Below are 57671 nucleotides of genomic sequence, written 5' to 3' on the forward strand. Positions count from 1 at the left end.
GCATTGCGGCGAAATCGTGCCCAAGCAGGGCGAGGGCTACAGCCACCCCAGCTGGGGCCATGGCTTCTACCAAGGCCCGCTGGCCACGCATTTCGAGCGTGTGGACACACGCAACTGGGCACTGAACGATCTGGCCAATGTGCACCGCCACGCCATGAGCAGTGCCAGCTTGCATATCGGTGACGAGCCTGCGCGCCAGGGCCAGGCCACGCTGGAGCAAATGCTGCTGGGCGAGCATGCGCCCTCTGGCTTTCCCCCACTTGGGCATTGAACCCCGGCAAAGAAAAACAGAGAAGGAGACACACCATGCTGCAAGACATGAATGAGCTGACACAGAAACTGAGCCAATGGCTGCGCGAACAAGGCCAGCCGCGCTGCGAGGTAACGCAACTGCGCCCCTCCTCGGGCGGATATTCCAACATCACACTGCTGGGCAGCTTCAGCACGCCCGATGGCAGGGATAGCCAAGAGGTTGTCGTGCGCATACAGCCACAGACAGCCGCCGTCTATCCCGACTGCGATGTACGCGTTCAATACCGCACCATGGAGCTGCTGCAGTCCTCCGGCCTGCCCGTGCCCCGCCTCTACGGACTGGAAACCGATGCCAGCGTTCTGGGCGCACCGTTTTTCATCATGGGCCGCATCGCCGGTCAGGTGCCCGCAGAAAACCCGCTCTACCACCTGGAAGGCTGGTTGCATGACCTCGATGATGCATCCATCCGCCAGCACTGGTTTGCCGGGCTGGATGCGGTGGCAGCCCTGCCCCGGCTGGACTGGAAGGCACAGGGCTTCTCGTTTCTGCTGCCGCCAGAGGGCATGACGCCGCTGCAGCAGCAGTTGGGCTATTACGAAGACATGCTGCGCTGGAGCGAATCCCTCTCCGGCCAGCGCTATGAATGGCTGCACCGGGGTCTGCAGTGGCTGCAGCGCAATCAGCCCGCCAATGAGCCCATGGCGCTGAGCTGGGGCGATGCCAAGATGGGAAACTGCGTGTTCGACGGCGGCCAGCTCAGCGGCATGCTGGACTGGGAGCGCCCCGCCATTGCCAACCCGGTCGATGACCTGTCATGGTGGCTGATGCTGGATGAATCGCTATGCACCGGCTTTGGCCTGCCGCGTCTGGCTGGCTTGCCCAGCCGCGAAGAAAGCATTGCCTGGTGGGAAAAAGCCAGCGGCCACAGCGCGGCTGATCTGCCTTACTACGATGTGTTCTCCGCCTGGCGCTTCACGCTGGTGATGTCACGCATAGGCCATATCTTCACGCAGCGCGGCTGGGTCAGCGCTGATGCGCAGATGGATCACAACAACGGCGGCAGCACACTGCTCAAGCGGCTTGCCGAGCAGCATGCTTTCTAAAGCACGAGCGCTTAAAGCCCCCAGTCCCTGAGCGAGGGCAGCGCCAGCTGCGTCGCGGCATAGCCTTCGTCGATGGACTCACGGCCCCGGTGAAAGTCCATCAGCCCGATATGCGACAGGCGCGGCGCAATCAGCACCTCGGCCGGGTCTCCGGCCATGCGGCTGCGCGTGATGCGCATCTGCATGATGTTGACGCTGGCCATCACCACATTGACCAGCGAAGGCACGCGCGGCGAATCATCGTCCTCTTCCTCGCCGCCTTCCTTGCGCCCCATGCGCATAAAGGATGAAGACAGCGTCTTCACACTGGTCATGCTGCTTTTCCACTTGCCGCTCCAGCCCACGGGGGAAACCGGGCCCGGCCCCTCCTGCGGGCTGCTCTGCGCTTCTGAAGGTGCCACCGGCTCCTGCAGCTCTGCATGCAGCTGCGAAAGGTGAACCTCCCGCGTATGAATGCGCAGCTCGGTTTCGCTCATATCCACGGGCTTCATGTGCTTGCGCATGATGTCCGCGTTCAGATCGACGGCAATGACGATGTCGGCCCCCATGGCTCTGGCCAGAGAGACCGGCACAGGGTTGACCAGGCCGCCATCCACCAGCAAGCGCCCTTCGTGGCTCACCGGCGTAAACAGGCCCGGCAGCGCAATCGAGGCGCGCACGGCTTCGGCAATCGAGCCCTTGCGCATCCAGACTTCAGCGCCCGTCTGCAGATCGGTGGCCACGCAGCCGAAGGGCGCGCCCAGCTCCTCCATGGTTTCCTGCACAAAGTTTTCGCGCCAGAAGTCGATGATCTTCTCGCCCTTGAGCAAGCCGCCGCCCAGGTTGAAGTCCATGAAGCCAAAGACCTTGCGCTTGCCCAGGCCCAGCACCCATTCCTCGAAACCATCCATCTCACCAGCGGCGTAGGTGGCCCCCACCAGCGAACCAATCGAGGTGCCGCAGATGATGTCCGGGCTCACGCCCGCTTCACGCAGCGCATGCAGCACGCCAAAATGCGCCCAGCCACGGGCCGAGCCACTGCCCAGCGCTAGTCCGACAATCGGTTTACGTCGCAACTTGTTCATGCCTGCTTTCTAGCGCACGGAGCGCAGGGAAAAATTACAGCGGCTTCTCACCGGCCAGCAGCGCCAGCATACCGGCCTCATCCAGCACGGGCACGCCCAGCTCTTCGGCCTTGGCCAGCTTGCTGCCCGCCTCGGCACCAGCCACCACATAGCTGGTTTTCTTGCTGACCGAGCCAGACACCTTGGCGCCAGCGGCTTCCAGCATATCCTTGGCAGCATCGCGCCCCAGCGTGGGCAGCGTGCCGGTCAGCACCACCGTCAGGCCCGCCAGAATCTGCGGCGCTTTCTCGGCAGGCTCGCCCTCTTCCCAGTGCACGCCGCAGGCGCGCAACTGCTCCACCACCTCGCGGTTATGGGGCTGGGCAAAGAAGGTGTGAATGCTGTCGGCCACGATGGGCCCCACGTCCTTGACCTGCAGCAGGTCTTCTACGCTGGCATCCATGATGGCGTCCAGCTTGCCGAAATGCTTGGCCAGATCCTTGGCCGTGGATTCACCCACATTGCGCACCCCCAGACCAAACAGAAAACGCTGCAAGCTGGTGCTCTTGGATTTTTCCAGCGCCGCCAGCACATTCAGGGCCGACTTTTCGGCCATGCGCTCCAGCGCCACCAGCGACGTCAGGCCCAGCTTGTAGAGGTCAGGCAGCACGCGCACCACTTGCGCATCCACCAGCTGGTCAACTAGCTTGCCGCCCAGGCCTTCAATGTCCATAGCGCGGCGGTGGGCGAAGTGCAGGATGGCTTCCTTGCGCTGCGCCGCGCAGAACAGGCCGCCCGTACAGCGGTGGTTGGCCTCACCCTTTTCGCGCACTACTTCGCTGCCGCAGATGGGGCAGGTCTTGGGCATGCGGAAGTTGGGCACGTAAAACGGCCGTTCTCCAGGCACCTTGCCCACGACTTCTGGAATCACATCCCCGGCGCGGCGCACGATGACGGTGTCACCCACACGCACGCCTTTTTTGCGAATGTCAAACAGATTGGACAGCGTGGCATTCGTCACCACCACGCCGCCCACCTGCACAGGGGCCAGACGCGCCACGGGCGTGAGCTTGCCGGTGCGGCCCACCTGCACGTCAATCGCTTCCATCAGCGTGGGCATTTCCTGCGCAGGATATTTATGGGCCACAGCCCAGCGCGGTTCACGCGATTTGAATCCCAACTGGCGCTGCAGGCTCAGGCTGTTGACCTTGTAGACCACGCCGTCGATTTCATAGGGCAGCGCGGCGCGTTCAGCGCCCAGACGCTCATGAAACGCTACCAATTCAGAAGCACCTGTCGCAATACAGACTTGGGGGGCGACCGGAAAACCCCATGATTTCAGCGTCTGCAGCATGCCGTAATGGGTGACAAAATTCGGCCCACCCTGATCGGCGGGCGAGACCTCGCCCAAACCATAGGCAAAGAAAGACAGCGGGCGCTGGGCCGCGATCTTGGAATCGAGCTGGCGCACCGAGCCTGCCGCCGCATTGCGTGGGTTGGCAAAAGTCTTGCCACCGGCAGCCAGCTGGCGTTCGTTGAGCTTTTCCAGATCGGCACGCATCATGTGCACCTCGCCGCGCACTTCCACCACGGGCGGCACCTGCGCACCTGCGGACAGCGTCAGCGGAATCTGGCGAATGGTGCGGATATTGTGGGTGACGTCCTCGCCCACCTCGCCATCACCACGCGTGGTGGCCTGCACCAGCAAGCCGTTTTCATAGCGCAGATTCATGGCCAGACCGTCGAACTTGGGCTCGGCTACATATTCGATGGCGGGTGCCGATGCGTCCAGGCCCAGCTCCTTGCGCACGCGCTGGTCGAAAGCGATGGCGCCAGTGGCTTCGTTGTCGGTCTCGGTCTGGATGCTGAGCATGGGCACGGCGTGGCGCACAGGCGTCAGGCCATCAAGCACCGCGCCAATCACACGCTGGGTGGGCGAGTCGGGCGTCACCAGTTCAGGGTAGGCACCCTCCAGCGCTTCCAGCTGCTGATACAGGCGGTCGTACTCCCCGTCGGGCACGCTGGGGGCATCGAGCACATAGTATTCATGCGCCCATTGATGCAGCTGGGCACGCAGGGCTGCGGCCTTGGCGGTCACGCTCTCTGGCAAGCTGGTTTTGATAGCAGCTTGCGCTTTATCGTCCTGGGGTTCAGCGGAAAAAAGGTCTAGGGTATCGGTCATGCTCTGTCCGCTGGAATATTCGAATATTCAAGTGTGGCTTACGCAAATCAGGTTCTGGCAAGAAGGCTGGCTTCATAGCGCGGCCCTCGTTGAATGCTTGCGTAAGTCCTGTAAAGGTTTGATATAAAAAAGGCCAACAATGTTGGCCCTGTTTTCTTAGCTGAACAATCTGCGCGCCAGCAAGGAGCCGGCTGACAGCTCCCGGCTGTCAAGCTTGTCGTAGAGCAGCTCCAGATCATGCTGAATCGGGTCCAGCGCCGACACTGGCAGCAAATAGCCGTTCTGGTCGCACAGCACGCCGTCCATGGTCTGGCACAGCTGTTCAGCCACCTGGCGCAGACGCGCAAACGGCTGCTGACCACGCGGCACCTGGGCCACATCCAGGCTCACCAGGAATTCACGCACCACAGACTGATCCAGATCGTCGCCCAGCGCCGCCTGCGGGTCGTAGCTCAGCACCAGCACGGGCGGCAGATTGGCGATGGGCGAAGCCATCTGCATGCGGCCCGGCATGGCGCTGGACACAAAGCCCAGACGCTGCGCGTTTTGCTGCACATAGCCTGCGCTCCACGATGCCTGACGGGCGCGCAGCATGAAACTCAGCTGCGCATCGTGCTCACCGGCAAACTGGTCCAGCTCGCGGGCACGCGAGACTTCGTTGAGCATATCGGGCACATCGGCCATGGCGCCCAGCGCATCGGCAAAGCGCTGCACCTTGGTGACGAACTCGGAAAACTCGATTTCGTTGAGCGAGCCCGTCCGGTTGGCCAGCTGCACGCCAGCCTGAAAGCCCAGATAGGCGTGGCCCGCCTGCAGCGGCTCCCACTGCTTGCTGTCCTTGTTCATGCCTTCGATGGCAAAAGGCTTGTTGCCCGCACGGCGGGTGCTGGGCTGGGCCTGCAGCGCCACTTCGCCGGGCACGATCTGGGCCACGGTGATGGGCGCAATGGCGTCGATCAGCGCATCCAGATGGCCACGACGCTCCAGCGATGGGGCGGGTGCAATCGCGGGAATTTCGGCCAGGGGCGCTTCACTGAGCACAGGCTCCTGGCGTGATGCAGCCGCCTGCTCGGTCACGGCAGCAATGGCCGCATCGGTGCGCTGCTTGGAGGCTTGATCTTGCACATCACCAGACTCGGTCGCATCGCTCTGGGCCTGCGCGGCCAGACGCTGCTGATCTTCCTGCGCCACGAGGCGGGCCAGCTCGGCATCGGCCTCGGCAAAACGGCCCTCGGGCATTTGCACAGGCTCGGCGCCGGGAACGGCCTTGCCGAAATCTCCCAGCACGGGTTCATGCTGGTATTTGGTCAGATCGGCGCCATGGCCCACGGTATCCATGCCGGGCTCATGACGTGCGGGATCGGCACTCTCTTCCTGAGGTTCGGACCGGCGCGGTGCATTGCGGCGCGAGGACCAGGAGTTGTAGGCAACGATCAGCGCCAACAGAACCACACCCAGGACGGCCAGACTGATTTGCAAGTTACTCATGTCAGAAAACGATTTTTTCCAGAATATTTGGACGACATGGCTCAGGATAGCTCAGCCATGGACAGCGCGGACTCCATGTCCACCGCAACAATTCGTGAAACGCCCTGCTCCTGCATGGTCACACCAATCAGTTGCTCGGCCATTTCCATGGCGATCTTGTTGTGACTGATGAACAGAAACTGGGTTCCCTTGCTCATGCTGTAGACCAGCTTGGCATAGCGTTCGGTATTGGCATCATCCAGCGGTGCGTCCACCTCATCGAGCAGACAGAACGGCGCGGGATTGAGCTGGAAGATGGCAAACACCAGCGCAATCGCGGTCAGTGCTTTTTCGCCACCCGACAGCAGGTGAATGGTCTGGTTCTTCTTGCCGGGCGGCTGGGCAATCACCTGCACGCCCGCATCCAGAATTTCGTCGCCGGTAATCACCAGCTTGGCCTGCCCGCCGCCAAACAGCTCGGGGAACATGCGGCCAAAGTGGCGGTTGACGATGTCGAAGGTGCCGGTCAGCAGGTCACGCGTTTCGGCGTCAATCTTGCGGATGGCCTCTTCCAGCGTGTTCATGGCCTTGGTCAGGTCATCCATCTGCGCATCGAGGAAGGTCTTGCGCTCGCGCGCCAGCGTCAGCTCGTCAAGCGCGGCCAGATTCACCGCACCCAGCGCCTGAATTTCGCGGTGCAGACGGTCGATTTCGCCCTGCAGGCCGTGCATGCGCACATTGCCCTCGGCAATCGACTGGGCCACGGCGGCCAGATCGGCCTCGGCTTCGGTCAGCAAATTGCTGTACTGTTCCAGGCCCAGGCGCGCGGCCTGTTCCTTGAGCTGAAATTCGGTGATGCGCTGACGCAGCGGATCCAGCGCCTTTTCCAGACTCTGACGGCGCTCATCGCTGGCACGCAGCTTGTTGGTCAGGTCTTCGTATTCGCTGCGGCGCTCGGCCACATCTTTTTCGCGCTGCATCTTCAAGTCCAGCGCATCCTGCAGACCGCCCTGCGCAGCGGCGTCTGACAGACGGGCCAGCTCATCCTGAGCGCGCTGCTGCTCTTCGGCCAGCGACTTGGCCTGCTGGCTGGCAGTTTCAATGGTGCGCGACAGCTCGGCGCGGCGCGCATGCAGGGTGCGCTGCGAGAAAGTGGCTTCCTGCGCCTGGCGCTCCAGCGCACGCAGTTGCTCGCGTGACTCGTTCAGGCGGCGCTCGGACTCCAGCACACGGTCGCCCAGTTGGGCGTGGCGCTCCTGGCTATCGGCCAGTTGCATGTCCAGCTCTTCAAAGCGGGCCTCGGCAGAGACTTTGCGCTCTTCGATATCGCCCAGTTGTGCTTCGACTTCGGACAGATCTGCCGAAATCTGCGCATTGCGGGCACGGGCCTGCTCGGCCAGTTGCGACAGTCTCAGGGTTTCAACCTGCAGTTCATGCGCACGGCCCTGTGATTCCGTCGCTTCCCGGCGCGCAGACACCAGACGCTGGGACGCATCGGCATAAGCACTTTCGGCACGCACCAGCGCCGAGCGCGATTCATCGGCAATCAGCGACTGGGCACGCACCTCTTTTTCAAGGTGTTCAATTTCCTGGGCCCGCGCCAGCAGGCCCGACTGCTCGGAATCCTGCGCATAAAACGTCACGCTGTGCGCGGTGACGGCGTGGCCCGTAGGCACGTAAATGGTTTCACCTGCCTGCAAGTCAGCCCGCTTGGCCAGGGCTTCATCCAGCGTGGGTGCCGTGTAGCAGCCCGAGAGCCAATCGACCAGCACGGCGCGCAGACCTGCGTCATTGACCTTGAGCAGATCTGACAGGGCCGCAAAACGGCTGCCAAGCGCTGCACCTGCCGCTTGTGGCGGGCTGAAGAACGCCAGGCGCGCAGGCGGAGCATCCTGCCCGCCACTGCCCAGAAAGCCGCGCACCATATCAAGGCGGCCCACTTCCAGCGCCCCCAGTCGCTCACGCAGCGCGGCTTCTAGTGCATTTTCCCAGCCGCCTTCAATGGCGATGCGGCTCCACAGCCCTTGCAGCCCGTCCAGACCATGCTTGGCCAGCCAGGGCTGGAGCTTGCCATCGGTCTTGACCTTTTCCTGCAAGGCCTTGAGCGCTTCGAGGCGAGCCGACAGATCAGCGTGGCGGCTGTTTTCAGCATTCACCGTCTGCTGGCGCGTGCGGCGGTCTTCATCGAGCTGCGGCACACTGTCCTGCAGCTCGTTGAGCACGGCATCGGCCATCTCGGCCAGCTCCTGCGCTTCGGCCAACTGGGTTTGCAGATTGTTCAGCCGGGCTTCGTCAGGCGTTTCCAGCGCATTGCGATCGGCACGCAAGCGCTCAAAGCGGGTTTCAAACTGGCGGCGCTGCTCGTCCAGACTGCGCTGCTCGGCGGCCAGCACTTGAATCTGTTGCTGCACCTGCACCACAGAGTTGCGCTGGTCTGCATCCGCCTTCTGCGCCTTGTGCAGCGCGTCTTCCAGATCAGGCAGGCGGGCGCTTTGCTCTTCGAGCTGAGCGGCCAACATCTCGGCCTGCTCCTCGGCGTCCATGCCCGCGCCTTCGATGTTCTCGATTTCGCCCTGCGCTTCTTCGCTGCGGCTGCTCCACAGCAAAAGCTGTTCGGCCAGCTGCTGCAGGCGCTGCTGCACACGCTGGCGGCCTTCGACCACATAGCGAATTTCGGCTTCCAGCTTGCCCACTTCCGCCGTGGCTTCGTACAGCTTGCTTTGCGCCTGATTGACATGGTCGCTGGCGTCGTAGTGCGCCTGGCGCAGGGTTTCCAGTCCGCTTTCGTTGTTGCGGATATCGGCCATGCGCTCTTCAAGCTCATTGACGACCTTCAGGCCCTCAACCCGCACGCGGTCCTGCTCGGCTTCGGCTTCGGCACGCTTCATGAACCACAGCTGGTGCTGCTTGAGCGTGACCTGGCTGTTTAAGCCGTTGTACTTGGCTGCAACTTCGGCTTGCTTCTCAAGCTTGTCAAGGTTGGCGTTGAGTTCGCGAAGAATATCTTCCACACGGGTGAGGTTTTCGGTCGTGGCCGAAAGGCGGTTTTCCGTCTCACGCCTGCGCTCCTTGTATTTGGATACCCCAGCCGCTTCTTCCAGAAACAGTCGCAGCTCTTCCGGGCGCGACTCAATGATGCGGCTGATCGTGCCCTGACCAATGATGGCGTAGGCACGCGGGCCAAGGCCGGTGCCCAGAAACACGTCCTGCACGTCACGGCGACGCACGGGCTGGTTATTGATGAAATAGCTGCTGTTGCCTTCGCGCGTGAGCACGCGCTTGACGGCAATCTCGCCAAACTGGCCCCACTGGCCACCGGCACGGTGGTCGCTGTTGTCAAACGTCAGCTCCACGCTGGCGCGGCTGGACGGTTTGCGGTGGGTGGTGCCGTTGAAGATGACGTCCTGCATGGACTCGCCGCGCAACTCGCTGGCCTTGCTCTCGCCCAGCACCCAGCGCACCGCGTCCATGATGTTGGACTTGCCGCAGCCGTTGGGGCCGACCACACCCACCATCTGCCCGGGCAGGATGAAGTTGGTGGGTTCTGCAAAGGATTTGAAGCCGGAGAGCTTGATGGAATTCAGGCGCACGGTGTCAGAGTCAGTCCAGGGGCGGCAACAGGTTGAGAGTTCAAAGCCAGAAACGGCAAAAACCGGTCGCGCAGGCGCAAAGCTTGAGAAAACTCAAGCCTTGCTCGCAACCGATGACAGGCCAGAATCATAACGCGCCCTGTCAGCCATCACGCCAACTTTGCTGCATCTGCGCAAACCATAGCGGCCAGCGCTTGACTATCAAGGGCTTTGAGCCGTTTTTTCAGCCCATTCAGCTACGCGGCTGAAAGGCGATCAGCCCCACGCCCAGCAGGCATACGGCCACGCCTGCCATGTCCCAGCCGCTGGGGCGCACACCATCAACCAGCCACAGCCAGATCAAAGCCACGCTGATATAGACCCCGCCATAGGCTGCATAAATACGGCCCGAGGCCGAGGGGTGCAGCGTGAGCAGCCACACAAAAGCCACCAGACTGAGTGCTGCGGGCAGCAGCAGCCAGACACTGGCGCCCTGCTTGAGCCAGAGCCAGGGCAGATAGCAGCCCAGAATTTCGGCCACGGCGGTGATCGCAAACAGCGACAGGGTCTTGATTTCAGTCACAGCAAATCTTCAGAGGAAAAGGCCGGCCCAAGCCACGCCAGGCCGGATATTCTCGCTGCACTCCAGTCCCCAGCAGACTGTGAGCCCTCTTTAGCCGCCAATGCCGTCAGCGCATGGACGCCGGGCTGAGCGCCGGGGCGCTGGAGCCTGGCACATTCCCCTCGGTCACCAGACGCTCGAAATCCAGCGGGGGAACGGCGGGACTCATCAGATAGCCCTGCCATGCATAGCAGCGTATGCCTTCCAGAAAGCGGCACTGCGCCAGCGTTTCCACGCCCTCGGCAATGACTTCCAGACTCAGACTCTTGGCCAGGGCCACGATGGTGCGCGCAATGGCCGCATCGTTGGGGTCGGTCAGCACATCGCGCACAAAGCTGCGGTCGATCTTGAGCTGATCGAGCGGCAGGCGCTTGAGATAGGCCAGCGAGGAATAACCAGTGCCAAAGTCATCGAGCGAAAAGCCAATGCCGTAAGACTTGAGCCGCGCCATCTTGGCAATGGTGCTGTCCACATCGGTCACCAGCATGCCTTCTGTCAGCTCCAGCTTGAGCTTGCGCGCATCCGCGCCATGCTCGGCCAGGGCCTTGAGCACCTGATCCACAAACCCCGGCTGCAAAAACTGGCTGGGGCTGACGTTGACCGACAGCACCAGCTGGCCAAAGCGCGGGTGCTGGGCCCAGCAGGCCAGTTGGTGGCAAGCGGCCTGCAGCACCCATTCGCCCAGCGGCAGGATGAAGCCGGTTTCCTCGGCCAGCGGGATGAACTGCGCAGGGGGTACATAACCGCGTTCCGGGTGCTTCCAGCGCAGCAGGGCTTCGGCCCCGGTAATGCGGCCTATTTCCACCTGGGGCTGATAGAACAGCTCAAACTGACCAGCATCCAGCCCGGCACGCATATCGTGCTCCAGCGCACGACGTTCCTTAAGGGCGGACTGCAGCTGCGGATCGAAGAAGCAGCGCGTATTGCGCCCCTGGCTCTTGGCCTGGTACATGGCCATTTCTGCGCGGCGCAGCACTTCTTCCACCGTCAGTGGCAGGCCGCCAAACAGGCTCAGGCCCATGCTGACGGTGATCTTGCGCGGAATACCGGCAATTTCCATGGACTCGCGCAGCTCATGCATCCAGTGCTTGGCTTCATGCTCCAGCCGGGCTGCGGCAGCCACCGGGTCGGTACCCAGGTCTTCCAGCAGCACCACAAAATCATCGCCCCCCTGGCGCGCCATGCTGGCGCCAGCGGGCAGCAAGGCCTTGATGCGCTGGCTCATGACCACCAGCAGCTGATCGCCCTGTTCCAGCCCATAGGCCTCGTTGAAGGCCTTGAAATTATCAATATCCAGCAGCACCACGCCACCGAAATGCTGGCGCAGCATGCTGGTCTCCAGCGCCTGCTGCAAACGGTCGGCCATCAGGCGGCGGTTGGGCAGATCGGTCAGCGCATCGTAGAAAGCCAGACGTTTGGCTTCCTGCTCCGCTGCCTTGCGCAGGCTCTGGTCCTGCAGGACCAAGAGGCAGCCATCGTCCTGCACCACGCCCGAGACCAGAACCGAGCGGCGCTGACCATCCACACCCAGCAGCTGCATTTCCTGCGAATCAATGGTGTAGGCGCCAGGCGAGCCAACCTGCACATTCCAGGCTTCGGTTTCCAGAGACGACAGCAGGCTTTTCTCCGCCTTCAGTGCGGCGCGGGCTTTTTCCTGGGCGCTTTGCCAGCGTTGCACCACGCGCTCGTGTTCTGCTGCGTCGGGGTACATCCGCTGCCACCATTGCGCTGAGCTGGTTTCCGGCAAGGCCGCCTGCCCTGCCAGCCGCAAAAATTCTTCGTTCCAGTAGACAAAGCGCCCATCCAGGTCTTCCATGACCAGACCCACAGGCAGTCTCTGCATCAGATTGCGCAACTGCTGATGGCCCTCGCGCTCCATCTGCTCAAAGCGCTTTCGGCCACTGATGTCCTGCACCAGCAGCAGCACACGCTGCTCGCCACTTGAATCCTTGAGAAATGCAGTCAGCTCGACCCACAGCAGCTCGCCGGTGCGGGCGCGCAGGCAAAACTCCCCACCCGCATGCGAAAACTGCTGCAGATGGTTCACATCCATCAGCGTGGCGCATGAGGCACGGTCTTCGGGCACCACCAGCTCAAGCACATTGCGCGCCAGCAGCTCTGACTCTGCATATCCGGTCAGGCGGCAGTAATGGGGGTTGGCCTTGAGAATGCTGTGGCTGGACAGTTCCAGCTCAACCACGCCCAGCGCCGCCTGCTCGCACATGGCGTGAAAGCGGGCATCGCTTTGCTGGCGTGCCTGCTTGGAGGAGTGAATGCGCTGCAGCCAGCCTGCACGGGTCTGCCACCAGCCGGAAAAGCCCAGCGCAAAAGCCAGCCCCGCCAAGGTGCCCAGGGCAAAAATTGCCCACGGCAATGCTTTTTCCAGCCAGGTCACCGCATCAGGAACAGGCTTGAACTGCAGCAGCCAGACCCGGTCATACGCACGCATGGTGCGCTCCAGCGCCGCCGTTTGCGCAAAGCTTTTCTGATTGGCGCTCTGCGCCCATAAGGGGCCGGTATAAAGAGTGCTCTCCGTCAGCGCCTTTGCCGTCTGCGCACCGGTGGCCGGGCCCAGGTCCATCAAGCGCATGGCCACATGCGGATAGACGCTGGCGGGCAGCAGATTGCGGGCGAAATCCGGCAAGATCAAACTGGCATTCACAATGCCCAGCAACTGCGGTGCCGCGTTGCTGTTTCTGTCCTGAGGGGCAAATACCGGCAGGCGCAGCAAGACGCCCAGCGGGCTGTCCGCTACCTGATAGAGGTGATAAGCGCCAGAGACGCTGATGGTCTGACTCTTCCACGCCGACTGCAAAGACTGCCAGGCGACCGATGGCTGGCGCGCGTTGCTGCCGCTCAGCATTTCATTGCCCTTGTACGGCCAGACGGCAGACACCTCAAAGTTGAAAGGCGGCTCTCCAGCTTCGGCCTGCGGATTGGGTTCTGTGACCCGCGTCAAGCTCAAGGCCTGCAATCCGTGCAATCGCACTTGTGACAGCGCATGGTGCGCCTGCTCGGCAAACAGTTGCTGGCTTTCGTCCGCTTCGCCTTGCAAGGACAGCGCCACCTGCTCCAGCACTTCCCGGTATGCCTGCAGCCGCTGCTGCAGCATCTGCACGGTTTGCTCGGCACTGCTGTCCAGCCTTTGCCCCGCCCGGTTCTGCATATTGCTGTGTACCAGCCAGCCGCCCAGTGCTCCGCAGCCCACACCCAGAGCCAGCGCCGTGAAAGCGAGCCCGAAACGGCGTGTCTTCAACGATGAACGAAGAACAGAACGCGACATGCAAAAACCAGAGGGAAGCTGAATGGGAAAACCACCTGTTCTGCCATCACCGCCAGCAAGCCAGCACCCGGTGAGCCAATACAGAACACTGATGACTAGTGTGTAGGAAGCTGCTTACATATCCAAGACATTTACGTGCTCGTGTTTACCCTCGGGGCTCTCGATGACTCACTCTGGACCCTCAATGAAATCACCTCCCAGCACAGAACATTCGTGCGGAAAGTGCTGCAAAATCAAGAGCATTTCGCCCCCAATTTCCTTGATGAATGTCAATTTTTGTCAACATTGGAAACGACTACAAACTGCTACCAGAACGCACAAAATAATTCATGGAGTGTTTGTTTTAAGCAACAATCAGCAAGCCTGAAAAGACCCTGGAACGCCTAGCGTGATTGGGCCCAACACCATCCCCCGCACCATGACCTGCTCCCACCACCTGCTCATCGTCTATCACACACTCACCGGCGGCAGCCTGCAGATGGCGCAGGCCGCCGCCGAAGGTGCGCAAATGGAATCAGGGGTCAATGTGCAACTGCTGCACGCCTCGCAGGCCAGTGCATCACACCTGCTGGGCGCGCAGGGCTATCTGTTTGCCACGCCGGAAAACCTGGCAGCCATCAGCGGCGTCATGAAGGATTTTTTTGACCGCAGCTACTACGGCGCGCTGGACCGTATTCAGGGCCGCCCCTATGCCAGCCTGATCTGCGCGGGCAGTGATGGGCACAATGCAGCCCGGCAGATGGAGCGCATCTGCACGGGCTGGCGGCTCAAGCCTGTGGCCGAGCCGCTGATTGTCTGCACCCATGCCCAGACGCCCGAAGCCATACTCGCGCCCAAACACATTCCCGAAGCCGAGCTTCAGCGCTGCCGCGAACTGGGCCAGTCCATGGCGGCAGGTCTGCTCATGGGAATCTTCTGACTTCACCCGCTTGCAGACCCCTTGATGACTTTTTCAACCACCGCCCTGCTGGGCGCTCTTCTGTGCGGCCTGCTTGCCCTGCTGCTGGCGCCGCTGGTGTTTCGCATTCCCCAGCGCCTGACCCAGCAATGGGTTCGTGAAATCAACGAATACACCGATATGGAGCTGAGCGGGTTGCAGCCTGAGGCCAGCCCCTTGAGCCGCCCGCAGGCCGCTCTGCTGATCGCCGCAGCTGCGCTGCTGAGCTATGCAGCGCTTGCCATCAAGGGCCTGAACCCCGAAGGGGTAGCGCTCAGCCTTTATTTTCTGGGCATGCTGCTACTGGTTGCTATCAATATCAAAGTTCTGCTGCTGCCCGATATCGTCGTGCAGCCCATGCTGTGGGCTGGTTTGCTCTACCACGCCTATGCAGGATCAGCTCCAGCGCATATCTATGGCGCTGCCATTGGCTATCTGGCCCCTTTTCTGCTGGCGCTGCTGATGCAGAAGCTGGCGCGCAGCGAGTTCCTGGGCCGAGGTGACTTCAAAGCCATGGCCATGGCGGGTGCCTGGCTTGGTGCAGCGGGCATGCCGCTGTTTTTTGCGGGCTTCGTCGCCGGTTTTGTGGTCTGGGCAACAGCGGTATGGCTGGCACGCAATAAAGCCCGCTGCTTTGTCAGCACCGGCCCCGCCCATCTGGCAGGCGCATTGACCGCGGTGTTCACCCCCTTGCTGGCATAAGCCAGCCAAAAAAATCCCGCAGGGCGCAGGCCTTGCGGGATTTCTTCTATCAGCCACGCATCAGCTTCACAGGCTTGCCGCGCTCCACCTGCCAGTGCTGCTGGCTGCGCTGGCGGGCCGATTGCTGCAGCCCTTCTTGCTGCCGCTGCGCCAGCTTCAGCGCAATCAGCTCACGCGCCAGGCGCTTGTTAGCGTGCTGGCTGCGCTCGGTCATCACTTTCACCGCAATGCCACTGCCCACATGCACGGCATGCACTGCCGAATCCGTGGTGTTGACATGCTGGCCGCCTTTGCCAGAGGCGCGGCAGGCCTGAAAGATGATTTCACCTTCGTGCGGCAGCGCCTCAGGAGCCTCGCAGCGCTGCACGGCCACAAACCAGTTCTTGCGCGGGTGATACGGCCTGAACGGGCTGGCAAACACCCATTGAATGGTGCCCAGCCATTCAGCCAGCCACAGCGGCATGGATTCCGCATCCACGCGCAGCAGCGCGGATTTGCAACCGGCTGCAGTGGGCAGCTCTTCCAGAATTTGCATGACCGTGCCCTCACGTTCGGCGCAGCGCAGCAGCTCTCGCAAAGTCAGGCGCGCAGCATGTTCGCACTCGGCAGGGCCATGCGCAGCCGTAATCTGAATCAGCAGCATTGCATGGCTCCTTTCTTGTACGTCAGCAACGGCTTCAGCCGTGCCACCAGCGTCAAAAGACCGGCTTCCTGCAAGCTGGCAACCACGCCATCCACATCTTTGTAGGCCTGCGGGGCTTCCTCGTAGATCAGCTCGCGGTCGGCGCAGACCACCGTGCTGTCAAAACGCGTCTGCTGCAGATCGGTCAGCGAAAACCTGGGCCTGAGCCTGCCCATGCAGTCCGAACGCGCCCATTTACGGCCCGCACCGTGGGCCAGCGAATGCAGAGCCTCGTCGCGGTCTGCGGCTGGGCGCACCAGATAGCTGTAGTCACCACGCGAGCCGGGAATGACCACCAACCCCTCATCGGCAGGCGTTGCGCCCTTGCGGTGCAAAAAGCCCTGCTGCCCGCGCCAGTCATGGCGCTGCACATGGTTGTGGCTGATATCCAGCACCTGACGCAGCTCCACCCGCAAGGCCTTGGCCATGCGCTGCGCAATCATGCGGCGGTTGAGCTGGGCATAGGCAATCGCCGCCTCGTGCTGCTGCCAGTAGGCGTCAGCCTCGGGGCTGGCTGCGGCCAGACCTCCGTGGTTGAAACGCTCTACATGCTCACGCAAGATGGCACCGCCCAGCCCGCGCGAGCCGCTATGCACCATCAGATAAACGCACTTTTTATCCAGCGCACTCTCTTCATAGAGTGTGTCCACAGCCTGCAGCTCGGCAAAGTGATTGCCCCCGCCAATCGTGCCCAGGCTTTGCAGCAAGGCATCGGCCGTGGCCACGCCGCTGCGCTGCGCCAGCGCCTGCAAACCGGCCCTATCGACCTCGTCCAGCAAGACCCCGGGCAGCGGCCCGTCAATCACGCCCAGCGCTTTTTCCAGCTTGCTGGGCGATGTCTTGTGCGCCTTCAGGCTGGTGGCGTGCAGCGCCATGCCACAGCCAATATCGCCGCCGACCAGTGCCGGATAAAAGCGTTCTGTTGAAAAAAATGCAGCCCCCACCGGATAGCCGCGCCCCGGGTGCAGATCAGGCAGCCCGACGGCTGCACGAATGCCCTGCAAATTGCGGGCGGTGGTGTGGAGTTGCTCGATGGCAGCGCTTTCCATCCAGACGCTGCGGTTGGCGAACACCTGAACATAGGTGTCCATCAAAGAATTGCCCATTGATTGGCCTTTGAATCAAACGTGTCTTGAACGGCTGCGCACGGCGCAGCCGCGAGGTGCATGAAGACATGCAGCAGTCGCAAAACGTCTGATTCAAAGCGTCTGAATCAAAGCAACGCGCAGCAAACAGCCTGCCTGCTTGGGGCAAGGTATCTAGCTGCAGCGTGAAAAAAGGCGCTAAAGGCTCAGGCGTTCACGGCTGCAAAGGGCGTTGTCAGATGGGACATGGCTTTCTCCTTTGCGTGAATAGGGATGGTGGCGCTGCAGCGCAGTGAAAACGGCTGCAGGCTTGAAGGTTGGCGATTCTAGGGACGAGCCATTGCCAAAGCAAATGCTTCGCCTGCATTTCAGCTGCATCTGTGGCTTGTTGCATACAGTGTGCAGCCAGCCCGAATTACTACGGTATTCATAGCTAGCAGCGCAATACAGACAATCACCAGAGGCCATTCACACCAAATATTGCAACTCACTTGCGCTGGCAAGCCTGCCCGGCGGGCGATCTCCACTACCATCAAAACCCTGTACTTCACGCCTTCCTCAGCATGAGCGAACAGCCTCAATCTCAGAACCCTCAGCCCCCTCAGAGCCTGACCTTGCAGCAACTGCTGGCCCATACCCTGGCCGAGCTGGGCATTGAAACTCAGGAACAAAGCGAGCGCCTGCTGCTGGACGACGGCCTGCAACTGGCGCCGCATATGGTGGACATGGCCGCGCAGTCCAATGGCAGCTGGCGCACCAGCACGGTGATAGAGGTCTATCACCCGCTGATCGAAGATGTGCTGTTTGAGTATCAGCACAGCGCAGGCGCCTCGCAGCTGGCCGCACTGCATGAGGGCTTCAACACCTGGGCGCGCATGGATCTGGTCACGCTGCGCGATGCCGTGCAACCCGAGCTGGAGCGCCCATCGCTGGGCCTGGGATATACCGATGAAGCCACGGGCGAGGCCTATCAGCGCCAGGTGGTGCTGGGCCCAACCGGGCACTATCAGCAGCAGCCGCCTGAAGAGAAAAAGGCTTGCCCCATCCATGCAGGCAGCGAGGATGAGAGCGCAGAGGAAGAAACAGAAACAGAAGCCGAAGAAAGCGAGCACGACTTCTGCCCCTGCTGCCTGTTTACCAACAGCATGCAAGCCTTCGCCGATCTGCTCAAAAGCCGCGAATTTCTGGGCGTGCGCCTGTATGCCGCCCGCGATGCGCAAGGCGAAGTCAGCGCCGATTGCCGTGTTAACGGCCATGACTTTCCAGCAGCCCTGCCCTATCTGCAGGCCTATGCGCAAAGCTGGCCGCAGGCGGGGCTGGAGTTTCGCAAGCAGTACGTCATCATCCGTAACCAGCCCTAATGAACAGCGCCCAGTTGAGCCGAATCCTTACCGTGCTGGCCGAGATGCAGGCGGGCGACTGTGATGCCGCACAACTGGCCGATGCGCTGCGCGGCAATGTCCGGGCCATGGAAGGTCTGCCCTACGACCCACGGCGGCAACTGGAATATCTGGCCGATGCTTTGCAGCAAGCAGCCGAGCTGCAAGCCGATGGTTTTGAATCAGCCTTGCCAGATTTACTGAAGCAACTGCAGCAATGGCTGCACGCCTATGAACAGTCAACCCCCTCACTCTGACCTGGCGGCCATGCAAGCCGCCCAGCGCCAGCGCACCCTGAACGCCTTGCTTCAGGTCACTGCGGGGCAGGCGGATGTCTGCTGCGCCCCACTCAATGGCTTTGGCATGTTTGGCTGGGTCTACGAAGGCGGCGCCAGCACGGGGGATGGCAGTGCCGTCATGCAAGGAGATCTGAACTACGGACTGCACTATCTGGGCCACATGATGGATCAGGGCTTTGAGACCGCTTTTGCCGTGGTGCAAAGCAGCCAGCCGCTGCTGGTTTGTCTCAAGACCTGGGAGCCCGGCGAGCCAGAACCCGAATGGCCCGCGCAGAACTGGAGCCAGATTTACCGCCACGCACAGGAGGACAGCCATGGCTTTTGACCTCATGGTGGGCACCGGCTTTCGGGTGAAAGACCGGCCCAGCATCGTCGGCGCCATTGAACTTGATGAGCTGCCGGAGTTCAGCCGGCTGCTCAAGCGCTCTGACTCGTTCTTTCTGCACCGTATCTCCAACCTGTTTGACGACCAGCAGTTTTCGCTGGCCGAAGTCGATCAGGCGCTGGGCGATTTGCTGCCGCTGCTGACCCAGGCCATGCCGGATGCCGAGCGCGCCCTGCTGCACAAGCTGATTGCGGTGCTGGCTTTTGCCCAGCGCCAGCAGTTGCCGCTGTTCGGTGTAGCCGACTGATGCATACAGCAGAAAAAACAGCCATAACCACCCCAAACCCATCATATATAAGCGCTAGCAGCTATCAAATTTGATAACTCATTCGCTCCAGATTTCTGTACACCACCGTATGAGCAAGAAAAACTATTTCGTCTTTCACGAGATCGCCCAGGACCCCAAGGTTCAGGCTTTGTTCGACAGCGCTGTGGCCCAGATTGCCAGCGGCAATTCATCTAGGCTCAACAAGCACTACCCCATCGGCGTGATGGTGGATGGCCAGAAGCTGCTGGGCAGCTCGGTGATGGAGTACCGGCTGAGCCAGGAAAGCCTGACCGACTTTCATTACGAGCAGTTGCGCGACTTCTGCGAAAAAATGCGCCTGCTGCTGGGCTGGAACGAGATCGACTATCAGCTGCGCCAATGGGTGGAGCAAAACCTGCGCGATCCTTTCTTCTTCGACGAAGCCGATGACTTCATCTACAAGGAATGGAAGCTCAAGCCGGACGTTGGCCCCATCCAGCTGCCAGAGGAAGCGTTCCGCTTTGCCTGCGATATCGCCATCAGCTACCTCAAATACGGCCCCAGCTATGCCAGCGTCACGGCCAACGAGATTTTTGACTGGGTGACGCAGCTGGGCTCTGACCTGCCAGCGCAGCTCAAAAAGCACGGCACGGGCGATCTGCCCAAGGCGCTGGCGCAATGGAAGGGACAGGGTGCCAGTGCCACGGCCAACGACGCGCTGGCCGTGATTCGCATTACCCAGAAAGAGGAAAGCGAAGCCGCCTATGGCCAGGTGCTGGACTATCTGACTGAGCTGCTGAGCACCACCAGCTTCCCCCGCTCGTATGCGATTGAGTTTCGCGGGCCAGCCAAGACGTTTCTGCCCATCAAGGGCCTGCCCAAAAAAGGTGTGCACCAGCTCTTTGCCAGCGCCGCGGCCTACCCCGGCCTGCACGAAAAAATGGCGGCCTATGCGCGTGCCGCCATCAGCGAATTCGACTGGTACCAGAACCTGGAAGGCGAAGACTGCGCCATGCCCGGCAGCTTTGCCGTGTTTGCGCTGGCGCTGGCAGACACGCGGTTTGCACCGCTGGTGCTGGACTATCTGCACACCGTAGATGGAGAGCACCAGTCCCTGCACGGCCAATTTGTCGAGGCCTATATCGACCAGCATGGCTTTACCGAAACCGCCATCGCTTACCTGCTGGCCTGCGCGGGCAATATCCAGCACCTGCGCCACCGCAAAACCTACCCGGCGCTGATGGCCAATGCGGCCAGCCTCGGCGCTTTGCTGAAGGCGCGCCAGCAGCACATCAGCGATACCCCCTCGGCCAATGCCGCCCTGCGCGCTGCGCTGGAAAGCCGCAGTGCGGCGGAATCTGCCTTTCAGGAAGCGCGCAACACGCTGTGGGGAGAGGCCGCCAGCAAGGATGGCGGCAAACGCCTGATCAGCGAAGCCACGCCAGAGCTGCGCACGCTGTATGAGCAGCTGTTTGCACCTATTGCGGCGCCCATTGCTGCGCGCAAGCTGCCCTGACTCATATCAACCGCCCCGAGCGTTCCATCAGCCATTGCATTCGCGCAGCGGATCAAAGCCGGTCTTGTCCTTTTCTGAAATCGCCCGCAGGACTTTGCAAGGCACGCCTGCGGCAATCACCATGGGCGCAATATCGGCAGTCACCACGCTGCCAGAGCCGATGATGGTTCCTTCGCCAATCGTCACGCCGGGGTTGATGTGCACGCCCGCACCAATCCAGACGCGGTGACCAATCCGAACCGGCTTGGCAAAGCAGGCACCCGCAGCGCGCTCCAGCGGGTCTATGGCGTGGTTGGAGGTGTAGATGCCCACACGCGGGGCCAGCAGCACATGGTCGCCGATATAGATGCCGCCGCCGTCCAGCATCACGCAGTCAAAGTTGGCGTAGAAGTTGTCGCCAATATGGATATTGCGGCCGAACTCGCAGCGAAACGTGGGCTCGAAATGCACGTTTTTCCCCACGCTTCCCAGCAGCCGCTTCAAGATCGCCTCCCTCTGGGCACCGGTCTGCGCAAAGGAATGGTTGTACTCATTGGTCAGCAGCACGGCGCTTTGGCGCGCTGCTATCAGCTCGGCACTGAGGTCGTTGTACATGCGCCCGCTGCGGATATGGGCAAACTGGGTTTCGAGATCAGGCATCGCGCTGGCATCCTTGAGAATTTTCAATAACCATAGCGCAACTCGCTTGCCAGCACTGGGCTTCAAGGTCTTTTGATGGATTGCGCTGGCTTATGTCAGGTTCAAACCGCCATCCGAAAGCAGGATTTCGCCGGTCAGATAGCTGGATGCCACCAGCATGGACACCGCCTGTGCAATGTCCTCAGGGCTGGCTGCGCGCCGCATGGGAGAGCGCTCTCGCCACAAGGCCTGCGCAGCCGTCCAGTCGGCCGTCAAAGGCGTATCAACCAGCCCGGGCGCCACGGCGTTCACACGAATTTCCGGCGCCAGCGAAACGGCAAGCAAGCGCGTGGTGTGATTGAGCGCCGCCTTGGTCGCGGCATAGGGAATGGAAGCGCCCTTGGGCCGCACCCCGGCGTGCGAGCTGACATTGATCACGCAGGCGGGCGTGCCCGAAGCGGCCGAGGCCCGCAGCGCGGGTTCAGCCTCGGCCACAATGCGAAACGGTGCAATCACGTTGACCTCATGCAGCTCGCGCCAGATATCGGGGGTGGCGGCCTGCAGATCGGCATGCGGCAGCACGCGGCTAATGCCTGCGTTGTTCACCACCACATCCAGCCGCCCCCATTGCGCCACGGCTTGCTGCACCAGCCGCACCCGGTCTGCATCCACCGCCAGATCCGCCTGAATATAGACAGCCTGCCCCAGCTCCCGCGCCAGGGCTGCGCCCACCTCGACCGAGCTGCGTGAATGCAAGACGACGGCGTAACCATCCTTTGACAGGCGGCGCGCAATCGCCTCGCCAATGCCAGAAGTGGAACCTGTGACCAGAGCAACGCGTTGGGGTGAATGCATCGAAATCAAAACTTGTTCAAAGACTTGCAATGTAGCCGCACCCGGCGTTGCACCTGGTTCACCTATTGCGGCTGGCAGCGGGCCTGCAACTGATGCCGCAGCACTTTGCCACTGGCATTGCGCGGCAGCTCATCGACAAAGACAAACTGCTGGGGAATTTTGTAGGCCGCCAGCCTTTGCGCCAGATGGGCCTGCAGCAGCGCTTGGGCAATAGGCGTGCCGCTGCGTGGCACAACGGCCATCACCAGTTTTTCGCCCAGCCGGTCATCCGGCACGCTAAAAGCTGCGGCATCGGCCACCTCTGCCATCTCCACCATCGCAGATTCGACCTCTGAGCACGAAATGTTTTCGCCGCCCGAGATGACGATGTTCTTCTTGCGGTCCACCACATGCAGATAGCCATGCGCATCCAGCCGCCCGATATCGCCGCTTCTGAGCCAGCCGCCCTGCAGCATGTCTGCCGTGGCTTCCTCCAGCCCGCAATACTGGCTCATCAGCATCGCGCCGCCAATCAGCACTTCGCCCTCCTGGTTCGGCGCCACAACCTCACCCAGCTCATCCACAATCTGGATATCGACAGAAGGTAGCACCCGCCCGGCAGCAGTCAGGTGCCGGGCCAGCTCATCGCCGCCAATGGCGCAGATCGTGCCGCCGCACTCCGTCATGCCATAGCCAATGCCCAGCACCGCATCGGGGAAGGCGCTGGCAATGTCCTTGAGCAGGCCTGGCGCAAACACCTGGCCGCCCGCACCGATCGACAGCAGCGATTGCAGCCTGTGGCCGCCCCGGTCCAGGCGCAGCAAATCCCAGTACATGGCAGGCGCACCGGCAAAGGCGGCGACCTTTTCCTGCTCGATCAGCGCCAGCGCGGTTTCGGCATTCCATCTGGACAGCAGCACCACCTTGGCGCCACGCATCAGCCCCGACAGAAACACGGCATAGCAGCCGCTGACGTGAAAGAGCGGAAACGCCAGCAAAGACGCCGATTGCTGGTGGGCCGTATCGGCAAAAATGGCGCTGCCGCGCCTGGCGGCAATATGCTGGGCCATCAGCGCGCCGGAAAGCTGAATGTGCATGAGCGCAGTCATGACCGCACGCTGGTCAAACAGCGCCGCTTTGGAGCGCCCCGTGGTGCCAGAGGTAAACATGATGAGCGCATCGTCCTCCGGGCGCATGGCCACAGGCTCAAGCTGGGCGTTTTCCCAGCCTTTGCTTGCCTCTGCAAAATCGATATGGCTTGCATCCAGCCCTGCTTCATCGCTCACCACAATCATGGTGCGGCCAGCGCATGCGCCCAGTTGCTGCGCGCGGCGTGCATCGGCCAGAACCACCGTGGTCTGGGTGTCATCCAGCGCCTGCGCCAGCTCGGGCACCGATCCCCGGCTGTTGACCAGCACCGCCGTCGCGCCCATGGCGGTGACGGCTATAAAGGCAATCATCCATTCCGGGCGGTTGCTCATGACAATCGCAATGCGCTGGCCTTGCGGGGGCTTGTTTGCACTCAGCTCTTTGAGAAATGCCCCCAGCGCTGCGGCTTTGCCCAGCACTTCGGCATAGCTCAGTTGCGCGCCTTCGCTAACGATCATGGTGCGCGGCGCAAACTGGGCGGCCATGCGGTAGATATCCGCAAAGCTTTGCGGCCCGTTGCAGAACACGCGCCGTGCAAAGCCCCGAATGGTCTGGGTCTGCATCTCAAAAGGCGCACCGGATGCCGTCAGCGTGGCCAGCAGCGCATCGCCGCTGCGGCGCAGGGAATGATCGTCCATGGGGTTCTCCACTTGGGTGGTTTCAGTGTTCATCACTGCGCTCATGGCGTGATACCGGATGCCTGACGCGGCTCGCACGCCCCGCCCAGCCGCCCTGCGCTGAGGTTCAGGCCACGCAGAAGCGCATTGCGCAAGTCCCGGGGGTCGATGATGTCGTCATAGACCATGCGGTCTGCAATCTGGTAGGAGCCGCCCAGTTGCTCGGCCTCAATCCGGGCCCGCGTGGCCTCATCGAGCTTGGATGAATCTGCGCTGCTGGCAACGGGGGACGAGCCCAGCGTGACCGCCGGAAACGCCAGGCTCAGCGTCTGCCCGTCAAACGGGTTCATGGCCATGATGGACGAGCCAAAGCCAAAGGCCTTGCGCAGGGTGACATGCAGCTTGGGCACGCGCAGGCGGCGCTGCGCCACAAACATGCGGGCAGCATGGCGCAGCGCGCCCGACTGCTCGGCCCTTGTGCCGCCCATTACGCCGGGGTTGTCGGCCAGAAAGATCACCGGCAGATGAAACGCGCCCGCCACATCCATGAAATGCGTGGCCTTGTCTGCTCCATCGGCGTCAATCGTGCCAGCCATCACGCTGGGGTCGTTGGCCACAATGGCCACGCTGTGGCCACCCAGCCGCGCCAGCGCCACCACCACCGAGGCGCCAAACTTGGGCTGAATCTCCAGCAAGCTGCCCTCGTCCACCATCAGCTCCAGCACCCTGCGCATGCGATAGGGCCTGCGAGAGTTGGGGCTGACCATGTCCAGAATGGCATCCAGCCTGCGCTCGCCCACATCACCCTCGGTCTTGCGCGCGGGTCGCTCCCAGGCATTGAGCGGGAAGTACGACAGATAGCGCCGCGCCAGGTCAATGGCCGCCTCGTCATCTGCACACAGGTTGTGCGCCACGCCGGATACCGCCACATGCACCTGCGGACCGCCCAGCTGTTCCTTGGTCACCACCTCGCCTGTAGCGGCCTTGACCAGCGGCGGGCCTGCGGCAAACATGGACGAGTTCTCAGTCATCACCACAAAGTCCGACATGGGCGCCGTCAGCGCGCCATGGCCTGCGGCTGCGCCCATGACTAGGCAGACAATCGGCACCTGACCCGACAGATCGGCCAGCCCCTGAAGATCATTGGGGCGGCGGCCCGCATGGGAATTGGTCAGCCGATGGCCAGCACCTTCCAGCATGAAGATCAGCGGCACCCGCTCCTGCGCGGCCAGCTGGGTCAGGCGGTAGCGCTTGTCCGCTGCGCCGTCGCCAATAGAGCCACCCAGCACCGTGAAGTCTTCAGCCGCCGCCAGCGCGGGGCGGCCATCGATCTCGCCAAAGCCTGCCACCAGCGCATCGGCGGGCACGGGCGCCTGACCATCGCCCGCCATGCTGCCGACAAAAGCGCCCAGCTCCACAAAGCTGCCCATGTCAAACAGTTGCATCAGCCGCTGGCGCGCATCCTGCTTGCCGCTGCTGCGGTGGCGCTGCACCCGCTCCTCGCCCCCCATGGCCTGCGCAGCTTCGCGGCGCTGCTGCAGGTTCTGCAAGATGGCGCCCCACTCCTCATGTTCCGTACCCATTGCTCTGTCTCCGTTGTCGTTGTATGGCGGGCTTTCCGCACAGATGTAGTCAATGACTACAGTCGCTTTTTATACAATGTGACAACTTGCGTCAAGCGATGTTCTAAGGAGACGGCATTGGATATTTCGGAAGACGGCCCAGACCCAGCCACCATGAAGGCCAAGCCCATGGGGGCGACCGAGGTGCGCCAGTCCATCCTCGACGCAGCCCTCAAACTCATGAGCAAGCAAGGCAATACCGACGTGGCCTTGCGCGAGATTGCACGCGAAGCCAATGTCAACCACGGCCTGGTGCACCGCCACTTCGGTACCCGCCAGGATGTGCTGATCGCGGCGCTGCAGCGCCACTCCGAAATCGGGGCCGACTATCTGCAGGACGCCGCCAATATCGACACCGCCATCGACAAGCTCTGGTCGCACCCCAATATGACGGAGAGCGCCAGGCTGATGGCCAGCGCCCTGCTGGGCGGTGTGTCGCCGCAATCCATTGCCGAAGGCCATGCCCTGCGCAAGCTGGAGCAACTGCTGCAAGCCGGTGATGCCAGCGCAAGCCCGGCCGAAACCACGGCCCGCGCCGTAGCGCTGTCATGCCTGACTCTGGGCTGGGGCGTGTTTGGCCACTACCTCACCGCCGTGGCGCAGGATTCAGACCCTGAGCAATTGCGCGCCAATGTGCTGGAGGTGCTGCATGCAATGGCTCGCCCGCCGCAGGTCAGCGGCAGCTAGCAAAACATTCAAAAGCCAGCGCTGGCGCGCTCTCTGCGCAAAACCACCCGGTACTTCTGGGCCAGCTTGCGGTCATCAAACTGCTCGTGCACGGCCACCAGCTTTTCCAGCAAATTCCAGTGCATGTTTTTCATGCCCATGGTCAGTGATTTGGCCCAGGCGTAGACCTGCGCGGCGGCGTCCTGATGGGATTCTTTGGCCGCCAGCACAAAGTCCAGATATTGCTCCGCAATAAACCGACCCATTCCCAGCCTGCGCCAGTCCTTGAAATGGTGCTTCAAAGATTGCAGCGCTTCGATGCAGCTCAGGGCCTGCGGCAAATCGCCGTTTTGCAGATGCAGGCCCACCAGTTCTTTGAGCCGGGACGCTCGATTCCAGTCCTGGGTCTCCAACGCCAGCAAAGCCCGCTGGGCTTCAATCATGCCGCCCAGACAGTTGAGGCTGCGCTGCCAGGAAAGCCATTGGCTCCAGCCTTCGGCCGTTGGCTCAAAGGCTGTAGCGTGCCACTCGTGAACCTTGCTTTCGGCCAGTTCGTGCTCACCCAGTTCCAGCAGAAACTCAACCTCAGCGCCCAGACTGCGAAACACGATTTCGTCGGGATAGCGACGGCTCTGCCGCGCCCGCCATTGCTCAAGGTCTTGCTCTGAAATTTTGCATTGCTCAGGCCTTGTGCCCAGATAGTCATAAAAGGCCTCGCGCAGATCGCCATCCAGCAGCGCTGCAGCGGCATAGCTTTGCGCAATGCCCGCGCTGGCCAGATATTCCACATCCAGCCCGCAGTGCGTATCGAAATTGGCACGCTTGGCGTTGATAAACAGCGGCAAGTGCCGGGTATCTTGATAGCGGGCCAGCAGGCTGCAAGCCAGCTCCAGCGTGGGGTACAGGCCTTGAAACGCTTCCATGCGGTGGCGCTCTGTTTCAGCCTGCAGCAAGGGCACCAGCAAGGCTTCGTCACCCGCCTCACGGCTGCATTGCAGTGCCAGCAGCAGGCGATAGCGCTTGGCTTCGTGCGCGTCATACCGACCGCCATCTGCGGTGGTCACGGGTCCAAAAAGATAAGCGTCCAGTGATTGCTGCCCCTGGCGAATGGCTTTCAGATGTTCAAAGTATTCGTTCAGCAATTGCATGGGTGGCCTTTCCAATACGTCTGGCTGGCTCAGGCTTTCCAGCCTTGCAGCATCAAATCCAGTGCCTGCAGCGCTTCGTCCAGTCGCTGCGGCGGGGCATTTTCTTCGGCAATCCAGAAGGCGGCCTCTACGAGGCAGCCATTGAGCAATCTGGCCAGCGCGGGGGCACTGGCCTGCACGACCACGCCCTGGTCCATGAGCTGCTGCAAAAAGCTGGCGATAAACGCAATGCATTGCTGGTGCTGCTGGCCCTGGTCGGTCCCCGTCAGCACCGAGCGCGCATCCTGCAGCACGATGCGGCGAATTTCCGCCTCTTGGGCCATGGCCAGATAGGCGCGGCAATAGGCCAGAAAGCCCAGCCAGGGGTCTTGATGAGCGCGCAGCACCAAGTCCAGCCGCGCATCCATCTCCGCGTCCATCTGCGCCACCACGGCGGCCAGCAGCCCCGGCTTGCCACCAAAGTGGTGATAGAGCGCGCCACGGGTCAGCCCAGCCTGTGCGGTCAACTCGTCCATGGATGCCTGCGCATAGCCATGCAGGGCAAAAGCCTCTCGGGCAGCGGCAATCAGCTTGGCCCGCGTGGCCTCAATCATGCTGGCGCGACTCTGGCGAACCTGGGCCATGGCGAACTCTCCACATCATTCACATACAAATCGTATGCCAATCATACGCCGCACCCGTTGCCCCCTACAATGCAACTCACATACGCAATGTATGCGAATAGCTTTCTTCCGAGGTTTTGATGCTCCACGCTTACCGCAGCCTGTTCACCGCACCGGGCAGTGCAGGCTTTGTGCTTGCCGGACTGCTGGCCCGCCTGCCCCTGTCCATGACGGGTATTGGCCTTATCACCATGCTCGCGCAGCAGCGCGGCTCGTACACGCTGGCGGGCGTGGCATCGGCATGCTTTGCGCTGTCGATTGCCGTGCTTGCGCCGCGCATCTCGGCCCTGGTGGACAGGCACGGGCAGTCCAGAGTGCTGCCGTTTGCGGCAGCCTGCAGCGCCTTGTCCATGCTGGCGCTGCTGGCCTGCGCGCACTGGCAGGGGCCCGACTGGCTGCTGCTGATACTGGCGGCCATGGTGGGTAGCCTGCCCAGCATGCCCGCCATGGTGCGCGCCCGCTGGACGGTGATTTACAGCGGCACGCCCCAGCTCAAGACCGCGTTTGCGCTGGAAGGCGTGCTGGACGATATGGCCTTTATCGTCGGCCCGCCGCTGTCGGTGGGCCTGAGCATGTGGCTGTTTCCCGAAGCCGGGCCGCTGGCCGCAGCGCTGTTTCTGGTCGTGGGCGTGGGCCTGTTTGTAATGCAGCGCAGCACCGAGCCACCTGTCAGCCCGCAAACGCATGAAAGAGGCGCAGCCAGCGCCTCATCCATGCTGCGCCAGCCTGTGGTGCGCACACTGGCGCTGTTCATGCTGGCGCAGGGCATCATCGTGGGCGTGATTGATGTGGCCAGCGTGGCCTTTGCCACCGCCCAGGGCCAGCCGGGCATGGCCAGCGTGGTGCTGTCGTTTTACGCGCTGGGCTCCTGCGCCATGGGCCTGCTTTTTGGCACGCTACAGCTGAAAATGCCGCTTTCGCGCCAGATTGTGTGGGTGGGCGCGTCGGTGGCCATCTCTGCCCTGCCCCTGCTGCTGGCCAGCAATCTGACGGCGCTGACGCTGGCCGTGCTGCTGGCGGGCATTACCTTCGGCCCGACGATTACCGTGGCCATGGCGCTGGTAGAGCAGCAAGTGCCCAGCCACCGCCTGACCGAGGGCATGACCTGGCTGCTGACCGGCCTGGCCACAGGCGTGGCGCTGGGCGCAGCGCTGGCGGGATGGCTGATTGACCACTGGGGCGCGCAGCGCTCGTTTGTGCTGACGCTGGTGGCCGGCGCCGCCATGTGGCTGTGGGGCGTGCAGGCGGGGCGGCTGGCCAGCACCTCAGCGCAAAAATAAGGCACTTTTGCGCTGCAGCACTTTCACAACAAGCGCCTGCAGCTATCAAAACAAGAGTAAATGCTTCAAACACCCCACCGCAGGCGCTGATTGGGCCTGCGTCGTTCATGGGCAGAACAATCTCCGCTAGGCTTGCGGCATTCCTACTCAGGCGACGCACGCCTTCCCACCATGCTTTTTATTCTGTTCAAACTTCTGCACCTGCTGGCCGTCATCGTCTGGGTGGGCGGCATGTTCTTTGCCCACTTCTTTCTTCGCCCCGCCGTGCAGGGCCTGCAGCCGCCAGAGCGCGTCAAGCTTATGCACAGCGTGCTGCAGCGCTTTTTTGCCGTGGTGATGGTGCTGGTCGTGGTGGTGCTGGCCTCTGGCGTGGGCATGATTGGCAGCGTGCACGCCATGGCCGGGGCTGTTGGCGGCAAGTTCAACATGCCTGCCACCTGGATTGTGATGAGCGTGCTGGGCGTGGTGATGATGGCTGTTTTCGGCCATATCCGCTTTGCACTGTTCAAGCGCCTGGATCGCGCCGTTGCCGCCAAAGACTGGCCTGCGGGCGGCAAGGCGCTGGAGAGCATCCGCAAATGGGTGGCTTTCAATCTGGCGCTGGGTCTGGTCATCGTGCTTGTGCTGCGCGTACCTCTTTAAATACGCAGGCAGCCGCTTCAAACCCCGCTTCACACACCGCTTTACACCTCCACCTTCAAGCCCGGCGCCATAAGGCCCGGGCTTTTTTCATGCGCTACGGGCAAGTCTGCCCGCGCATAACCCACCGCAGACTGTCGAAAACTGTCGCAAACGCGACAAGCCATACCCCCCCGGCAAAAAGAAGTGCAGCGGATTTCTCGGAAATCAACAATAATCGCCAACCAAATCATTGACTAGTCAAACATTGACCAGACACAGGTCAACCCAAGCAATGGATCCCGCAACCGTCATCGACACCCGTAACGAGTCCACCTTCTTCTATCAGGGGATGGTGTACACACCCGACCAGAGCATCGGCTTTCTGATGCGCCGCGTGCTCAGCTCCATCCTGCAACTGGCAGATGCCCAGCTGGCCGAGCAAGGCCTGACCTATGTGCAGTGGCTGCCGCTGTACAAGCTGTCGCTGTGCGCCGAAGCCAATTGCAGCAACCTGGCCAAAGATCTGGGTATGGACCCCGCCTCCATCACCCGGGCGCTGGACCGCATCGAAGCCAAGGGCCTGCTGCGCCGCGAGCGCTCCACCACCGACCGGCGCGTTGTGCATCTGGTGCTGACCGAAGAAGGCCGCAGCGTCGCGGCCCAGGTGCCTCAGGTGCTCTCCCGCGTGCTCAACGGTCACCTCAACGGCTTCAGCCACGGGGAGTGCACTCTGATGCTGTCCATGCTGCAGCGCATGCTGGCCAATGGCGACCTGCTGCGCGAGGCGCTGCAGCTACCCACCCACACCGAAGAGCCGCCCCAGCCCCGAAGCTAGGCCTGCCCCGTCACGCTTTTTCACTTCTGCCCTATTTCAATAAAAACCACTGGCACTTTTCCATGACCCAAGCTACTACCTCTCAACCCGCGCCCGGCAAGCTGCGCATCACAGCGGTACCGCTGGCCTGCGCCCTGCTGGCCGCCATCACACTGGCAGGCTGCGCCTCTCAGGGGCCAGCCCACACGCCGCTGGCCCAGCTCTCTGCAGCCGATGTGGGGCTGAACGGCCAGCCCGCGCCCAACTCCACGGGCAGCGATGCCACCGCCTTTGGCTCCAGCCAGTGGTGGACAGGTCTGGGGGACGCCCAGCTCAACCAGCTGGTCAGCCAGGCGCTGGCAGGCAGCCCCAGCCTTGCCGCCAGCAATGCACGGTTTGACAAGGCGGCCGCTCTGGCCACGGCCAGCAGCACCGCCACCGACATTCACGGCACGCTCAGCGCTGATGCCACGCGCCAGCGCTACACGGCCAACGGCATGATTCCCGCGCCTATCGCGGGCCATGTCTACAACAGCTCGAACGTGCAGGCAGGCCTGTCCTGGGCACCCGACTTTTTTGGCAAGCACTCGGCCGAGCTGCAATCCGCGCTGGGCCAGGCCCGTGCGGCCAAGGCAGACAGCGCTGCAGCCGCCAACCAGCTGGCCTCCCAGGTGGCACGCAGCTATGTGGCCCTGGCCCGCTTGATGGCACAGAAAGAAGTGGCGCAGCGCACGCTGGGACAGCGCCAGGCGCTATTGAGTTTGAGTGAGCAGCGCACCCGCGCCGGTCTGGATAGTCAGGTGGAGCTGACGCAGGCCCAGGCCGGCATGCCCGATGCTCAGACCCAGATCGAGATGCTCAGCGAGCAAATCACGCTGGCGCGCCGCACCATTGCCGTGCTGTGCGCGCAATCGCCCGATGCGCAAAATACGCTCTCGCCCAAGCTGGCAGGCCTGCGCATTCAGCCCGTGCCCCAGCAGTTGGGCGCCGACCTGCTGGGCCGCCGCCCCGATGTGGTGGCAGCGCGCTGGCGCGTGGAAGCCGCCACGCAGGGCATCGAGGCTTCCAAGGCCGACTTCTACCCCGATGTGAACCTGACCGCCTTTGTGGGCCTGAACGCGCTGGGTCTGGACAACCTGTTTCAGGCCAGCTCGCGCCAGATGGGCGTAACGCCTGCTCTGCGCCTGCCGATTTTTGACGGCAAGCGCCTGCGCGCCCAGTTGCGAGGCAAGCAGGCCGATCTGGATACGGCCATCGCCCAGTACAACGGCGTGGTGCTGGATGCGGTCAAGCAGGCGGGCGACTCGATTGCCTCGGTGCAGTCGCTGCAGCGCCAGCAAAAGCTGCAGAACGAATCGCTGTCCAAGGCCGAGCGCGCTTATGACTTTGCCGTGCAGCGCTATCAGGCGGGCCTTGGCACGCAGATCACCGTGCTCAACACCGAAACCCAGCTCATCACCCAGCGCCGCCTGGCCGTGGACTTGCAGGCCCGCGAGCTGGATACCCGCATCGCCCTGGCTTCTGCCCTGGGCGGCGGCTGGACGGACGACACGCAGGCCATTGCCGCGCACTGAAACCCAAACCCAAAACAACCAAATTCATAGCTGCAAGCGTATGCATTTATTGGGTTTCAACGCCAAATACCTGCAAAGTCTTGAATAGACAAGCGCCAGCAGCTCATCATTTTCATAGCGCAAAACCGCTTCACCGATAACAAAGCGCCCATATCATGACTGACACCAAGCCCGCACAGAACGCCGCTCCCGTCTCTGCTCCCCCCGCCGCCAACCCAGCAGGCCGCCGCAAAGGCCTGACCGTGGTCGCCGCCGCCGTCGCGGTGGGCGCCATCGTCTGGGGTGGCTGGCACTGGATGGTGGCCCGCAACTATCAGAACACCGACAACGCCTATGTGGCTGGCAACGTGGTGCAGATCACGCCCCAGGTGGGTGGCACCGTCATCAGCATCGGTGCGGACGACACCGATTACGTCAAGGCCGGGCAGTTGCTGGTGCAGCTGGACCCTGCCGACTATCTGGTGCAACTGTCTCAGGCCGAATCGCAACTGGCACAGACCGCACGCCAGACCCGCACCCTGTACGCCAACAATGCCCCGCTGGCCGCGCAGGTTGCCCAGCGCGAAGCCGATTTGCTGCGCCTGAAGGCCGATGCCGCCAAGGCCAATGACGATGTGGCCCGCCGCCGCCCGCTGACGGCAACTGGCGCCGTTGGCAAGGAAGAGTTTGACCACGCCAAGGCCCTGGCCACCGCCGCCAGCAACGCCGTGGTGGCCGCCGAGGCCGCCGTGCGCGCCGCCAAGGCCCAGCTGACAGCAGCCGAAGCCCAGACCAAGGGCACCACGGCCGAAGACTTCCCCGCCGTCATGGCCGCCGCCGCCAAGGTGCGCGAGTCCTATCTGGCGCTGCAGCGCACCCGCCTGATTTCCCCCGTTGATGGCTATGTGGCCAAGCGCGGCGTGCAGCTGGGCCAGCGCGTGGCCGCAGGCTCGCCCCTGCTGACGGTGGTCGATCTGCACAAGCTCTGGGTGGATGCCAACTTCAAGGAAAGCCAGCTGGCCGATCTGCGCATGGGCCAGAAGGTGGAGCTGACGGCTGACGTCTATGGCGACAAGACCACCTATGAAGGTCATGTGGTGGGCATGGGCGCTGGCACCGGTGCCGCCTTCTCGCTGCTGCCCGCGCAGAACGCCACCGGCAACTGGATCAAGGTCGTGCAGCGCGTGCCCGTGCGCATCAGCCTCGAATCTGAAGCCCTCAAGCAGCACCCGCTGCGCGTAGGCCTGTCCATGGATGTCAAGGTCGATATCCGCGACAAGGACGGCCTGGCGCTTGCCAATGCCCCGCGCACCGAACCCGTGGCCCAGACCACGGTGTACGACGGCACACTGGCCCAGGCCGAAGAGCGCATTCACCGCATCATTGCCGGTGAAAGCCTGCCCGCGCTGGCATCGCTGGACAAGCTGCCTGCCGCCCCCGCAACAGCTACGCCTGCAGCCCCGGAAGCCGCCACAGCTCCCGCCGCGCAGTAAGCCCAGGCAAGCCCTATGACTTCCACAACTTCTGCCACCGCAGGGGCTGCTGACCCCGGCAAGGCCAGTCCAGCACCTGCGGCACCCGCCATGCCGGTGCCGCCGCCCCCACTCAAGGGCATGCAGCTGGCGCTGGGCACGCTGGCCCTGTCGCTGGCCACGTTTATGAACGTGCTGGACTCCTCCATCGCCAATGTGGCCATTCCAGCCATCTCGGGCGATGTAGGCGTCAGCCCCAGCCAGGGCACCTGGGTCATCACCAGCTTTGGCGTGGCCAACGCCATCTCTGTGCCGCTCACGGGCTGGCTCACCCAGCGCTTTGGCGCCGTGCGCCTGTTCACCATGAGCGTGCTGCTGTTTGTGCTGACCTCCTGGCTGTGCGGCTTTGCCTCATCGCTGGAAACGCTGGTGCTGTTCCGCGTGCTGCAAGGCGCCGTGGCCGGCCCCATGATTCCGCTGTCGCAGACCCTGCTGCTGGCCAGCTACCCGCCCTCCAAGGCCGGGGTGGCGCTATCGCTATGGGGCGTCACCACCCTGGTCGCCCCCGTGGTCGGGCCGCTGCTGGGCGGCTGGATTACTGACAATATCTCCTGGCCCTGGATCTTCTACATCAACGTGCCCGTGGGCCTGCTCTCGGCCCTCATGACCTGGAGCATCTACCGCAAGCGCGAAACACCCACGCGCAAGCTGCCGATTGACACCGTAGGCCTGTCCCTGCTGGTGCTCTGGGTGGCCGCCCTGCAGCTGATGCTGGACAAAGGCAAAGAGCTGGACTGGTTTGCCTCCACTGAAATCATCGCCTTCGCCGTGATTGCCGTGGTGGCGTTCGCCGTCTTCGTCGTCTGGGAGCTGACCGACGCCCACCCCGTGGTCGATCTGCGCCTGTTCAAGCGGCGCAACTTTGCGGCAGGCTCGATTTCGCTGTCGATTGCCTACGGCCTGTTCTTTGGTAACGTGGTGCTGCTGCCACTGTGGCTGCAGCAGTGGATGGGCTACACCTCCACCACCGCCGGGCTGGCGCTGGCCCCCGTCGGGCTGCTGGCCATCGTGCTCACCCCGGTAGTCGGCCGCAAGGTCAGCGTCTGGGACCCGCGCAAGATGGCCACCATCGCCTTCATGGTGTTCGCGCTGGTGCTGTGGATGCGCTCGCGCTTCACGGTAGAGACAGACTTTGGCCACATCCTGATTCCCACGCTGATTCAGGGCGGCGCCATGGCCTTCTTCTTCATTCCGCTCACCACCATCACACTCAGCGGCCTGACGCCAGACCGCATTCCCGCCGCTGCAGGCCTGTCCAACTTTGTGCGGATTACCGCAGGTGCCATGGGCACCTCGATCGCCACCACCCTCTGGGAAAACCGCGCCGCCATGCACCACGCGCACCTGACGGAGCTACTGGTACAAGGACAGGGCACGTTTGCCGTCACCGTGAAAAACCTGCAGGCCGCAGGCATGAGCGCCGAGCAAGCCTATGCCCAGATCAACCGTTTGATCGACCAGCAAGCCTTTACGCGGGCCGCAGACGACATCTTTCTGGCCTCGTCCATGCTGTTCCTGACCCTGATCGTGCTGATCTGGTTCACCAAACGCCCTGCCGCCCATCTGGGTGGAGCCGATGCTGCAGCGGGAGCGCATTGACGGGCAACCGCTGACTTTGCATAAAAATAGCTGCTAGCGCTTATCTATCAGGCGCTGGCAGCTATTTTTTTGATAGTTATTGGTTTGCGTCGGTGGGGCTTGTGAGTGGCTCGGGTCGACCCAGAGAGGTGTTTGATGTCCAGCCTTGTGTACCTGAATTGCCTTCAGTCTTTTAATTGTGCGCCAAACATTTGGTTTCCTAAAAAACCTCGATCAAGAAGCCCAAGCTGAACAGCGATCTCTTGCCGGAGGCACTCTGCATCCTTATTTTCGCCATCCTTAGGGAAAGAGAAGAATGAAGGGGCCAGATTTGAAGGCTCAAATAAAGCGAGCAACAATGCCTCTCCCCCTGTTTTAGTGATTAGTTCTACACGGTTGACGGATGTCTTTCCTGGCAGGATGTATGACTGAACCGAGCCGAATAGCTCTAAAGGATAGACGCGCTGCTTTGGCTTAAAGAAGACTGAGACTCTCGAAATGATGACTTGACCCTTGGCTGCATCTAGTGTGACTCGGCGCCGATTTGCGACTACTTTATCCCAGAGCAATAGCGAGCCAAATCCCGCAAAAACTGCCGCCATTACAAGTCCTTTGGAATCAAAAAATCCTAGCAATAGGCCAAATATAGCCATACCCAAAGAAAAATAGACAGTTAGAAAAGAGCATTGATTCTTTACAGCAATTGGATTTAACAAGGCCATATCGATGGACAAAATTAAGCCTCTCACTAAATTTATACGACTTCATTTATTTTATAAAGGAAGAAATAGCAAATACAATCATAATTAAATACAAATTCAAAAAAGATATAGCAAGAGCAACCGATCCTTTTGTTTTTCTCTTAAAGCATCGTCTCAACCCAAAAATAAAAGATTCCGAAGAGTCAAAATTTTTACTCATAGAGAAAAATATTGGAACAGAGATAATTGAAGAAAAAATAAAATAACAAATTAAATAGAACTCTGTGTCATCTGACATGTCGGTAGCTCTCCTCTAAACACTCCCTGCGACAGGCATAAACACTATGACATATTGGGCTAGGTATGTCTGCTTCTGGCCGATAGCAGCCCAAAACTGCCCACACCCCAAGCAAAAACCTATCAGCAGCCTCACCGCTCTTGAATGAACCGAATCAGCGTCCCGTCAATATCAATCAACGCCCCAACTGTGCCGCCCCAGGGCTCTTTTTTCGGGCGATGCAATCTGGGCCATCCTTGGGCTGCTTCAGGTATGCCTGCCTCTATCGCCAGCTGGAAGAATGACGCCACATCCTCAAGCCTGAAGCAGCAGCTGAACCAGCTGGTGGCGGGGTCGACATTCGGGTGGCTAAAGAACTCAAGCACCAGCCCTTCCCTTTTGAGAATCATCCAGTCTCGGTCTTTCCAGGTTTCTTCGAAACCCAGCTTGCGATAAAAGCTGGACGTGGCATCAAAGTCGCGGGCGGGCAGGTTGGGAGTTGAAAAGTCAGCCATGGCGCTTTCTGTTGAATAGATCGACGGATGTTATTGCCCAGGCGCTCCAAGATGGTCAAGAGGGTCCGGGCATCGGCTTCGGCAGCTATGTGTAGCCAGCCACACCGCAGGTGACTGCTTGGCTTACTGACTCTTATCGAGCCGCCGCAAAAACACCTGCAGTTCCTTGACGACCTGGGCATCCCCCTTGGCCTCTGCACACGCCAGCCCCTGCTGCCATGCCTGCCGTGCGGCCTGCGTGTCGCCCAGCGCCAGCTCTACCTTGCCCAGTTGCTTCCAGGCGACGGAGTACGCGGCATCCAGCGCCGTGGCCTGCTGCAGATGCTCGCGGGCCAGGGCCATCTGCTCTTCATCCGCATAGGCCTTGCCCAGCGTGTAGCGCAGCAGCGCGCCATCTTTGCCCTGCGCCAGCAGCTTTTCCAGATTTCCAACCATGGGGTTCATCGCGCGTCCTCTCCTTGCGCTGCAGTGTCGCAAGTCTGCAAAGCCGCAACTCTGATACGGCCTCTTTCAATATTCAGCTTGCATCCCGGTCTCTGGGCCCAAACTGCTCAGCAGACTCCCGTCAAGGCTCCATCTTGTTCAAGAAACCTTTTACAACGCCCATCGCCAGCTACGAGCACTCGCCCCAGTATGTGCAGGGGCGGTTTCGCAATATCCACCCGCGCCCGGCCAATAGCCCGCAGCCTGATGCGAAAACCCTGTGGAACTTTTTCTTCAACAAGCCTGCCGACAGCGACCCCGCCAGCACCTTGCCGGTGCTGGCATTGACCCCAGCCCAGTTGGTTGCCGCGCCAGAGCGCAGTCTCTATCGCATCGGTCATTCCACCTTGCTGATGAAGCTGCGCGGTGGCTGGTGGATTACCGACCCTGTGTTTGCTGAACGGGCGTCGCCACTATCATTTGCCGGCCCCAGGCGCTTTCATGCGCCGCCGATTGCACTGGCTGACTTGCCGCCGCTGCGCGGAGTGCTGCTGTCACACGACCATTACGACCATCTGGACCATGCCGCGATCAAGGCACTTGCTCCCAAGGTGGAAACCTTTCTCTGCCCGCTGGGTGTGGGCGACCGGCTGGTGAGCTGGGGCGTCAAGACCGAAAAAATCATTCAGCATGACTGGTGGCAGGCCAGTGAGGTCGATGGCCTGCGCTTTACCGCCACGCCCGCCCAGCATTTCTCGGGCCGCAGCCTGAGTGACGGAAACCGCACGCTGTGGTCATCCTGGGTGATTGAGGATTTGCAGAGCAGCCAGCCGCTGCGCGTGTTTTTCAGCGGCGATGGTGGTTACTTTGACGGCTTTACAGAAATTGGCCGCCGCTTCGGGCCGTTTGATCTGACGCTGATGGAAACCGGCGCCTACGACGCGCACTGGCCCTATGTCCATATGCATCCGGCCCAGACCATTCAGGCCCACAAGGATCTTGGCGGGCGCTGGCTGCTGCCCATCCATAACGGCACCTTCAACCTGGCCATGCATGCCTGGTGGGACCCGTTTGAGCAAATTGTTGGGTTAGCCAAAGAAAGCAACGTCGCCATCGCGACCCCCATGATGGGCGAGCGGCTGGACCTGCAGACGCCCCACACAGGATCACCCTGGTGGCGCTCCTGCGTCAACCAATCCTTACCAGCAATGCAGCGGGCCTGACCGACAATGAACGCATGAAGACTTTCTGCGCCCCAAGACATCTCAGCCTTGCCACCCTCGCTGCATCGGCCCTGCTACTCAGCGCCTGTACCACCACACCGCCACCGCCCCAAAAGCCCTGGGCCGAATGCACGCCAGCCAGCCAGATCGATAAACCTGCCGTGGTGCGAACCTACCCACATGCCAAGCTCGATCCTCAGTGGTACCCCGAAGGCGCAAAGTTCACGGTGGTCTATCAGTTTGAAGTGACGCCCGAGGGGAAAATGGGCCGCAAGAACTACAAGCCCGCAGATGCCGACCCGCGCATCATCGCCGCCATTGAGCGCTCGTTCACCCGCTGGCGCTTTAAGCCAGCCATCAGCAATGGCCAGCCTGTCACCACCTGTTTTGAACAGCCTTACGAGCTGATTTTTGAAGATCTGAGCCCCAAGCCAGCGCCGCAAGCACCCGAAAAGAGCTCCTGATTTCGCGCTGAAGCACTATCGGAAACCCGAAATCCGGGTCATTTCAGCGTGAGAAACAGAAGCCTCCCGCTAGAATGGCGCCCGTCAGGAGAGAGTGCCCGCAGCTTCAAGCTGTCCGGTGCCGCCGAAGGCGCAGACAGCCCATCAACGCTGTCAAAACGCTCAGGCAAAAGGACTGACAAGCGCTGACAGGATGAAGTCCTGCAGCGTTCCTTGCTGGAGAGAGATGCCGGACATCGTGACGACATCCACCGAAGGAGCAAACTGCCCGACTTCACTGCGGCGGTGAATCTCTCAGGTAAAGCGGACAGCAAGGCAAGCAAGCCACGCATGAATGCCATGCGCGGCCCCCCTATTTGGTATGAATACCGGAGCGCTTGCCTGTGACTGCTGTCGACAACAACTCTGCCCTGCTGACCACCCCGCTGTTTGCCCTGCACCAGAAGCTGGGTGCCCGCATGGTGCCGTTTGCCGGTTACTCCATGCCCGTACAGTACCCGCAAGGGCTGATGGCCGAGCATCTGCACACCCGCAAGGCTGCAGGCCTGTTCGACGTTTCCCACATGGGTCAGCTGCTGCTGCGCGGGCCTGACGCCGCCGCCGCGCTGGAAAGCCTGATGCCCGTCGATGTGATCGATCTGGGTCTGCACAAGCAGCGCTACGGTCTGCTGCTCAATGAAGAAGGCGGCATTCTGGACGATCTGATGTTCGTCAACCGTGGGGAAGACCTGTTTCTCATCGTCAATGGCGCCTGCAAGGCAGCCGATATCGCCCATATTCAAAAGCATATTGGCACGCGCTGCGAAGTGGTTCCCTTGCCTGATCGCGCCCTGCTTGCGCTGCAAGGTCCACAGGCGGCTTCCGTACTCTCGCGCTTGATCTCAGAAGTCACCTCGCTGGTTTTCATGACCGGCAATCACTTCGACTGGCAAGGCCATGCGCTCTACATCACGCGCAGCGGCTATACCGGCGAAGACGGTTTTGAAATCTCTGTGCCCAACGCCGCCGCTCAAGCACTGGCCGAAGCCCTGCTGGCCCAGCCCGAGGTTGCACCCATTGGTCTGGGCGCGCGCAACTCACTGCGTCTGGAAGCCGGTCTTTGCCTGTATGGCAATGACATCGACACCAGCACCACGCCCGTGGAAGCAGGCCTGAACTGGGCCATGCAAAAAGTGCGCCGCACCGGCGGTGCACGCGAAGGCGGCTTTCCCGGCGCCGACAAGGTGCTGGCCCAGTTGCAAAACCCGCAGCAGCTTGCACACAAGCGCGTGGCCCTGATTGCGCAGGAGCGCATTCCCGTGCGCGAACCGGCGGTGCTGCAAAACCAGGACGGCCAGCAGATTGGCCACATCACCAGCGGCCTGCTCAGCCCCTCGCTGAACCAGCCCATTGCGCTGGCCTATGTGCAGCCCGGCTACGCCGCGCTGGACACCCAGATTTTCGCCATCGTGCGCGGCAAGCCTGTGCCCATGAAAGTGGCGGCCACGCCTTTTGTGCCCACCAACTACTACCGCGGCTAAGCCTGCCCCCGTCAATCAGACAGGCCAGTTTGCCCGGCGACTTGTCAAACAGGGGCCAGAACGCCGCTACAGTGCGCACTGGACCTTTCTCAAACAACTCACTGATTCCCCCGAATCCACCATCTGGAGCCCTCCATGAGCATCAAGTTTTCCAAAGAACACGAATGGATCAACGTCGCTGACACCAATGCCGCCATCGTCGGCATCACCGTCCATGCGCAAGACGCGCTGGGCGATGTGGTTTTTGTCGATCTGCCCGCCGTGGGCACCACCTTCAAGGCTGGCGATGTGGCTGGCGTGGTCGAGTCCGTCAAGGCCGCTGCCGACGTTTACATGCCTGTGACTGGCGAGATCGTCGAAGTCAACGAAAACCTGCGCAACGATCCTGCTCTGGCCAACAGCGACCCGCTGAACACCGGCTGGTTCTTCAAGGTCAAGATGAGCGATGTGAGCGAGCTTGACGCTCTGATGGAAGAGACCGCTTACAACGATTTCGCCAAGGACAACTAAGCATCTTCAACGGCCCTCGCATTGCGAAGGCCGTTGCTTTATGCACCCTGAGCTTTGTCATGACTGCCCATTTGTACTTTGATGATCCTGAAGAAGGCCTGGCGCGCAGCACCAGCCACCCGGCGTTTGTGCGCGTGGCCCCGCAGGACTTCTATTACGACTGCGGCGATGATTTCAGTCCCTTTGGCAGCGATGACGGCAGCGACACCCTGGCCGCGCTCGAAGAGTGGTGGCAGGAACAGCCCGAAGGCAAGGCGCCCAAGGTCATGCGGTTTCTGCGCCAGCAACTCAGTGACTGGGATTTGCCCGTGCCCGAGGACATGCTGACCCGTGACGACGCTGCCAAAGCCAAATGGTTGGCCCGGGACGAGATGAATCAGCGCTATCTGCAGTCGGTCTGCCGCGCCCGCGTGGCAGCCGCCTTCGGGCAGCTCAAGATTGCCGGAGAGCTGGACGCCGATGTGCTGCAGCAAGCCCAGCTCGCCCTGTCCTGCCAGCAATGGCTCAACACCGTCGCCCGCAGCCAGCACCCTGACTGGGAATACGCCGATCAGGAAAGCGAGCGCCTCGCCCTCATGAAAGCCGCGCTGGAATCTGCCAGCGCACTTTGAACTACCGCCATGCCTGCGCCACAGGCCATGGTTTTGCCCGCATGCCGCCGCGCTGGTGGCATGTAAACAGTCAGTCACAGTATTTGAGAATAGGTCCCTCCCATGCTGATGTCACCGCCCGTTGCTTCGCTGCAGTCTCTTGAAAACGCCAGCGAGTTCATCCCCCGCCACATTGGCCCCGACAGCGCCGACGAAGCCACCATGCTCGCCGCCATTGGCCTGCCATCGCGCCAAGCGCTGATCGACAGCGTGGTGCCTGCCGCCATCGCACGCCCCGCGCCCATGGATTTGCCCGCACCGGTGACGGAAGCGGCTGCGCTGGCTGAGCTCAAAGCCATTGCCAGCAAGAACCAGGTTTTGAAGAGCTTTATCGGCCAGGGCTACTACGGCACACACACGCCGGGCGTCATCCTGCGCAACATCTTGGAAAACCCCGCCTGGTACACCGCTTACACGCCTTACCAGGCCGAGATCTCGCAAGGCCGCATGGAGGCGCTGGTCAACTTCCAGACCATGGTCTGCGACCTGACCGGCATGCCGATTGCCAACGCCTCCATGCTGGACGAAGCCACGGCTGCCGCCGAGGCCATGACCCTGGCCAAGCGCTCGGTCAAGTCCAAGAGCAACCGCATTGTGCTGGCGGGCGATGTGCACCCACAGACCATCGAAGTCATCCAGACCCGCGCTGCGCCTATCGGCATTGAAGTGACCGTGGCCAACAGCAAAGAGGAATGGGAAGCGGCGCTCGCAGGCGACTTCTTCGCCGCCGTGATCCAGTACCCCGCATCCAGCGGCTGGATTGTGGACTGGAAGGCCGACGTGGACGCCATCCACGCCAAGCAAGCCGCCGCCATTGTGGCGACCGATTTGCTGGCCCTGGCCCTGCTGACACCGCCCGGCGAATGGGGCGCTGACATTGTGGTGGGCAACACCCAGCGTTTTGGCATGCCCATGGGCGCCGGCGGCCCGCACGCCGCCTTTATGGCTTGCCGTGACGAGTACAAGCGTTCGCTGCCCGGCCGCCTGGTCGGCGTCAGCGTCGATGTGCATGGCAAGCCCGCTTACCGCCTGGCCCTGCAAACACGCGAGCAGCATATCCGCCGCGAAAAGGCCACGTCCAACATCTGCACCGCGCAGGTGTTGCCTGCCGTGATTGCCAGCATGTACGCCGTCTACCACGGCCCGCAAGGCATTACCCGCATCGCCCAGCGCGTGGCACGCTTTACGGCTATTTTGAGCCGCGGCTTGGCGCAACTGGGCTTTACTGCCAAGCACCACGACACGGCCTTTGATACGCTGAGCCTGCACACCCAAGGCGCTACCGATTCGATAGTGGCCCGCGCAGTCGCCAAGGGCGCCAACCTGCGAAAAGCCTGGGGCGAATACGTCTGCATCAGCCTAGACGAAACCACCACCCGCGCCGATGTGGAACTGGTCTGGAGCATCTTCGCCAAGGATGGCCAAGCCCTACCCACGATTGAAGCCATGGACGAAGGCGCAACCTCGCTGATCCCTGCCAATCTGCAACGTAAATCGGCGTTTTTGACCCACCCGGTCTTCAACACCCACCATTCCGAAACCGCCATGCTGCGCTACATCCGCAGCCTCTCGGACAAGGATTTGGCGCTGGACCGCAGCATGATCCCGCTGGGCTCTTGCACCATGAAGCTCAACGCCACCAGCGAGATGATTCCCATCACCTGGCCAGAGTTTGCCAACATGCACCCGTTTGCGCCGGCCAACCAGCTGCAAGGCTATGCCGAGCTGGACCAGCAACTGCGCGGCTGGCTGTGCCAGGCCACGGGTTACGCGGGCATCAGCCTGCAGCCCAACGCCGGTAGCCAGGGCGAATACGCGGGTCTGCTGGCCATCAAGGCCTTCCACGAATCCAAGGGCCAAGCGCACCGCAATATCTGCCTGATTCCATCGAGCGCGCACGGCACCAACCCCGCGTCCGCACAGATGGTGGGCCTGCAAGTCGTGGTCACCAAGTGCGACGACAACGGCAACGTGGACATGGACGACCTGAAGGCCAAGTGCGAGCAGCACAGCGCCAACCTGGCCTGCATCATGATCACCTACCCGTCCACCCACGGCGTGTTTGAGACACAAGTCAAAGAACTGTGCGCCCTGGTGCACAGCCACGGCGGCCGCGTGTATGTGGACGGCGCCAATATGAATGCCCTGGTTGGTGTGGCTGCCCCCGGCGAGTTTGGCGGCGACGTGAGCCACCTGAACCTGCACAAAACCTTCTGCATCCCCCACGGCGGTGGCGGCCCAGGTGTTGGCCCCGTCTGCGTGGTGGAAGACCTGGTTCCCTTCCTGCCCGGCCATGCCACGGCCGGCGACGCTCGCAAAGTAGGAGCTGTTAGCGCAGCCCCCTTGGGCAATGCAGCCGTTTTGCCCATTAGCTGGATGTATATCCGCATGATGGGCGAGCCGGGCCTCAAACTCGCCACCGAAACCGCCATCCTGAACGCCAACTACATCAGCGCGCGCCTCAAAGATCACTTCCCCACGCTGTACGCGGGCGACAGCGGCCACGTGGCACACGAGTGCATTCTGGACCTGCGCCAGTTCAAGGAAACCACGGGCGTGATGGCCGAAGACGTGGCCAAGCGCCTGATTGACTATGGCTTTCATGCACCAACGCTGTCCTTCCCCGTGCCCAACACCTTGATGGTGGAGCCAACGGAGAGCGAAAGCCTGTATGAGATCGACCGCTTTATCGACGCCATGATTGCCATCCGCGCCGAAATCGCCGAGATTGAAGCAGGCAAGCTGCCGCAAGACGACAACCCGCTGAAAAACGCCCCGCACACCGCCGAAGTGCTGCTGACCGCCGACTGGCAGCATGGCTACAGCCGCGAGCTGGCCGCCTACCCCGTGCCGGCCCTGCGCCGCGCCAAGTACTGGAGCCCCGTGGGCCGCGTCGATAACGTCTACGGCGACCGCAACCTGTTTTGCAGCTGCGTGCCTATGGATGCGTTTGAGAGCTGAGCGACCTTCATCGCGCATGCAGCAAGATTTGCTGGCTTCGTCCGCCTGGCTGCTGACTGCACCGACTCCAAAGACACCGGGGCAGCAGCTTGGGCCGCGCTTTCGTCAGCGCTATGCAGAAATTCCAGCCGACTATCTGGACTTTCTGCAGCGCTTTTCCAGCCTGCAAACCCGGAATCAAACCCTCTGGTTCAACAGCGTGCAGGATTTCAATGAAGAGACACTAGGCTCCGCATTTGCCTGGAACGAATTCGAGCAACAGTCTCTGCAAGCCTTTGATGGCGATGAAGCAGGCCAGCAGCAAGTGCGCCGCTTCTGGGATGCGCACCTGCCCATTTTGCTCAGCGTGCATGGCCACTACGCCTATGTGGCACTGGGCGTGGCCGAGCACAACTGGGGCCAGATTTTTGAAGGCGAAGAGCCGGAATACGAAGAAGCCCAATGCATTGCACCCAGTTTTGGGCAATGGCTAAACAGCTGGATAGGTTCCGCTTTACAGGCAGATTTACAGGCTGATCTACGGCATCGCTCAAACCGAGACGCCCTCTGACCTATCTGCTCCATGACAATCGCGCCAACTTCCCCACCGGTACTGGATATCGCATTTGCGACCATCAGCCAGTTTGATCAAAACCCGGCGTTCTTCGATAAGGACGACCAAGCGCCGATCACCTGGTGGAGCGATGGTCAGCAAATCTACTGGCGCGATCATGAAATTTCGGCCGACCCGGCCAGCTTCGTTTGTTTCAACCGCAGTTTTGCCAAGGACCAGCGCCACTGCTTTATGCGCAACACGCGGCTGGCGGGGGCGGATGTTGAAAGCTTCAAAGCGTTGAACGCCTGCTACTCCGTCGATCGCCGCTATGCCTGGACTCTCGGTGGTCGCTTCGAGCCAACAGATATCCAGAGTTTCGAGGTTTGCGATGCAGGCCTCAATTTGCGCCGCAATCGCACCATCTATCCATTTCACGATGGCAGCACGCAGCAGGGCCTGCGACAAATCCCCAGCGGCTACGCACGCGATGCGCAGCAAGTCTATGTCTATGACTTCTGGGGCAAGACCAAGTTGGTCAAAAGCGCAGATGCCACGAGCTTTGTCTCCAACGGCGACAGCATCTACGGACGCGACCGAAGCCAGGTTTTCTATATCCAAAAGCCACTCAAAGGGTGCGATCCACAAAGTTGGCAGCTTCTTGATCTGGATGAAGGTTTTTCACGCGATGCGCGGCATATTTATCGCAACGAAAAACGCTGGCCTGAGGCCGATGCAGACAGCTTCACCCTGCAAGAGCTGCAGCTGGATGACGGTGCTCCCATGAAGTACCCCAGGGATAAAAACAGCTTCTTCCTCAATACTGGAGCGCGAGTGACGCTACAGGAATTAAAGCAAAATCTCGATTGACGCTAAGTGAACCTTGCCCAGTTTGCCTGCGGTTCACTGCCATCCGCTTTATCTCGCCTTTACCAAGTACAGCTTGTTGCACGCTGAGCCAGCCGCTTACACTGCCGGTCTCGTTCATGCTCGCGGGTCTGTAGCCCATGTCTTCCTCCTCTACGCCGCCTTCCCTGCCCACAGACCACCTGCCCGGCCTCGCACCTGCCGAGCCCGCAGAGCTGCCCCTGCACGCGCTGCTGTCGCCGCTGGGTCTGGACCCCAGCATCGCCACCGAGATACGCCCCATCGTTGCCGAGGACGACGACCCGCTGCACGCCCTGGTCGCCGAGCTGCGTAACTACCAGCATGAGCTGGAGCTGCAAAACGAGGTACTCAACTACAGCCAGGCCGTGGCCGAGAGTGCTTCCGAGCGCTTTGAGACACTGTTTGCCAGCATTCCGCTGCCGCTGCTGGTAGTTGATGAGTACGACCTGGTGGTTCAGGCCAATGCCATGGCCCACAGTGCGTTTCAGCCTACGGAGAAAGACCGGTTGCTGGTCAACTTCGCACCGCTGGTTCATCCGCGTGATGCCGAGCGTGTCGCTCAGGCCTTTGCGCTGGCCCGCAGCAGTGGGCGGGCCGAGGTGCATGAAGTCATCTTTCAGATCACCGACAGCCAGCAGCTCTGCGGCGACCTGCATGTGGCCGGTGTGGCAGTGCCCCTGCAAAACGGGCCCTCCTCCATGCAATACCTGTGCGCGGTGGTGAACCAGGGCCCTTTGCTGGCCGAACGCCAAGCGCTGCAAGAGCGTAACCAGCAGCTTTATGCCAGCGAGCGGCGGCTGGAATCGGTCATCAATTCCGCGCTGGATGCCATCATCTGCCTGGACAGCCGCCAGCGCATCACCGTCTTCAACCCCACGGCAGCGGCCCTGTTTCTGTGCTCGCCGCGCGATGCGCTGGGCAAGCCGCTGGAGCAGTTCCTGCCCGATGCCTCGCGTGCGCTGGCCTTTGCACCGCTGACCACGCAGGCCGTGCTGGGCGAGATGACGGGCCTGACCTCCAACGGGCTGGAAATTCCGGTCGAAGTCAGCATCTCCTTCGAGCATCACAGCAATGGCGACACCACCACCGTCTTTGCCCGCGACCTGACCAGCCGCAAGCGTGCCGAAGCCCAGCGCGGCGCGCTGGAAAACCAGTTGCGTGAGTCCCACAAAATGCAGGCCGTGGGCACCATGGCCGGGGGCATTGCCCACGACTTCAACAATATTGTGGGCGCCATTCTGGGCAATGTGACGCTGGCCAAGGCCGACTGTCTGGACAACCCCGCCGCACAGGAAAGCCTGCGCGAGATCGAAAAAGCCGGGCGCCGCGCCCGCGATCTGGTGCGCCAGATTCTGACCTTCAGCCGCAACGACCAGCCCGAGCGCCGCCCCGTGCAGGTGCGCGAAGTCATGGAAGACACCGCCCGCCTGCTGCGCGTATCGCTGCCGCCCGCCATTGAGCTGCAGGTACATGAGCCCGCCAGCAATCTGCCCGCGCTGATGGCAGATCCCACGCAGGTGGAGCAAGCCCTGTTCAATCTTTGCAACAACGCCATGCAGGCGCTGGGCGAAGAGCGCGGCCAGATCGAACTCAAGGCCTTTCGCCTCACACCAGACAGCTATCACTGCGAACGTCTGGGCCTGCCCGTGACCGAATATCTGGTCTTCATGGTGCAAGACTCCGGCCCCGGCATGGACGCGGCCACGCAGCGCCGCATTTTTGAGCCCTTCTTCACCACCAAACCCGTGGGACAAGGCACAGGCCTTGGCCTTTCCGTGGTACACGGCGTGATGCGCACCCATGGCGGCGCGGTTGATGTACACAGCGAACCCGGGCATGGCAGCTGCTTTATGCTGTATTTCCCGTTTTCCGACGCCCAGCAAGCGCAGCCAGCTATTCAAACCATAGCACCTGCCAGTCCACCGGCAGCCTCGGGAGCGGCCAGCGCCGAGCGTCATATTCTTTATGTCGATGACGACCAGGCGCTGGTCTTTCTGTTCCAGCGCCTGCTGCGCCGCCGGGGCTACCAGGTCAGCGGCTTTACCGACCCCCACGCGGCGCTGGCCGCGCTGCAGGCAGACCCCGGCTGCTACGACCTGCTGGTGACCGACTACAACATGCCCGGTTTCAGCGGCGTCGATCTGCTGGTGCAGGCCCTGCAGGTACGGCCTGAGCTGCCCGTGGCCCTGGCCTCCGGCTACGTCACCGCCGAAATCGAACAGGCCGCGCTGGCGGCAGGGGCCAAGGCCCTGATTCACAAGCCCAATGATGTGCAGGAGTTCTGCACCACCGTGCACGCCCTGCTGAACCCATGACAGATGTAATCTGCCACTACGAAGACGAATACCTGCTGGTTCTGGAAAAACCCTCGGGCCTGCTCTGCGTGCCAGGGCGCGGCCCCGACAAGCAGGACTGCCTGAGCGCCCGCGCCTTGCAGCGCTGGCCAGATGCGCTGGTGGTGCACCGGCTGGACCAGCCCACTTCCGGCCTGGTGCTGATGGCCCGCAATATCGAAGTGCAGCGCCAGCTGAGCCAAGCCTTTGCAGAGCGGCAGATTCACAAGCGCTATATCGCCGTCGTAGCGCCGCAACTGCAACCCCGGCCCGAGCTGGCTGACGCAGACGGCTGGCAACGCATAGACCTGCCCATTGCTGCAGACTGGGAGCGCAGGCCGCTGCGCGTCATCAACCACGAAACCGGCAAAAGCAGCCAGACACTGTGGAAACTGCTGGCGCAGGAGAACACAGCCCAGGGCCTGCCCTGCAGCCGCGTGCTGCTGAGCCCGTTAACCGGCCGAACCCACCAGTTGCGCCTGCACATGGCGGCCATTGGCCACGCCATGTTGGGCGATGCCCTCTATGCCGATGAAGCCCTGGCCGCCAGTGCTCCGCGCCTGCTTTTGCACGCAGCGGCCCTGAGTTTTGTGCACCCCGTCAGCAAAGCACTGCTGCAGTTTGAGATTGCGCCAGACTTTTAACTGGCATCAAATTGAGTGCAGCCGGTTTCAGCCTCAGTTGCTGCACTGCAACAAACATAGCATCAAGCCCAATATTGACCTTGATTGGCACTATGTTTTTAGCTGATTTTGTGCCCCTGACCGGGTTCATGAACTCAAGCCCCCTCCAGCGCAGAGCCACTGTGCGGTGCGTGCTATGGCACGCATAGCAAAAAGAACAAGCTCGCGCCACCCCCTGCATACCCTCTTGCTGGCGGCAACCACTCGTTTAACCTGAACTTCTTTTCGCAGCCAGCCTGGTGCTACTGCGTTTCACGAACTGCTTACCGAAGTTGAAGGAAGTCCACATGAACGTTCCGTTCCGCATGCAAACCGTTGTTGCAGCTCTGGGTCTGGCTGGTGCCGCCCTGTTCTCCACAGCGCATGCCCAAATCAAGATCGCCCTGGTGATCCCCACGACTGGCGCGCTGACCCAGTACGGCGACATGGTCAAGGAAGGTGCGACGACTGCCGTTGAAATGGCCAACGCCGCTGGTGGCATTGGTGGCAAGAAGGTTGAACTGGTGCCCGTGGATGACGCCTGCGAACCCAAGCAGGGTCCTGTAGCCGCCAACCGCGTGGTCAACAGCAAGATCGGCTATGTGGTCGGCCCCGTCTGCTCGGGCGCATCGATTGCTGCAGCCCCCATCTATAACAACGAAGGCGTGGTCGTTGTGACCCCCTCGGCCACATCTCCCGCCCTGACCGACGGCAAGAACTACCACTTCATCTTCCGCACCATCGGCCGTGATGACCAGCAAGGCCCCGCCGCAGCCAAGTTCATCATCAACACCATCAAGCCCAAAAAGGTTGCCGTGCTGCACGACAAACAGTCGTATGGCCAGGGCATTGCCTCTTCCGTGCGTGACGACCTGAAGAAGGCCAATGTGGCCGTGGCGCTGTTCGAAGGCATCAACGCCGGTGACAGCGACTACTCCGCCGTCATCACCAAGCTCAAGAGCGCTGGCGTGGACTTTGTCTACTACGGTGGCTACCACCCCGAAATGGGTCTGCTGCTGCGCCAGGCCGCCGAGCAAGGCCTAAAGGTCAAGATGATGGGCCCAGAAGGCGTGGGCAACCCTGAAGTCAACGCCATTGCCGGCCCCGCCGTCGAAGGCATGCTGGTGACTCTGCCTGCTGACTTTGCCGCCAACCCCAAGAACGCTGCCGTGGTGAAGGCTTTTGCCGACAAGAAGCGCAATGCTTCCGGCGCTTTCCAGCTGACCTCGTTCGCTGCCACGCAGTCTCTGCTGGCTGCCATCAAGGCTGCCGGTGACAACCCCGCCAAGGTGGCTGACTGGATGCACAAGTCCACCGTGGAAACCGTTCTGGGCCCCGTGTCCTGGAACAAGCAAGGTGACCTGAACTCCTTCGACTTCCAGGTCTTCCAGTGGCACAAGGACGGCAGCAAGTCGCTGGCCAAGTAATTCCACCGCTTTCCTCCGGGGCCAATGGCATGGGCCATGACCCCGGATGCTTGCAATATGGCCCTCGGGCCTTTTCCTGTTTCAAGGGTGGCATTGCATGTCAGACATTCTCCCTCAGCTGATACAACAGCTTTTCAACGGGCTCTCACTCGGAGCCATCTACGCCCTGATCGCCATTGGCTACACCATGGTCTACGGCATCATTGGGATGATCAACTTCGCGCACGGTGACATTTACATGATCGGGGCCTATATAGGCCTCGTCACGCTTTCGGCAGTGGGCACACAAAGCGGCTTGCCCATCTGGGCCATCATTGGCCTGATGCTGGTGGTTTCGGTCTTTGTAACAGGCGTCTACGGTCTGGTCGTCGAACAAGTGGCCTACAAGCCTGTGCGCCAGAGCCCGCGTCTGGTGGCACTGATCTCGGCCATCGGTATGTCCATCTTCCTGCAGAACTGGGTCGCGCTGGGCCAGGGCGCACGCGACATGGCCGTGCCTTCGCTGCTGCCGGGCGCCATCAACTTCCACATGGGCAATTTTGAGGTTTTCATCCCCTATACCCGCGTGCTCATCATCGTGGTGACTGTGGTGCTGATGATTGCCCTAACCATGTACATCAAGCATTCCCGCATGGGCCGAGCTTCTCGCGCCTGCGCGCAGGACATGCACATGGCCAATCTGCTGGGCATTGACACCAACAAGGTCATTTCCTTCACCTTCATTCTGGGCGCCATGCTGGCAGCCGTGGGTGGTGTGCTGATTGCGCTGGCCGTGGGCAAGCTCAACCCCTTCATCGGCTTTCTGGCCGGTATCAAGGCCTTTACAGCGGCGGTGCTGGGCGGCATTGGCTCCATTCCCGGCGCCATGCTGGGCGGTGTGATTCTGGGCGTGGCCGAGACCTTTGCCGCAGCCTATATTTCGTCGGAATACAAGGACATCGTGGCCTTTGGCCTGCTGGTGCTCATTTTGCTGTTCCGCCCCACGGGCCTGCTGGGCAAACCTGAAGTGGAGAAAGTCTGATGAAGTACAGCTTTTCCTCTGCTTTTCGCGATGCGCTGATCGCCTCGGTGATGACGGCCATCATCGTCGCACCCGTCTTCAGCCTGCATCTGGAGCGCGCTGGCATGCGCACCAATATCGTGCCCGACTGGCGCTGGACCATCTGGGCCTGCATCGCCGTGTTCGTGGTGCAGATGCTCAAGCCACTGCTGGCAGGCAAGATGCCCAAGGTGAACATGCCCGCCCTGCCGCAGATGAAGTCCGGCACGCGCAATGTCGTCATCTTCGTGGTGCTGATGATGGCTGCGTCCTGGCCCTTCTTCGCCGGCCGCAACGCCGTGGACATTGCGACTCTCGCCATGATCTACGTCATGCTGGGCCTGGGCCTGAATGTGGTGGTCGGCTTTGCCGGTCTGCTGGATCTGGGCTTTGTGGGTTTCTACGCCGTGGGCGCCTATACCTACGCGCTGCTGTTCCACTGGGCAGGCTGGTCGTTCTGGCAGGCTCTGCCCCTGGCCGGTGCGGCTTCTGCCCTCTTCGGCTTTGTGCTGGGCTTTCCCGTGCTGCGCCTGCGTGGTGACTATCTGGCCATCGTGACGCTGGGCTTTGGCGAAATCATTCGTCTGCTGCTGGTGAATCTGACGGACTGGACAGGCGGCCCGGATGGCATCTCCAGCATCCCCAAGCCCACGGTGTTTGGCCTGCCCATGACGCGCTCGCCCATGACCGAAGGCGGTACCACCTTCCACCAGTTCTTCGGGCTGGAGTTCAACTCCATGCACATGGTGATCTTCCTGTACCTGATGGCACTGCTGCTGGCCATGGTGACGCTGTTCATCAGCAACCGCCTGATCCGCATGCCCATTGGCCGCGCCTGGGAAGCCCTGCGCGAAGACGAAATCGCCTGCCGCTCTCTGGGCCTGAACCCCATGAAGATCAAGCTCTCGGCCTTTACGCTGGGCGCCATGTTCGCGGGCTTCGGTGGCGCGTTCTTTGCTGCACGCCAAGGCATTGTGAACCCCGAGTCCTTCACCTTTATCGAGTCGGCCCTGATTCTGGCCATCGTGGTGCTGGGTGGCATGGGCTCGCAATTGGGTGTCATCCTCGCCGCCATCATCCTGACCGTACTGCCCGAAATGGCCCGCGAATTCTCTGAATACCGCATGCTGATCTTCGGTCTGGTCATGATTCTCATGATGGTCTGGCGTCCGCAAGGCCTGCTGCCCATGAAGCGTCACCATGTGGAGGTCCAGTCATGATCTGCCACAACGCTATCATTTCAATAACTACAACCACAGGCAGGACAAGCGCATGAGCGAATATCTGCTAGAAGTCAAAGACCTGTGCATGCGCTTTGGCGGCTTGCTGGCCGTCGATGGCGTGGGCTTCAATGTGCGCCCGCAGGAAGTGTTTGCCATCATCGGCCCCAACGGTGCAGGCAAGACCACCGTGTTCAACTGCATCAGCGGTTTCTACCAGCCATCCGGCGGCTCCGTGGTGCTGGATGGCAAGAGCATTGCCGGCCAGAGCAGCCACCAGGTAGCCAACCACGGCGTGGTGCGAACCTTCCAGAACGTGCGCCTGTTCAAGAACATGACCGCGCTGGAAAATCTGCTGGTCGCCCAGCACCGCACGGGCAAGGCCAGCTTGCTGGGCGGCCTGTTCAACACGCCCGGCTATCGCCGCGCCGAGCAGGAAAAAATCGACAACGCGCTGCAGTGGCTAGATGTGATGGGCCTGCGCCAGTTTGCCAACCGCGAGGCAGGCAACCTGGCCTACGGTCACCAGCGCCGCCTGGAAATTGCGCGCTGCATGATTACCAAACCCCGTGTGCTGATGCTGGACGAGCCTGCTGCGGGCCTGAACCCGCAGGAAAAGAAAGACCTGCAGCAGCTCATCGACCAGTTGCGCAAGCAATACGGCGTGGCTGTGCTGCTGATCGAGCACGATATGAGCCTGGTCATGGGCGTGTCCGAACGCATTCTGGTCATGGAATATGGCAAACCCATTGCCCTGGGCCTGCCCGAAGCGATTCGCAATGATGAACGGGTCATCAAGGCCTATCTGGGAGAAGCCTGATGAGCCAGCCTATGTTGCAACTGGAGCAGGTCTCCACCCACTATGGCGCCATTTGCGCGGTCAACCAGGTCAGCCTGCATGTCAATCAGGGCGAGATCGTCACCCTGATCGGCAGCAACGGCGCGGGCAAGACTTCGCTGCTGATGACCGTGTGCGGCAACCCGCGTGCCAGCAGCGGCCGCATTGTGTTCGAGGGCGAGGACATCACCCAGATGTCCACCCACCACATCATGCGCCGCGGCATTGCCGTCTCGCCTGAAGGCCGCCGCGTCTTCAAGGACCTGACGGTGACGGAAAACCTGCAGATGGGCGGTTTCTTTCTGAACAAGAACGAGATTGCCGATGGCATTGAGCATGTGTTCAAGCTCTTTCCTCGTCTGAAGGAACGTGCGGCGCAGCGCTCGGGCACCATGTCCGGCGGCGAGCAGCAAATGCTGGCCATTGGCCGTGCGCTGATGAGCAAGCCCCGTCTGCTGCTGCTGGATGAACCGACGCTGGGCCTGGCCCCTCTCATCATTGCGCAAATCTTCGAGATCATTCAGACCATTCGCGCTGCGGGTGTGACGGTGTTCCTCGTCGAGCAGAACGCCAACCGCGCCCTGCAGATTGCCGATCGCGGCTATGTGCTGGAAACCGGCAAGGTGGTGCTGGAAGACACGGGCGCCAATCTGCTGAGCAATGATGATGTGCGCAAGGCTTACCTCGGTCATTGATTGGAGTCACTGATCTGAGGCGCTGATCGCATCAGCCACTCACCACACAAGCCCCGGCGGAATACGTTCTGCTGGGGCTTGTTTTTTGCTGTCATGAATCGCCCGTAAGATCACTGGCATGAGCAAACATCTGACGATTCTCACCGGCGGCTCTCGCGGCATGGGCTTGGCCATGGGGCAGCAACTGCTGCAAAAAGGCCATCATCTTCTGAGCATTGCACGCAAGACCAGTTCTGACCTCAAGCCCTTTACCAGCAAGAGCGAGCAGCTATTGCAATGGGAGCAGGATCTGGCCCAGAGCGCCACGGCTGCACAGCGCCTGCGCACCTGGCTGACCACCCTTAAAAGCAGCGACTGGGCCAGCATCACCCTCATCAACAACGCGGGCGTGATTCCTCAGATTGCACCGCTGTCGCAATTGCCCGCTGCCGACATGATCAACGCGCTGCGCGTGGGGCTGGAAGCGCCCATGGCGCTGACTGGCGCGTTTCTGGGCGCCACCGAAGACTGGGAAGTGCCACGCAAGGTGCTCAACATCTCCTCGGGCCTGGGCCGCCGTGCCATGGCTTCACAGGCCAGCTACTGTACGGCCAAGGCGGGCATGGACCAGTTCAGCAGCTGCGTGGCGCTGGAAGAAGCGGCCAAGCCCCATGGCGCAAAAATCGTATCGCTGGCCCCGGGCGTAATCGACACCGATATGCAGGTGCAGTTGCGCAGCGCCAGCAGCGATGACTTTCCCGATGCAAGCCGCTTTGTGCAGCTGCATTCCGCAGGCCAGCTCACTTCCGCCCAGGATGCGGCAGAGCGCGTGCTGGCCTGGCTGGAACGTGCGGACTTTGGCGCGCAAGTGGTTGCCGATGTGCGCAATCCCTGACTGATGAATATCTATTAAAAGCATAGCTGCCTGCGCAGTACAGATCTGCGTGGCAGAATGTTTTCCTTGTTTTGAAGTCAGCACTTGCGCTGTACGGCAAAACCGCAATCCGCGCCGTGGGCCACATCGGCAGCGACACCCGATCGGAGTCCTGCCACCGTGCTAGCTTTTGCAGCAACCCTGCAAAGCAGCGCGCGCGACTGCCAACCCGCCATGCCTGTACCGCATGGCGTGGGTCTCTTCGGTAAAGACAAATACCCATTGATGGCGGAACTACCCTCCCCGATCATCGAAAAGCCCACCTTCCGTGACTTGGCCCCAGGGCCAGGAGCGTTCCTGCATCCGCGTACTTCGCGTTGAGACACTCCGACCTGACAGCCGTTCGCGCCATTCCTCGTGCCCTGCCAAAAGCAGGGTGCTGATGCTGGTGCACACCTTTATCGTCTCTGGAGTTTCTTTTTCATGTTCCGCCAACTGATCACTTGCACCACCATCGTGGCTGCCGCCGGCCTGAGCTTTTCCGCCGCCGCCCAAGACCCCGCCAAGGACTACCCGAACAAGCCTGTGCGCATGATCGTGCCCTTCCCTCCTGGTGGCGGCACCGACATCCTCTCGCGCGTGATCGCCAACAAGCTCACCGAAGTCAGCCACTGGACTGTGGTGCCCGACAACCGCGCTGGCGCAGGCGGCACCATTGGCATTACCGAAGCCGTCAAGGCTGCCCCCACAGGCTATGACATGGTCATGGGCCAGAAGGACAATGTGGTTCTGGGCCCTTATCTGTACAAGAGCCTGCCCTGGAACCCCACCAAGGACCTGACGCCTGTGGCCCACGTGGCCTACACCCCTATCGTGATTGCCACGGCTGCCAACTCGCCCTACAAGACGCTGGCTGATGTGATTGCTGCCGCCAAGAAGAACCCTGCCAAGATCACCTATGGCTCCCCCGGCAACGGCACCAGCATTCACCTGGCCGGTGTGATGCTGGAAAAAGCCTCTGGCATTCAGCTGACCCACGTGCCCTACAAGGGCTCCAACCCCGCAATGATGGATGCGCTGGCTGGCAATGTGGACCTGCTGGTGTCTTCCGTTCCGTCCGCCATCGGCCAGATCAAGTCGGGCAAGCTGCGCGCCATTGCGGTGACCTCGGCCGCGCGCTCTTCCTCGCTGCCTGATACGCCTACGCTGGCGGAATCGGGCCTCAAGGGCTTTAACGTGAGCACCTGGTATGGCATTTTCATGCCCAAGAACACGCCAACGCCCATCGTGAACAAGGTCAATGCCGAAGTGAACAAGCTGCTGGCCATGCCTGAAGTCAAGGAAGCCATCCTGACCCAGGGCGCCGAGCCGCAGGCCATGAGCGTGGAAGCCTTCTCCAAGTTCTTCCAGGCGGATTTCAAGGCGAACAAGGCGATTGTTGAGGCCTCCGGCGCTAGTATCCAGTAACCCCCTGAGCGACTTTGCCGCTTCCCCCAAGGGGGGACGGCAGCCTCGCCGCGAGGCGGCTCTTGCTTGCTGCCTCTTATATGGAGCATGCCTGTTCAAGTATTGCGTCCACCATGCAAAAGACCTCCATGCGGAGGTCTTTTGCGTTTCTGGAGTGCGGTTTATTGCCGCCGGGCCGCCCCAAGGCAATAAGCGGCCCCCTTGGGGGGCAGCGGCCACACGCAGTGGGCAAGCGTGGGGGTTATTTCATTCGCGCACAACCAGCACCGGAATTTTGACGGCGCCGAGCACGCGCTGGGTGACGCTGCCCAGCATCAGCTTTTCCAGACCACGGCGGCCTTGGGAGCCCATGACGATGAGGTCGGCTCCCACGCTGTCCATGGTGTTGACGATGCCTTCGTGCACGGCATGGCCTTCACCCACGAGGGTGTTCAATTTAACGCCTTCGTTTTCCATGATGGCCTTGACGGCGTCCAGAGCGGTATTGGCCTCCGCAGTGGCTGCGCTCAGATACTGGGACTGGCCGTAGGCAAAGTCTGCTCCCACGCCGGTGAAGGGATAGGGATCGACGACATAGACCGCCGTGACGGCGCTGCCAAAGACCTTGGAGAGTTCAGCGGCCTTACGTGCAGCCAGCAGCGAGGGCTTGGAGCCATCGACCGGAACCAGAATGTGATTGAACATGGACATGAGCTTCTCCTTCTTGACGAGATGGCAGCGGTGCCTGTACCGCTCGCCGTTTCAATGAATCAAGTCTGCTCCCATCATGCCCCAGCGTGTTGACCTGCATCAACCCCGAAGCTCAATCAGCAACCCGCTCTTTCACAGGCAGACATGCGCTGCCTCATAGGCATAGCATTTGTCCAGCAGCTTGTCCGACTTGTCGGAGATGGTGATGCGCGAGCCATCGGGGCGTAGCAAAGAGACATGCTTGAACGCAGGCTCGTTGGGCTGGCTGGGGCCATCACGGCGCACCGTCCACTCTTCCTGCACCTGGCCTGAGGGCAGATCCAGCAGCACCTGAA

At 61.4% G+C, this 57671-nt stretch carries 52 protein-coding genes and 2 riboswitches (2 of these 54 only partly in view); of the genes, 33 read left to right on the forward strand and 19 right to left on the reverse strand.

From position 1 onward, the window contains the following. Positions 1 to 271: the 3' portion of an Rv3169 family protein gene (locus JDW18_RS11655; RefSeq protein WP_218239629.1), read on the forward strand. It extends 878 nt beyond the left edge of the window; the window shows 271 of its 1149 coding nt (coding positions 879-1149); its start codon lies beyond the left edge, outside the window; the stop codon is at positions 269 to 271. Between the two features lie 35 nt (positions 272 to 306). Then, on the forward strand, positions 307 to 1356 hold the full coding sequence (locus JDW18_RS11660) for a phosphotransferase family protein (protein WP_218239630.1): 1050 nt from the start codon (positions 307 to 309) through the stop codon (positions 1354 to 1356). Positions 1357 to 1367: 11 nt separating this feature from the next. On the opposite strand, the gene JDW18_RS11665 is transcribed toward JDW18_RS11660, so the two are convergent. The 6 genes from JDW18_RS11665 to JDW18_RS11690 form a co-directional block, all read right to left on the reverse strand. Beyond that, positions 1368 to 2420 (reverse strand): patatin family protein, encoded by a 1053-nt coding sequence (locus JDW18_RS11665; protein WP_218239631.1) that lies wholly within the window; start codon positions 2418 to 2420, stop codon positions 1368 to 1370. A gap of 34 nt (positions 2421 to 2454) precedes the next feature. Further along, the gene (ligA, locus tag JDW18_RS11670) at positions 2455 to 4581 is read right to left on the reverse strand and encodes an NAD-dependent DNA ligase LigA (RefSeq protein ID WP_218239632.1); all 2127 of its coding nucleotides are present in this window, start codon (positions 4579 to 4581) and stop codon (positions 2455 to 2457) included. 156 nt (positions 4582 to 4737) lie between these two features. Next, positions 4738 to 6069, reverse strand: coding sequence for a cell division protein FtsZ (locus JDW18_RS11675; RefSeq protein WP_218239633.1), 1332 nt, complete (start codon positions 6067 to 6069; stop codon positions 4738 to 4740). A 41-nt stretch (positions 6070 to 6110) separates the two neighbouring features. Continuing rightward, positions 6111 to 9638: a chromosome segregation protein SMC gene (gene smc, locus JDW18_RS11680; protein ID WP_218239634.1), complete on the reverse strand. Its 3528-nt coding sequence runs from the start codon at positions 9636 to 9638 to the stop codon at positions 6111 to 6113. Between the two features lie 232 nt (positions 9639 to 9870). Further along, positions 9871 to 10200, reverse strand: coding sequence for a YnfA family protein (locus tag JDW18_RS11685; protein WP_218239635.1), 330 nt, complete (start codon positions 10198 to 10200; stop codon positions 9871 to 9873). Between the two features lie 106 nt (positions 10201 to 10306). Continuing rightward, positions 10307 to 13522 carry a bifunctional diguanylate cyclase/phosphodiesterase gene (locus JDW18_RS11690; protein WP_218239636.1) on the reverse strand — a complete coding sequence of 1072 codons (3216 nt, stop codon included), beginning with the start codon at positions 13520 to 13522 and terminating at the stop codon, positions 10307 to 10309. A 418-nt stretch (positions 13523 to 13940) separates the two neighbouring features. Between JDW18_RS11690 and JDW18_RS11695 the strand changes: the two genes are divergently transcribed. Both JDW18_RS11695 and JDW18_RS11700 read left to right on the forward strand, forming a co-directional pair. After that, positions 13941 to 14441 (forward strand): flavodoxin family protein, encoded by a 501-nt coding sequence (locus JDW18_RS11695; protein ID WP_218243871.1) that lies wholly within the window; start codon positions 13941 to 13943, stop codon positions 14439 to 14441. A 24-nt stretch (positions 14442 to 14465) separates the two neighbouring features. Then, positions 14466 to 15161 carry a prepilin peptidase gene (locus tag JDW18_RS11700; RefSeq protein WP_218239637.1) on the forward strand — a complete coding sequence of 232 codons (696 nt, stop codon included), beginning with the start codon at positions 14466 to 14468 and terminating at the stop codon, positions 15159 to 15161. 49 nt (positions 15162 to 15210) lie between these two features. On the opposite strand, the gene prfH is transcribed toward JDW18_RS11700, so the two are convergent. Next, positions 15211 to 15804, reverse strand: coding sequence for a peptide chain release factor H (gene prfH, locus JDW18_RS11705; protein WP_218239638.1), 594 nt, complete (start codon positions 15802 to 15804; stop codon positions 15211 to 15213). Next, positions 15795 to 16949, reverse strand: a complete 1155-nt coding sequence (locus JDW18_RS11710) for an RNA ligase RtcB family protein (RefSeq protein ID WP_218239639.1) — start codon at positions 16947 to 16949, stop codon at positions 15795 to 15797. Before JDW18_RS11710 ends, prfH begins: the two co-directional genes overlap by 10 nt. A gap of 542 nt (positions 16950 to 17491) precedes the next feature. Between JDW18_RS11710 and JDW18_RS11715 the strand changes: the two genes are divergently transcribed. The 5 genes from JDW18_RS11715 (at position 17492) to JDW18_RS11735 (ending at position 20754) form a co-directional block, all read left to right on the forward strand. Beyond that, a complete protein-coding gene (locus JDW18_RS11715; protein ID WP_218239640.1) occupies positions 17492 to 18289 on the forward strand; it encodes a DUF6348 family protein in 798 nt (265 codons plus the stop codon). 14 nt (positions 18290 to 18303) lie between these two features. Beyond that, positions 18304 to 18564 carry a hypothetical protein gene (locus JDW18_RS11720; RefSeq protein WP_218239641.1) on the forward strand — a complete coding sequence of 87 codons (261 nt, stop codon included), beginning with the start codon at positions 18304 to 18306 and terminating at the stop codon, positions 18562 to 18564. Beyond that, on the forward strand, positions 18539 to 18931 hold the full coding sequence (locus JDW18_RS11725; protein ID WP_218239642.1) for a hypothetical protein: 393 nt from the start codon (positions 18539 to 18541) through the stop codon (positions 18929 to 18931). The genes JDW18_RS11720 and JDW18_RS11725 overlap by 26 nt, the downstream gene beginning before the upstream one ends. Beyond that, complete coding sequence (locus JDW18_RS11730; RefSeq protein WP_218239643.1) at positions 18921 to 19238, forward strand: hypothetical protein; 318 nt, start codon at positions 18921 to 18923, stop codon at positions 19236 to 19238. The genes JDW18_RS11725 and JDW18_RS11730 overlap by 11 nt, the downstream gene beginning before the upstream one ends. A gap of 109 nt (positions 19239 to 19347) precedes the next feature. Beyond that, positions 19348 to 20754, forward strand: coding sequence for a DUF6138 family protein (locus tag JDW18_RS11735; protein WP_218239644.1), 1407 nt, complete (start codon positions 19348 to 19350; stop codon positions 20752 to 20754). Positions 20755 to 20781: 27 nt separating this feature from the next. Here the strand turns inward: JDW18_RS11735 and JDW18_RS11740 are convergent, their stop codons facing one another. The 4 genes from JDW18_RS11740 to JDW18_RS11755 form a co-directional block, all read right to left on the reverse strand. Next, positions 20782 to 21393 (reverse strand): sugar O-acetyltransferase, encoded by a 612-nt coding sequence (locus JDW18_RS11740; protein ID WP_218239645.1) that lies wholly within the window; start codon positions 21391 to 21393, stop codon positions 20782 to 20784. Positions 21394 to 21483: 90 nt separating this feature from the next. After that, positions 21484 to 22227, reverse strand: a complete 744-nt coding sequence (locus JDW18_RS11745; protein WP_218239646.1) for an SDR family NAD(P)-dependent oxidoreductase — start codon at positions 22225 to 22227, stop codon at positions 21484 to 21486. A gap of 62 nt (positions 22228 to 22289) precedes the next feature. After that, positions 22290 to 24026 (reverse strand): class I adenylate-forming enzyme family protein, encoded by a 1737-nt coding sequence (locus tag JDW18_RS11750; protein ID WP_218239647.1) that lies wholly within the window; start codon positions 24024 to 24026, stop codon positions 22290 to 22292. An 8-nt stretch (positions 24027 to 24034) separates the two neighbouring features. After that, positions 24035 to 25555, reverse strand: coding sequence for an acyl-CoA carboxylase subunit beta (locus JDW18_RS11755; RefSeq protein WP_218239648.1), 1521 nt, complete (start codon positions 25553 to 25555; stop codon positions 24035 to 24037). Positions 25556 to 25672: 117 nt separating this feature from the next. Between JDW18_RS11755 and JDW18_RS11760 the strand changes: the two genes are divergently transcribed. Beyond that, entirely contained in the window at positions 25673 to 26281 is a 609-nt protein-coding gene (locus tag JDW18_RS11760) for a TetR/AcrR family transcriptional regulator (RefSeq protein ID WP_218239649.1), read from the forward strand. 8 nt (positions 26282 to 26289) lie between these two features. Here JDW18_RS11760 and JDW18_RS11765 read toward each other — a convergent pair whose 3' ends face one another. Together JDW18_RS11765 and JDW18_RS11770 are read right to left on the reverse strand one after the other, a co-directional pair. After that, positions 26290 to 27408: a hypothetical protein gene (locus JDW18_RS11765; RefSeq protein WP_218239650.1), complete on the reverse strand. Its 1119-nt coding sequence runs from the start codon at positions 27406 to 27408 to the stop codon at positions 26290 to 26292. A gap of 29 nt (positions 27409 to 27437) precedes the next feature. After that, positions 27438 to 28001 (reverse strand): TetR/AcrR family transcriptional regulator, encoded by a 564-nt coding sequence (locus tag JDW18_RS11770; RefSeq protein ID WP_218243872.1) that lies wholly within the window; start codon positions 27999 to 28001, stop codon positions 27438 to 27440. Positions 28002 to 28150: 149 nt separating this feature from the next. On the opposite strand from JDW18_RS11770, the gene JDW18_RS11775 reads away from it, so the two are divergent. From JDW18_RS11775 to JDW18_RS11800, 6 genes are all read left to right on the forward strand, one after another. Further along, entirely contained in the window at positions 28151 to 29350 is a 1200-nt protein-coding gene (locus JDW18_RS11775; protein WP_218239651.1) for an MFS transporter, read from the forward strand. Positions 29351 to 29521: 171 nt separating this feature from the next. Continuing rightward, complete coding sequence (locus tag JDW18_RS11780) at positions 29522 to 29992, forward strand: CopD family protein (protein ID WP_218239652.1); 471 nt, start codon at positions 29522 to 29524, stop codon at positions 29990 to 29992. A gap of 271 nt (positions 29993 to 30263) precedes the next feature. Further along, a complete protein-coding gene (locus tag JDW18_RS11785; protein WP_218239653.1) occupies positions 30264 to 30806 on the forward strand; it encodes a MarR family winged helix-turn-helix transcriptional regulator in 543 nt (180 codons plus the stop codon). Between the two features lie 62 nt (positions 30807 to 30868). Then, complete coding sequence (locus JDW18_RS11790; protein ID WP_218239654.1) at positions 30869 to 32359, forward strand: efflux transporter outer membrane subunit; 1491 nt, start codon at positions 30869 to 30871, stop codon at positions 32357 to 32359. Between the two features lie 155 nt (positions 32360 to 32514). Then, entirely contained in the window at positions 32515 to 33831 is a 1317-nt protein-coding gene (locus tag JDW18_RS11795) for an HlyD/EmrA/EmrK family protein (RefSeq protein ID WP_218239655.1), read from the forward strand. Positions 33832 to 33846: 15 nt separating this feature from the next. Further along, positions 33847 to 35469 carry a DHA2 family efflux MFS transporter permease subunit gene (locus tag JDW18_RS11800; protein WP_281421573.1) on the forward strand — a complete coding sequence of 541 codons (1623 nt, stop codon included), beginning with the start codon at positions 33847 to 33849 and terminating at the stop codon, positions 35467 to 35469. 164 nt (positions 35470 to 35633) lie between these two features. Here JDW18_RS11800 and JDW18_RS11805 read toward each other — a convergent pair whose 3' ends face one another. The 3 genes from JDW18_RS11805 to JDW18_RS11815 all read right to left on the reverse strand — a co-directional run bounded on the left by JDW18_RS11805 (position 35634) and on the right by JDW18_RS11815 (position 37385). After that, positions 35634 to 36182, reverse strand: a complete 549-nt coding sequence (locus JDW18_RS11805) for a hypothetical protein (RefSeq protein WP_218239656.1) — start codon at positions 36180 to 36182, stop codon at positions 35634 to 35636. 396 nt (positions 36183 to 36578) lie between these two features. Beyond that, complete coding sequence (locus JDW18_RS11810) at positions 36579 to 36941, reverse strand: bleomycin resistance protein (RefSeq protein WP_218239657.1); 363 nt, start codon at positions 36939 to 36941, stop codon at positions 36579 to 36581. A gap of 123 nt (positions 36942 to 37064) precedes the next feature. After that, positions 37065 to 37385: a hypothetical protein gene (locus JDW18_RS11815; protein ID WP_218239658.1), complete on the reverse strand. Its 321-nt coding sequence runs from the start codon at positions 37383 to 37385 to the stop codon at positions 37065 to 37067. Between the two features lie 134 nt (positions 37386 to 37519). On the opposite strand from JDW18_RS11815, the gene JDW18_RS11820 reads away from it, so the two are divergent. From JDW18_RS11820 to JDW18_RS11900, 17 genes are all read left to right on the forward strand, one after another. Then, a complete protein-coding gene (locus JDW18_RS11820; protein WP_218239659.1) occupies positions 37520 to 38587 on the forward strand; it encodes an MBL fold metallo-hydrolase in 1068 nt (355 codons plus the stop codon). 14 nt (positions 38588 to 38601) lie between these two features. Beyond that, positions 38602 to 39051 carry an energy transducer TonB gene (locus JDW18_RS11825; RefSeq protein ID WP_218239660.1) on the forward strand — a complete coding sequence of 150 codons (450 nt, stop codon included), beginning with the start codon at positions 38602 to 38604 and terminating at the stop codon, positions 39049 to 39051. Between the two features lie 75 nt (positions 39052 to 39126). Beyond that, positions 39127 to 39239: riboswitch (glycine riboswitch) on the forward strand. An 18-nt stretch (positions 39240 to 39257) separates the two neighbouring features. Beyond that, a riboswitch (glycine riboswitch) is annotated at positions 39258 to 39372 on the forward strand. A gap of 62 nt (positions 39373 to 39434) precedes the next feature. Further along, a complete protein-coding gene (gene gcvT / locus JDW18_RS11830) occupies positions 39435 to 40571 on the forward strand; it encodes a glycine cleavage system aminomethyltransferase GcvT (RefSeq protein ID WP_218239661.1) in 1137 nt (378 codons plus the stop codon). 135 nt (positions 40572 to 40706) lie between these two features. After that, positions 40707 to 41081, forward strand: coding sequence for a glycine cleavage system protein GcvH (gene gcvH / locus JDW18_RS11835; RefSeq protein WP_218239662.1), 375 nt, complete (start codon positions 40707 to 40709; stop codon positions 41079 to 41081). Between the two features lie 59 nt (positions 41082 to 41140). Further along, positions 41141 to 41692 carry a MolR family transcriptional regulator gene (locus JDW18_RS11840; protein WP_218239663.1) on the forward strand — a complete coding sequence of 184 codons (552 nt, stop codon included), beginning with the start codon at positions 41141 to 41143 and terminating at the stop codon, positions 41690 to 41692. Positions 41693 to 41794: 102 nt separating this feature from the next. Further along, the gene (gene gcvP / locus JDW18_RS11845) at positions 41795 to 44692 is read left to right on the forward strand and encodes an aminomethyl-transferring glycine dehydrogenase (protein WP_218239664.1); all 2898 of its coding nucleotides are present in this window, start codon (positions 41795 to 41797) and stop codon (positions 44690 to 44692) included. 16 nt (positions 44693 to 44708) lie between these two features. Next, entirely contained in the window at positions 44709 to 45242 is a 534-nt protein-coding gene (locus tag JDW18_RS11850; protein WP_218239665.1) for a hypothetical protein, read from the forward strand. Positions 45243 to 45254: 12 nt separating this feature from the next. Beyond that, positions 45255 to 46094, forward strand: coding sequence for a DKNYY domain-containing protein (locus tag JDW18_RS11855; protein ID WP_218239666.1), 840 nt, complete (start codon positions 45255 to 45257; stop codon positions 46092 to 46094). 137 nt (positions 46095 to 46231) lie between these two features. Then, positions 46232 to 48427, forward strand: coding sequence for a PAS domain-containing hybrid sensor histidine kinase/response regulator (locus JDW18_RS11860; protein ID WP_218239667.1), 2196 nt, complete (start codon positions 46232 to 46234; stop codon positions 48425 to 48427). After that, entirely contained in the window at positions 48424 to 49089 is a 666-nt protein-coding gene (locus JDW18_RS11865; RefSeq protein WP_218239668.1) for an RluA family pseudouridine synthase, read from the forward strand. Before JDW18_RS11860 ends, JDW18_RS11865 begins: the two co-directional genes overlap by 4 nt. A gap of 326 nt (positions 49090 to 49415) precedes the next feature. Then, positions 49416 to 50534 (forward strand): branched-chain amino acid ABC transporter substrate-binding protein, encoded by a 1119-nt coding sequence (locus JDW18_RS11870; RefSeq protein ID WP_218239669.1) that lies wholly within the window; start codon positions 49416 to 49418, stop codon positions 50532 to 50534. Between the two features lie 97 nt (positions 50535 to 50631). Further along, complete coding sequence (gene livH, locus JDW18_RS11875; protein ID WP_218239670.1) at positions 50632 to 51555, forward strand: high-affinity branched-chain amino acid ABC transporter permease LivH; 924 nt, start codon at positions 50632 to 50634, stop codon at positions 51553 to 51555. After that, complete coding sequence (locus JDW18_RS11880; protein ID WP_218239671.1) at positions 51555 to 52793, forward strand: high-affinity branched-chain amino acid ABC transporter permease LivM; 1239 nt, start codon at positions 51555 to 51557, stop codon at positions 52791 to 52793. The genes livH and JDW18_RS11880 overlap by 1 nt, the downstream gene beginning before the upstream one ends. 52 nt (positions 52794 to 52845) lie before the next feature. After that, positions 52846 to 53613, forward strand: a complete 768-nt coding sequence (livG, locus tag JDW18_RS11885) for a high-affinity branched-chain amino acid ABC transporter ATP-binding protein LivG (RefSeq protein WP_218239672.1) — start codon at positions 52846 to 52848, stop codon at positions 53611 to 53613. Further along, the gene (locus tag JDW18_RS11890; RefSeq protein ID WP_218239673.1) at positions 53613 to 54326 is read left to right on the forward strand and encodes an ABC transporter ATP-binding protein; all 714 of its coding nucleotides are present in this window, start codon (positions 53613 to 53615) and stop codon (positions 54324 to 54326) included. The genes livG and JDW18_RS11890 overlap by 1 nt, the downstream gene beginning before the upstream one ends. Positions 54327 to 54444: 118 nt before the next feature. Continuing rightward, positions 54445 to 55200, forward strand: coding sequence for an SDR family NAD(P)-dependent oxidoreductase (locus JDW18_RS11895; RefSeq protein WP_218239674.1), 756 nt, complete (start codon positions 54445 to 54447; stop codon positions 55198 to 55200). Positions 55201 to 55662: 462 nt separating this feature from the next. After that, positions 55663 to 56646 carry a Bug family tripartite tricarboxylate transporter substrate binding protein gene (locus JDW18_RS11900; protein ID WP_218239675.1) on the forward strand — a complete coding sequence of 328 codons (984 nt, stop codon included), beginning with the start codon at positions 55663 to 55665 and terminating at the stop codon, positions 56644 to 56646. Positions 56647 to 56892: 246 nt separating this feature from the next. Here the strand turns inward: JDW18_RS11900 and JDW18_RS11905 are convergent, their stop codons facing one another. Next, complete coding sequence (locus JDW18_RS11905) at positions 56893 to 57330, reverse strand: universal stress protein (protein WP_218243874.1); 438 nt, start codon at positions 57328 to 57330, stop codon at positions 56893 to 56895. A gap of 138 nt (positions 57331 to 57468) precedes the next feature. Continuing rightward, positions 57469 to 57671: the 3' portion of a hypothetical protein gene (locus JDW18_RS11910; protein WP_218239676.1), read on the reverse strand. It continues 268 nt past the right edge of the window; only the last 203 of its 471 coding nucleotides appear in the window; its start codon lies off the right edge, out of view; its stop codon occupies positions 57469 to 57471.

The sequence above is a fragment of the Comamonas fluminis genome (assembly GCF_019186805.1).
GTDB lineage: Bacteria > Pseudomonadota > Gammaproteobacteria > Burkholderiales > Burkholderiaceae_C > Comamonas > Comamonas fluminis.

Excerpts from the sequence above, each read along its gene's own strand:
- JDW18_RS11850 (WP_218239665.1), top strand. The coding sequence starts at position 44,709 with ATGCAGCAAGATTTGCTGGCTTCGTCCGCCTGGCTGCTGACTGCACCG.
- JDW18_RS11695 (WP_218243871.1), top strand. The coding sequence starts at position 13,941 with ATGACCTGCTCCCACCACCTGCTCATCGTCTATCACACACTCACCGGC.
- prfH (WP_218239638.1), bottom strand. The coding sequence starts at position 15,804 with ATGCTGCTGATTCAGATTACGGCTGCGCATGGCCCTGCCGAGTGCGAA.
- JDW18_RS11745 (WP_218239646.1), bottom strand. The coding sequence starts at position 22,227 with ATGCATTCACCCCAACGCGTTGCTCTGGTCACAGGTTCCACTTCTGGC.
- JDW18_RS11780 (WP_218239652.1), top strand. The coding sequence starts at position 29,522 with ATGCTTTTTATTCTGTTCAAACTTCTGCACCTGCTGGCCGTCATCGTC.
- JDW18_RS11810 (WP_218239657.1), bottom strand. The coding sequence starts at position 36,941 with ATGGCTGACTTTTCAACTCCCAACCTGCCCGCCCGCGACTTTGATGCC.
- JDW18_RS11790 (WP_218239654.1), top strand. The coding sequence starts at position 30,869 with ATGACCCAAGCTACTACCTCTCAACCCGCGCCCGGCAAGCTGCGCATC.
- JDW18_RS11890 (WP_218239673.1), top strand. The coding sequence starts at position 53,613 with ATGAGCCAGCCTATGTTGCAACTGGAGCAGGTCTCCACCCACTATGGC.
- JDW18_RS11815 (WP_218239658.1), bottom strand. The coding sequence starts at position 37,385 with ATGAACCCCATGGTTGGAAATCTGGAAAAGCTGCTGGCGCAGGGCAAA.
- livH (WP_218239670.1), top strand. The coding sequence starts at position 50,632 with ATGTCAGACATTCTCCCTCAGCTGATACAACAGCTTTTCAACGGGCTC.
- JDW18_RS11765 (WP_218239650.1), bottom strand. The coding sequence starts at position 27,408 with ATGCAATTGCTGAACGAATACTTTGAACATCTGAAAGCCATTCGCCAG.
- JDW18_RS11785 (WP_218239653.1), top strand. The coding sequence starts at position 30,264 with ATGGATCCCGCAACCGTCATCGACACCCGTAACGAGTCCACCTTCTTC.
- JDW18_RS11840 (WP_218239663.1), top strand. The coding sequence starts at position 41,141 with ATGACTGCCCATTTGTACTTTGATGATCCTGAAGAAGGCCTGGCGCGC.
- JDW18_RS11860 (WP_218239667.1), top strand. The coding sequence starts at position 46,232 with ATGTCTTCCTCCTCTACGCCGCCTTCCCTGCCCACAGACCACCTGCCC.
- JDW18_RS11755 (WP_218239648.1), bottom strand. The coding sequence starts at position 25,555 with ATGGGTACGGAACATGAGGAGTGGGGCGCCATCTTGCAGAACCTGCAG.
- gcvP (WP_218239664.1), top strand. The coding sequence starts at position 41,795 with ATGCTGATGTCACCGCCCGTTGCTTCGCTGCAGTCTCTTGAAAACGCC.
- JDW18_RS11905 (WP_218243874.1), bottom strand. The coding sequence starts at position 57,330 with ATGTTCAATCACATTCTGGTTCCGGTCGATGGCTCCAAGCCCTCGCTG.
- JDW18_RS11870 (WP_218239669.1), top strand. The coding sequence starts at position 49,416 with ATGAACGTTCCGTTCCGCATGCAAACCGTTGTTGCAGCTCTGGGTCTG.
- JDW18_RS11900 (WP_218239675.1), top strand. The coding sequence starts at position 55,663 with ATGTTCCGCCAACTGATCACTTGCACCACCATCGTGGCTGCCGCCGGC.
- ligA (WP_218239632.1), bottom strand. The coding sequence starts at position 4,581 with ATGACCGATACCCTAGACCTTTTTTCCGCTGAACCCCAGGACGATAAA.
- JDW18_RS11710 (WP_218239639.1), bottom strand. The coding sequence starts at position 16,949 with ATGGGCAATTCTTTGATGGACACCTATGTTCAGGTGTTCGCCAACCGC.
- JDW18_RS11800 (WP_281421573.1), top strand. The coding sequence starts at position 33,847 with ATGACTTCCACAACTTCTGCCACCGCAGGGGCTGCTGACCCCGGCAAG.
- JDW18_RS11895 (WP_218239674.1), top strand. The coding sequence starts at position 54,445 with ATGAGCAAACATCTGACGATTCTCACCGGCGGCTCTCGCGGCATGGGC.
- JDW18_RS11730 (WP_218239643.1), top strand. The coding sequence starts at position 18,921 with ATGGCTTTTGACCTCATGGTGGGCACCGGCTTTCGGGTGAAAGACCGG.
- JDW18_RS11665 (WP_218239631.1), bottom strand. The coding sequence starts at position 2,420 with ATGAACAAGTTGCGACGTAAACCGATTGTCGGACTAGCGCTGGGCAGT.
- JDW18_RS11725 (WP_218239642.1), top strand. The coding sequence starts at position 18,539 with ATGAACAGTCAACCCCCTCACTCTGACCTGGCGGCCATGCAAGCCGCC.
- JDW18_RS11715 (WP_218239640.1), top strand. The coding sequence starts at position 17,492 with ATGAGCGAACAGCCTCAATCTCAGAACCCTCAGCCCCCTCAGAGCCTG.
- JDW18_RS11700 (WP_218239637.1), top strand. The coding sequence starts at position 14,466 with ATGACTTTTTCAACCACCGCCCTGCTGGGCGCTCTTCTGTGCGGCCTG.
- JDW18_RS11770 (WP_218243872.1), bottom strand. The coding sequence starts at position 28,001 with ATGATTGAGGCCACGCGGGCCAAGCTGATTGCCGCTGCCCGAGAGGCT.
- JDW18_RS11865 (WP_218239668.1), top strand. The coding sequence starts at position 48,424 with ATGACAGATGTAATCTGCCACTACGAAGACGAATACCTGCTGGTTCTG.
- livG (WP_218239672.1), top strand. The coding sequence starts at position 52,846 with ATGAGCGAATATCTGCTAGAAGTCAAAGACCTGTGCATGCGCTTTGGC.
- JDW18_RS11750 (WP_218239647.1), bottom strand. The coding sequence starts at position 24,026 with ATGAACACTGAAACCACCCAAGTGGAGAACCCCATGGACGATCATTCC.
- JDW18_RS11690 (WP_218239636.1), bottom strand. The coding sequence starts at position 13,522 with ATGTCGCGTTCTGTTCTTCGTTCATCGTTGAAGACACGCCGTTTCGGG.
- JDW18_RS11825 (WP_218239660.1), top strand. The coding sequence starts at position 38,602 with ATGAAGACTTTCTGCGCCCCAAGACATCTCAGCCTTGCCACCCTCGCT.
- JDW18_RS11795 (WP_218239655.1), top strand. The coding sequence starts at position 32,515 with ATGACTGACACCAAGCCCGCACAGAACGCCGCTCCCGTCTCTGCTCCC.
- JDW18_RS11855 (WP_218239666.1), top strand. The coding sequence starts at position 45,255 with ATGACAATCGCGCCAACTTCCCCACCGGTACTGGATATCGCATTTGCG.
- JDW18_RS11675 (WP_218239633.1), bottom strand. The coding sequence starts at position 6,069 with ATGAGTAACTTGCAAATCAGTCTGGCCGTCCTGGGTGTGGTTCTGTTG.
- JDW18_RS11740 (WP_218239645.1), bottom strand. The coding sequence starts at position 21,393 with ATGCCTGATCTCGAAACCCAGTTTGCCCATATCCGCAGCGGGCGCATG.
- gcvH (WP_218239662.1), top strand. The coding sequence starts at position 40,707 with ATGAGCATCAAGTTTTCCAAAGAACACGAATGGATCAACGTCGCTGAC.
- JDW18_RS11775 (WP_218239651.1), top strand. The coding sequence starts at position 28,151 with ATGCTCCACGCTTACCGCAGCCTGTTCACCGCACCGGGCAGTGCAGGC.
- JDW18_RS11880 (WP_218239671.1), top strand. The coding sequence starts at position 51,555 with ATGAAGTACAGCTTTTCCTCTGCTTTTCGCGATGCGCTGATCGCCTCG.
- JDW18_RS11735 (WP_218239644.1), top strand. The coding sequence starts at position 19,348 with ATGAGCAAGAAAAACTATTTCGTCTTTCACGAGATCGCCCAGGACCCC.
- JDW18_RS11660 (WP_218239630.1), top strand. The coding sequence starts at position 307 with ATGCTGCAAGACATGAATGAGCTGACACAGAAACTGAGCCAATGGCTG.